The sequence below is a fragment of the Lactiplantibacillus nangangensis genome, assembly GCF_005405065.1.
GTDB classification, from domain to species: Bacteria; Bacillota; Bacilli; order Lactobacillales; family Lactobacillaceae; genus Lactiplantibacillus; species Lactiplantibacillus nangangensis.
Genome location: NZ_BJDI01000003.1, coordinates 56,488 through 114,158 on the forward strand (window position 1 = coordinate 56,488; position 57,671 = coordinate 114,158).

The 57,671-nt window shown below is 45.8% G+C and carries 53 protein-coding genes and 1 other annotated feature (2 of these 54 only partly in view); of the genes, 33 read left to right on the top strand and 20 right to left on the bottom strand.

All coding sequences use genetic code 11. The annotated features are described in order from the left end of the window. Positions 1-594, bottom strand: the 5' portion of a protein-coding gene (locus FFM70_RS03520; protein ID WP_137615468.1) for a M3 family oligoendopeptidase. It extends 1,209 nt beyond the left edge of the window; only the first 594 of its 1,803 coding nucleotides appear in the window; the start codon lies at positions 592-594; its stop codon lies beyond the left edge, outside the window. 99 nt (positions 595-693) lie between these two features. Here FFM70_RS03520 and FFM70_RS03525 point away from each other — a divergent pair, with 99 nt between their 5' ends. Together FFM70_RS03525 and FFM70_RS03530 are read left to right on the top strand one after the other, a co-directional pair. Beyond that, entirely contained in the window at positions 694-1,617 is a 924-nt protein-coding gene (locus FFM70_RS03525; RefSeq protein WP_137615469.1) for an alpha/beta hydrolase, read from the top strand. Positions 1,618-2,241: 624 nt separating this feature from the next. Further along, on the top strand, positions 2,242-3,144 hold the full coding sequence (locus FFM70_RS03530) for a DMT family transporter (RefSeq protein ID WP_137615470.1): 903 nt from the start codon (positions 2,242-2,244) through the stop codon (positions 3,142-3,144). 136 nt (positions 3,145-3,280) lie between these two features. On the opposite strand, the gene FFM70_RS03535 is transcribed toward FFM70_RS03530, so the two are convergent. After that, positions 3,281-3,490, bottom strand: coding sequence for an AbrB/MazE/SpoVT family DNA-binding domain-containing protein (locus FFM70_RS03535; RefSeq protein WP_137615471.1), 210 nt, complete (start codon positions 3,488-3,490; stop codon positions 3,281-3,283). Between the two features lie 219 nt (positions 3,491-3,709). Between FFM70_RS03535 and FFM70_RS03540 the strand changes: the two genes are divergently transcribed. Genes FFM70_RS03540 through FFM70_RS03550 form a run of 3 tightly spaced genes read left to right on the top strand, consistent with a single transcriptional unit; the run spans position 3,710 to position 5,562 of the window. Further along, on the top strand, positions 3,710-4,102 hold the full coding sequence (locus FFM70_RS03540) for a GntR family transcriptional regulator (protein ID WP_137615472.1): 393 nt from the start codon (positions 3,710-3,712) through the stop codon (positions 4,100-4,102). Then, positions 4,080-4,796, top strand: a complete 717-nt coding sequence (locus tag FFM70_RS03545; protein ID WP_137615473.1) for an ATP-binding cassette domain-containing protein — start codon at positions 4,080-4,082, stop codon at positions 4,794-4,796. Before FFM70_RS03540 ends, FFM70_RS03545 begins: the two co-directional genes overlap by 23 nt. After that, positions 4,783-5,562, top strand: a complete 780-nt coding sequence (locus FFM70_RS03550; protein ID WP_137615474.1) for an ABC transporter permease — start codon at positions 4,783-4,785, stop codon at positions 5,560-5,562. Before FFM70_RS03545 ends, FFM70_RS03550 begins: the two co-directional genes overlap by 14 nt. 68 nt (positions 5,563-5,630) lie before the next feature. On the opposite strand, the gene FFM70_RS03555 is transcribed toward FFM70_RS03550, so the two are convergent. The 5 genes from FFM70_RS03555 to FFM70_RS03575 all read right to left on the bottom strand — a co-directional run bounded on the left by FFM70_RS03555 (position 5,631) and on the right by FFM70_RS03575 (position 12,392). After that, positions 5,631-5,924, bottom strand: coding sequence for a bacteriocin immunity protein (locus tag FFM70_RS03555; RefSeq protein WP_137615475.1), 294 nt, complete (start codon positions 5,922-5,924; stop codon positions 5,631-5,633). A gap of 66 nt (positions 5,925-5,990) precedes the next feature. Beyond that, positions 5,991-6,545 (bottom strand): cysteine hydrolase family protein, encoded by a 555-nt coding sequence (locus FFM70_RS03560; protein WP_137615476.1) that lies wholly within the window; start codon positions 6,543-6,545, stop codon positions 5,991-5,993. Positions 6,546-6,729: 184 nt separating this feature from the next. Continuing rightward, positions 6,730-8,475, bottom strand: coding sequence for a 1-deoxy-D-xylulose-5-phosphate synthase (locus FFM70_RS03565; protein WP_137615477.1), 1,746 nt, complete (start codon positions 8,473-8,475; stop codon positions 6,730-6,732). 752 nt (positions 8,476-9,227) lie between these two features. Continuing rightward, positions 9,228-10,142 carry an aspartate carbamoyltransferase gene (gene pyrB, locus FFM70_RS03570; protein ID WP_137615478.1) on the bottom strand — a complete coding sequence of 305 codons (915 nt, stop codon included), beginning with the start codon at positions 10,140-10,142 and terminating at the stop codon, positions 9,228-9,230. Positions 10,143-10,391: 249 nt separating this feature from the next. Beyond that, positions 10,392-12,392, bottom strand: coding sequence for a Na+/H+ antiporter (locus FFM70_RS03575; RefSeq protein WP_137615479.1), 2,001 nt, complete (start codon positions 12,390-12,392; stop codon positions 10,392-10,394). A gap of 621 nt (positions 12,393-13,013) precedes the next feature. Here FFM70_RS03575 and FFM70_RS03580 point away from each other — a divergent pair. Together FFM70_RS03580 and FFM70_RS03585 are read left to right on the top strand one after the other, a co-directional pair. Further along, positions 13,014-14,033 carry a Gfo/Idh/MocA family oxidoreductase gene (locus tag FFM70_RS03580; protein WP_137615480.1) on the top strand — a complete coding sequence of 340 codons (1,020 nt, stop codon included), beginning with the start codon at positions 13,014-13,016 and terminating at the stop codon, positions 14,031-14,033. A gap of 10 nt (positions 14,034-14,043) precedes the next feature. Beyond that, entirely contained in the window at positions 14,044-15,021 is a 978-nt protein-coding gene (locus FFM70_RS03585) for a Gfo/Idh/MocA family protein (RefSeq protein WP_137615481.1), read from the top strand. A 49-nt stretch (positions 15,022-15,070) separates the two neighbouring features. On the opposite strand, the gene FFM70_RS03590 is transcribed toward FFM70_RS03585, so the two are convergent. After that, on the bottom strand, positions 15,071-15,934 hold the full coding sequence (locus FFM70_RS03590) for a MurR/RpiR family transcriptional regulator (RefSeq protein ID WP_137615482.1): 864 nt from the start codon (positions 15,932-15,934) through the stop codon (positions 15,071-15,073). 198 nt (positions 15,935-16,132) lie between these two features. Here FFM70_RS03590 and FFM70_RS03595 point away from each other — a divergent pair, with 198 nt between their 5' ends. Both FFM70_RS03595 and FFM70_RS03600 read left to right on the top strand, forming a co-directional pair. Further along, entirely contained in the window at positions 16,133-17,071 is a 939-nt protein-coding gene (locus FFM70_RS03595) for a LacI family DNA-binding transcriptional regulator (RefSeq protein ID WP_137615483.1), read from the top strand. A gap of 17 nt (positions 17,072-17,088) precedes the next feature. Further along, entirely contained in the window at positions 17,089-17,859 is a 771-nt protein-coding gene (locus FFM70_RS03600; RefSeq protein WP_137615484.1) for an HAD family hydrolase, read from the top strand. A gap of 479 nt (positions 17,860-18,338) precedes the next feature. Here FFM70_RS03600 and FFM70_RS03605 read toward each other — a convergent pair whose 3' ends face one another. Next, on the bottom strand, positions 18,339-18,773 hold the full coding sequence (locus tag FFM70_RS03605; RefSeq protein WP_137615485.1) for a MarR family winged helix-turn-helix transcriptional regulator: 435 nt from the start codon (positions 18,771-18,773) through the stop codon (positions 18,339-18,341). A gap of 107 nt (positions 18,774-18,880) precedes the next feature. Here FFM70_RS03605 and FFM70_RS03610 point away from each other — a divergent pair, with 107 nt between their 5' ends. Further along, positions 18,881-19,342, top strand: coding sequence for a hypothetical protein (locus FFM70_RS03610; protein ID WP_137615486.1), 462 nt, complete (start codon positions 18,881-18,883; stop codon positions 19,340-19,342). 73 nt (positions 19,343-19,415) lie between these two features. Then, positions 19,416-19,679 carry a hypothetical protein gene (locus tag FFM70_RS03615; protein WP_137615487.1) on the top strand — a complete coding sequence of 88 codons (264 nt, stop codon included), beginning with the start codon at positions 19,416-19,418 and terminating at the stop codon, positions 19,677-19,679. Here the strand turns inward: FFM70_RS03615 and FFM70_RS03620 are convergent. Then, complete coding sequence (locus tag FFM70_RS03620) at positions 19,676-20,635, bottom strand: nucleoside hydrolase (RefSeq protein WP_137615488.1); 960 nt, start codon at positions 20,633-20,635, stop codon at positions 19,676-19,678. The two genes, FFM70_RS03615 and FFM70_RS03620, sit on opposite strands and share 4 nt — an antisense overlap. Before the next feature lie 199 nt (positions 20,636-20,834). Here FFM70_RS03620 and FFM70_RS03625 point away from each other — a divergent pair, with 199 nt between their 5' ends. Both FFM70_RS03625 and FFM70_RS03630 read left to right on the top strand, forming a co-directional pair. After that, positions 20,835-21,392 carry a nitroreductase family protein gene (locus FFM70_RS03625; protein WP_137615489.1) on the top strand — a complete coding sequence of 186 codons (558 nt, stop codon included), beginning with the start codon at positions 20,835-20,837 and terminating at the stop codon, positions 21,390-21,392. An 18-nt stretch (positions 21,393-21,410) separates the two neighbouring features. Beyond that, complete coding sequence (locus FFM70_RS03630; protein ID WP_137615490.1) at positions 21,411-22,295, top strand: polyphosphate kinase 2 family protein; 885 nt, start codon at positions 21,411-21,413, stop codon at positions 22,293-22,295. A gap of 679 nt (positions 22,296-22,974) precedes the next feature. Here the strand turns inward: FFM70_RS03630 and FFM70_RS03635 are convergent. Beyond that, positions 22,975-25,512, bottom strand: a complete 2,538-nt coding sequence (locus tag FFM70_RS03635; protein ID WP_171002287.1) for an Ig-like domain-containing protein — start codon at positions 25,510-25,512, stop codon at positions 22,975-22,977. A 289-nt stretch (positions 25,513-25,801) separates the two neighbouring features. Between FFM70_RS03635 and FFM70_RS03640 the strand changes: the two genes are divergently transcribed. Then, positions 25,802-26,554 carry a hypothetical protein gene (locus FFM70_RS03640; RefSeq protein WP_137615492.1) on the top strand — a complete coding sequence of 251 codons (753 nt, stop codon included), beginning with the start codon at positions 25,802-25,804 and terminating at the stop codon, positions 26,552-26,554. Continuing rightward, positions 26,555-27,232, top strand: coding sequence for an ATP-binding cassette domain-containing protein (locus FFM70_RS03645; RefSeq protein WP_137615493.1), 678 nt, complete (start codon positions 26,555-26,557; stop codon positions 27,230-27,232). On the opposite strand, the gene FFM70_RS03650 is transcribed toward FFM70_RS03645, so the two are convergent. Continuing rightward, complete coding sequence (locus tag FFM70_RS03650; RefSeq protein ID WP_137615494.1) at positions 27,229-27,990, bottom strand: alpha/beta hydrolase; 762 nt, start codon at positions 27,988-27,990, stop codon at positions 27,229-27,231. The genes FFM70_RS03645 and FFM70_RS03650 overlap by 4 nt on opposite strands. A gap of 131 nt (positions 27,991-28,121) precedes the next feature. Between FFM70_RS03650 and FFM70_RS03655 the strand changes: the two genes are divergently transcribed. Continuing rightward, positions 28,122-29,123, top strand: coding sequence for an NAD(P)/FAD-dependent oxidoreductase (locus tag FFM70_RS03655; protein WP_137615495.1), 1,002 nt, complete (start codon positions 28,122-28,124; stop codon positions 29,121-29,123). Positions 29,124-30,117: 994 nt separating this feature from the next. Here FFM70_RS03655 and FFM70_RS03660 read toward each other — a convergent pair. Together FFM70_RS03660 and FFM70_RS03665 are read right to left on the bottom strand one after the other, a co-directional pair. Then, a complete protein-coding gene (locus tag FFM70_RS03660; RefSeq protein ID WP_137615496.1) occupies positions 30,118-31,911 on the bottom strand; it encodes a glycerophosphoryl diester phosphodiesterase membrane domain-containing protein in 1,794 nt (597 codons plus the stop codon). Positions 31,912-32,040: 129 nt separating this feature from the next. Further along, a complete protein-coding gene (locus FFM70_RS03665) occupies positions 32,041-34,209 on the bottom strand; it encodes an LTA synthase family protein (protein ID WP_137615497.1) in 2,169 nt (722 codons plus the stop codon). 994 nt (positions 34,210-35,203) lie between these two features. On the opposite strand from FFM70_RS03665, the gene FFM70_RS03670 reads away from it, so the two are divergent. From FFM70_RS03670 to FFM70_RS03680, 3 genes are all read left to right on the top strand, one after another. Beyond that, entirely contained in the window at positions 35,204-35,644 is a 441-nt protein-coding gene (locus tag FFM70_RS03670; protein WP_137615498.1) for a GNAT family N-acetyltransferase, read from the top strand. Positions 35,645-35,693: 49 nt separating this feature from the next. Continuing rightward, positions 35,694-36,260, top strand: a complete 567-nt coding sequence (locus tag FFM70_RS03675; RefSeq protein WP_137615499.1) for a hypothetical protein — start codon at positions 35,694-35,696, stop codon at positions 36,258-36,260. A 246-nt stretch (positions 36,261-36,506) separates the two neighbouring features. Continuing rightward, on the top strand, positions 36,507-38,798 hold the full coding sequence (locus tag FFM70_RS03680; RefSeq protein ID WP_171002288.1) for a SpaA isopeptide-forming pilin-related protein: 2,292 nt from the start codon (positions 36,507-36,509) through the stop codon (positions 38,796-38,798). An 80-nt stretch (positions 38,799-38,878) separates the two neighbouring features. Here the strand turns inward: FFM70_RS03680 and FFM70_RS03685 are convergent, their stop codons facing one another. Then, complete coding sequence (locus FFM70_RS03685; RefSeq protein ID WP_137615501.1) at positions 38,879-41,557, bottom strand: MMPL family transporter; 2,679 nt, start codon at positions 41,555-41,557, stop codon at positions 38,879-38,881. A 160-nt stretch (positions 41,558-41,717) separates the two neighbouring features. Between FFM70_RS03685 and FFM70_RS03690 the strand changes: the two genes are divergently transcribed. The 5 genes from FFM70_RS03690 (at position 41,718) to FFM70_RS03710 (ending at position 44,718) form a co-directional block, all read left to right on the top strand. Beyond that, entirely contained in the window at positions 41,718-42,350 is a 633-nt protein-coding gene (locus FFM70_RS03690; protein ID WP_137615502.1) for a TMEM175 family protein, read from the top strand. Further along, positions 42,347-42,562 (top strand): hypothetical protein, encoded by a 216-nt coding sequence (locus tag FFM70_RS03695; protein WP_137615503.1) that lies wholly within the window; start codon positions 42,347-42,349, stop codon positions 42,560-42,562. The genes FFM70_RS03690 and FFM70_RS03695 overlap by 4 nt, the downstream gene beginning before the upstream one ends. Positions 42,563-43,310: 748 nt before the next feature. Beyond that, the gene (locus FFM70_RS03700; RefSeq protein WP_137615504.1) at positions 43,311-43,592 is read left to right on the top strand and encodes a hypothetical protein; all 282 of its coding nucleotides are present in this window, start codon (positions 43,311-43,313) and stop codon (positions 43,590-43,592) included. Beyond that, entirely contained in the window at positions 43,577-44,212 is a 636-nt protein-coding gene (locus FFM70_RS03705; RefSeq protein ID WP_137615505.1) for an HNH endonuclease signature motif containing protein, read from the top strand. The genes FFM70_RS03700 and FFM70_RS03705 overlap by 16 nt, the downstream gene beginning before the upstream one ends. 11 nt (positions 44,213-44,223) lie before the next feature. Next, entirely contained in the window at positions 44,224-44,718 is a 495-nt protein-coding gene (locus FFM70_RS03710; RefSeq protein WP_137615506.1) for an SMI1/KNR4 family protein, read from the top strand. A 461-nt stretch (positions 44,719-45,179) separates the two neighbouring features. On the opposite strand, the gene FFM70_RS03715 is transcribed toward FFM70_RS03710, so the two are convergent. Both FFM70_RS03715 and FFM70_RS03720 read right to left on the bottom strand, forming a co-directional pair. Beyond that, complete coding sequence (locus FFM70_RS03715) at positions 45,180-46,133, bottom strand: linear amide C-N hydrolase (RefSeq protein WP_137615507.1); 954 nt, start codon at positions 46,131-46,133, stop codon at positions 45,180-45,182. A gap of 195 nt (positions 46,134-46,328) precedes the next feature. Further along, a complete protein-coding gene (locus FFM70_RS03720; protein ID WP_137615508.1) occupies positions 46,329-46,556 on the bottom strand; it encodes a hypothetical protein in 228 nt (75 codons plus the stop codon). 169 nt (positions 46,557-46,725) lie between these two features. On the opposite strand from FFM70_RS03720, the gene FFM70_RS03725 reads away from it, so the two are divergent. After that, the gene (locus FFM70_RS03725) at positions 46,726-47,784 is read left to right on the top strand and encodes an aspartate-semialdehyde dehydrogenase (RefSeq protein WP_137615509.1); all 1,059 of its coding nucleotides are present in this window, start codon (positions 46,726-46,728) and stop codon (positions 47,782-47,784) included. Positions 47,785-47,852: 68 nt separating this feature from the next. Here FFM70_RS03725 and FFM70_RS03730 read toward each other — a convergent pair whose 3' ends face one another. From FFM70_RS03730 to FFM70_RS03740, 3 genes are all read right to left on the bottom strand, one after another. Continuing rightward, entirely contained in the window at positions 47,853-48,200 is a 348-nt protein-coding gene (locus FFM70_RS03730; protein ID WP_137615510.1) for a DUF1801 domain-containing protein, read from the bottom strand. 22 nt (positions 48,201-48,222) lie between these two features. After that, positions 48,223-49,131, bottom strand: coding sequence for a magnesium transporter CorA family protein (locus FFM70_RS03735; RefSeq protein ID WP_137615511.1), 909 nt, complete (start codon positions 49,129-49,131; stop codon positions 48,223-48,225). Between the two features lie 69 nt (positions 49,132-49,200). After that, on the bottom strand, positions 49,201-50,364 hold the full coding sequence (locus tag FFM70_RS03740) for a VanZ family protein (protein ID WP_137615512.1): 1,164 nt from the start codon (positions 50,362-50,364) through the stop codon (positions 49,201-49,203). 190 nt (positions 50,365-50,554) lie between these two features. On the opposite strand from FFM70_RS03740, the gene hisJ reads away from it, so the two are divergent. The 8 genes from hisJ to hisF form a co-directional block, all read left to right on the top strand. Next, positions 50,555-51,391: a histidinol-phosphatase HisJ gene (gene hisJ, locus FFM70_RS03745; protein WP_137615513.1), complete on the top strand. Its 837-nt coding sequence runs from the start codon at positions 50,555-50,557 to the stop codon at positions 51,389-51,391. A gap of 58 nt (positions 51,392-51,449) precedes the next feature. Then, positions 51,450-51,682 (top strand) — a binding site (T-box leader). 300 nt (positions 51,683-51,982) lie between these two features. Then, positions 51,983-53,134, top strand: a complete 1,152-nt coding sequence (locus FFM70_RS03750) for an ATP phosphoribosyltransferase regulatory subunit (RefSeq protein ID WP_137615514.1) — start codon at positions 51,983-51,985, stop codon at positions 53,132-53,134. Further along, positions 53,127-53,786 carry an ATP phosphoribosyltransferase gene (gene hisG / locus FFM70_RS03755; RefSeq protein WP_137615515.1) on the top strand — a complete coding sequence of 220 codons (660 nt, stop codon included), beginning with the start codon at positions 53,127-53,129 and terminating at the stop codon, positions 53,784-53,786. Before FFM70_RS03750 ends, hisG begins: the two co-directional genes overlap by 8 nt. Beyond that, on the top strand, positions 53,783-55,069 hold the full coding sequence (gene hisD, locus FFM70_RS03760; RefSeq protein ID WP_137615516.1) for a histidinol dehydrogenase: 1,287 nt from the start codon (positions 53,783-53,785) through the stop codon (positions 55,067-55,069). The genes hisG and hisD overlap by 4 nt, the downstream gene beginning before the upstream one ends. 12 nt (positions 55,070-55,081) lie before the next feature. Beyond that, positions 55,082-55,666: an imidazoleglycerol-phosphate dehydratase HisB gene (gene hisB / locus FFM70_RS03765; protein ID WP_137615517.1), complete on the top strand. Its 585-nt coding sequence runs from the start codon at positions 55,082-55,084 to the stop codon at positions 55,664-55,666. Next, positions 55,667-56,293, top strand: a complete 627-nt coding sequence (gene hisH / locus FFM70_RS03770) for an imidazole glycerol phosphate synthase subunit HisH (protein ID WP_137615518.1) — start codon at positions 55,667-55,669, stop codon at positions 56,291-56,293. Continuing rightward, positions 56,274-56,993: a 1-(5-phosphoribosyl)-5-[(5-phosphoribosylamino)methylideneamino]imidazole-4-carboxamide isomerase gene (hisA, locus tag FFM70_RS03775; protein ID WP_137615519.1), complete on the top strand. Its 720-nt coding sequence runs from the start codon at positions 56,274-56,276 to the stop codon at positions 56,991-56,993. Before hisH ends, hisA begins: the two co-directional genes overlap by 20 nt. Continuing rightward, positions 56,987-57,671, top strand: partial view of an imidazole glycerol phosphate synthase subunit HisF gene (gene hisF / locus FFM70_RS03780; RefSeq protein WP_137615520.1) — the 5' portion only. It continues 74 nt past the right edge of the window; only the first 685 of its 759 coding nucleotides appear in the window; it begins with the start codon at positions 56,987-56,989; its stop codon lies beyond the right edge, outside the window. Before hisA ends, hisF begins: the two co-directional genes overlap by 7 nt.

A 57,671-nucleotide genomic window follows, 5' to 3' on the forward strand; every position in this document is an offset into this window, starting at 1 on the left:
CGCTTGTCCAGCAGACAATAATTTAGTTTGTCCATCTTGATCAGTGTATTTGATCTGCATCTGACTGACCAAAGTATCGTAGTGGTCACTCCAACCTTGAAAACCATCCACAGCTAAATTGTTGATTAAGGCTTCCGTATCAGAATCGAGTAGTGCCAAGCCTTGTTTGCGCATCTCGGTCAAATTAAAGGCGAGCGGTTTTAACTCGGGCTGTGCAATAATCGTCGTGAAAGCGGTTTGTGACAATGCGACCAAATGCTTTTTGAATTGTGTCATCAATTGTTCATGCGCGTTGTCTAATTGATATAACTGATTTAAAACGGTGCCTGCTTTGGTATTGCTGGCATCCGCAGATTGAATCGCGACGACGAAGACCTCGCATTGTGCCAGTCCAGCTTCGATGGCTTGTAAGTCGTTGACAATTTGTTGAAACCAGTCAAAGTCAGGTGTATCGGCGTCGGCCCGCCAATTGGCTAAGGTCGTTTGCGTGTCATGTAATTGCTGTTTAATGGTCGTCAATTTTGTTTTTAACGCTGGCGAGTCAATGCCGCCTGGGAAGATTGTCTCTAAATCCCACGTTTCTGAATAGTGCATTGCGTACCCCTCCAAATGAAGTCTAGTTATCTTTAATTATAAACGTTATTATGTTGGTAGTGGCGATATTTCTATCAAGAATTTAAGGACGGATGGACAATGAAAAAATGGGTGATCACACTCGGCGTGATCGTGGTGATTTTAGTTGGTGGTTTGATTGGGGCCGGTGGCTACTTTTATCATGTGGCAATTGCGCGTGGCGATAAGGCTTTTGTGACGCAGAGTACGAACTTATCGAAAAAAAGTGCGGTATATCGTGAAAAATATTGGTACCTGCACGCTGAAAAAAAGACTTGGAGGATTAAATCGACGGATGGGCTTAAGCTGGTTGCCTGGTATCTGCCGAAAGCTGGTTCGAAAAAGACGGTCGTGTTGGCGCACGGCTTTGCGGGCAACAAGTCGTTGATGGGGGCTTGGGCTGGCATGTATCATGAACTGGGGTATAACGTTTTAGCCCCAGACTCTCGCGCCGCGGGGGCTAGTCAAGGTCAGGCAATCGGCTATGGTTGGCTTGAACGGCGCGATGATTTGCAGTGGGCCCGGACGGTCGTTAAACGGACCGAAACAACGCAAATCGTGATGAGCGGCATCAGTATGGGCGCGGCCGGGATGACAATGGCGAGTGGTGAACGGCAAATCCCACAAATTAAAGCCTACGTGGTCGACAGTCCCTTCACGAGTGCGAAAGCCATTATTAGTTATCAGGCCGGCCAGCTCTATCATTTGCCAGCTTTTCCGTTAGTCGATGTGACGAGTGCCATTACCAAGTTACGCGCTGGCTATACGTTTGGTGAGGCGGATGCGGTTAAGCAAATTCGAAAAAACAAGTTACCAATCATGATCATTGCTGGGACCAAGGATGATTTTGTCCCGACGCGGATGAGTCAAAGTTTGTATCGACACGCCAATCAACCTAAAAAATTGTGGTTGGTAAAAGGGGCCGGTCATACGACGGCCATCATTAAAGACTATCCGGCCTATAAGCAGCAGGTCGCCGATTTTTTGAGTCACTATATTAACTGACTAGGTGCCGCTTCCGGTTGTTATTGATAACATGCGGCCGAGGGACCGGGTCAAGCCTGAGACCGTCTTTTCCCCCTGCCTGAAAGGGTTGCACAACCCGCAAATCTCCCGGCCGGTCCGTGGTGTAAGACCGGAAAAGCGCCGGTCTTACACCACCCACACGGCCGATGCTATCAACAACAACCTACAGCTGGTCCACTGTTTCGAATGATTAGTCAGTTATTTGAATTTAGCGGAATCAGTCAGAATCGGTGTACTATGTTAGCCGGCGTGGTGTTGAGGCGCAAAACTGAATTCTGCCTGACAGAGTGATGATCCGTATGACACCATTTTAGGCATAAACAACGCGCCAGTATCAGTGGGGACACGACAGACAGTTTTGACACTTTCAACCTTTAGTTAACTGATCAGGTGTTGCCTTCGGTCGTCGGATCCCAATTGTCAGTGAAAGGCAAGTTACGTTGAAAACTAGTCTAATGTCTTGCTAACTTTAGTTAAGACAACTGAGATCGTCAGAAATGACGATTTTTTTGACCAATTTGCTTTTGAAACCGTTTTACAACCTTGCAGCAGCCTAATTGAAAGCCTAAAATTAAGGCCGACAAATTGAAAACGGGTGAAAACATGACGCAAGCACGGGCCAATCGAAATTTAATTCTAGTTGCTTTTTTCTGGGGCACTAGCTATACCTTCATCAAAATGGCCATCGCAGCCCACATGCCGCCGTCGATGATCAATACGTTGCGGGGACTGATTTCAGCTATTTTAGCATATGTTTTCTTCCATAAAGTCATTAATTCCATGACGTTTAAAGAGTTTAAGATTGGGGCAGTTTGTGCGCTATTCAACTTTGTAGTTGTTCAGTTGCAGTCGACTGGCCTGGAATCAACAACACCAAGCAATTGTTCTTTCATCACTTCGGCCTATGTCATTTTGTTGCCATTGATTGCTTGGCTTATTTTCAAAAAAGTGCCACCGGCTAAAGTTTACGTTGCAATTATTTTGTGTGTCACTGGTATGTTATTTTTAACGGGTATTGTGACGACCGGTTTTCAGTTACATTTTGGCGATATCCTAATGATTTTGACAGCAATTTTCTATGCGTTTCAAATGACTTACTATGGTTATGCGACGAAACAAGCGCGGCCACAAGTGTTAGCTTTTCAGCTTGGCTTCATTCAAGCAATCCTAGGAACGACGTACGCATTTACAATCGATTATCATCAATTGGCTCAAATTAATTGGGCAGCCGCAATTGGTCCTATCCTGTATTTGGGAATTGTGGCGAATTTTGCCGCCCAAGTCTTGCAAGTTTCTAGTCAACGATATACGGATACGGTGACCGCTGGACTAGTCTTAATGAGTGAATCGTTATTTGCCAGTTTAGTTTCTATCTTATTCCATGTGGAACCCTTAACCCGAAATTTAGTGATTGGTGGGGGTCTGATCGTGGTGGCAACCTTGATTGTCCAGTTCCATTTTCGTGGTCTGCTGAGTCGGTACCTATTTAAAAAGCCTAATTTTTAGACGCCCATAATTAATATGAACCGCCGATGTTGGTAACACTGCAAACATCGGCGGCTCATTTTAATTTGGTTTGCTTTAATAGTCCGAGCAAGCATCACGAAAATTTTAAGATCAACCATGCTTTTTGTACTGAACCCTAGCCATCCCAATCACGATCTACTAATGTAATACTTTTACGAAATCCTACCCAGTCAGTTTCATTTGCAAATAGATCATGACGTAAGGGGGTTAAGACAAAAGTATCACCAAGCTTAACGATTTTATACTTTGTACCAAGGTCAGGGTTTAGCTCGTTAGGAATAATTACTGCTAATGAATGACCAAATTTACGAATCGTTGTTTTCATCGTCCCTCACTCCTTAATTATGCTTGTTATAGCAAAGTATAATTCAATCTAACATTAATGCACTTAAAGGGTATTTTAGTTGGTTGATAAATTAGCAAAATTTGACCAGCATGTTCAGACAATAGCTATGATTGATTTTGCCACCACTTTTGCTTGTTTTATCTAAATAGTGATGTTATAGTGTAATAGTTAAATAGAACACTAGGGAGGCACTACAAATTGAAATTTGACGACAAGATTCCAATTTATTATCAAATTAAAACGTATTTGTACCATGCCATGTTGACCGGCAAGTTGCAGCCTGGTGCTCAGTTGCCGGCAGTTCGCCAGTTAGCGGTCGACCTGACTGTCAATGTCAATACGGTCCAACGGGCGTTGGCTGAGATGATTACTGAGGGAACGATTGTGTCGCAACGCGGCAAAGGCAATTTTGTGACTGAAGATCAAGCTCGTTTGGCACAATTAAAAGAGACATTAGTCATGAGCCAATTAGCGCAAGTTTATCGCCAATTGCATGCGTTAAATTTAAGCGATACCGAGATTGTGGCCAGCTTACAACGCTATATTGAGCATCGGGAGGGACAAGTAGATGACAAAAGTATTAACGATTAAAGATTTAACTTACAAGCAGAATCGCAAGACCATTTTAAGTTCGGTGGCTCTTGAGCTTGATTCAGGTAAAATTGTCGGCTTGTTAGGTGAAAATGGCGCCGGTAAAACGACGTTGATGCGTTTAATTACCGGCAGTGCCAAAGGTAAAGGTCAAATTACGGTGAGTGGTGAGGCTGAGACGGCTAAACGGAAAGCCCACGTCAGTTTTTCAGAACAACTACATGGGTTTAGTACTGGTTACAAAGTTGAACAAGTGGTGAAATTTTACCAGACCGTTTATCCCGACTTTGACTTGAGCCGTTATCAAGCGATGGCCGAATTTTTACAGATCGATGGCACGAAGAAGTTGGCGGCGTTATCCAAAGGGATGAAAGAAAAAGTCGTCATTGCGTTAACTTTGGCCCGTCAAACCGATTTGTATTTATTGGATGAACCCTTTAGTGGTATTGATAGTATGAGTCGCAAACGGATTATCAGTAGTATTTTGCAATGGAAACCGGATGCGGCGACAATCTTAATCAGTGATCACTATGTGACTGAAATCGCCCCAATCTTGGATGAAATCGTCATCGTGAAAGATCAGGGGATTGCGGTCCACACTGGGGCGGACACGATTCGTGACGAAAAAGGGCTGGAAATTGAAGACTACTATGAAAGCTTTTATGCCGGAGGTGACAATCATGACGAAATTTAGCAATTTATTTAAGGCCATGAGTGGGTCGAAATTCCGGAGTATTCATCAATTGATGTTACTAGAATTAGCCGCTGTTGTGATTTCATCCGTCTGGTCACTTGTTCGTGGTGATTTCAGTTCTGCCACGTTGTTCTACTCCGTGATGGGGTGGTCGATCATTCCGTATCTTGTGTCATTCGTACTCTTATCAGTCCGCAATGAACAGGCCTTTACGCGTGATACGTTCCGGTTAGTCCCGATGAAGGACAGTGTATTTTATGCGGTGAACTTGTTATCCACGTTCGTCAGCTTTCTCTATTTGCTCGTTCTACAAGCCGTCTTGATGCTAGTGACGGCACTAATTGGGTGGTCAACGTTATCGCCAATTTATGACGATATGCAAATGAATATCCAACAATTCAGTAGATTTGGAACAAATCCAGTGGGGGCCTGCTTGGGCATGTTAGCGGTGATGTTAGTCATCTATCTGTTAGCTTGGAGTACCGTCTCATTGGTTCATTTAATTACGAGTGCCGCCAGTAGTTATTTACCGCGCGCCCGCCAACGGCTCGTCAACGGTATCGTCTATGTGGTGATGATTCTGTTAACGTTCCGAGTGGTGAGTTTCTTAATGGGACAAGTGGCTTGGATTTCAACGTCACTAATGGGCAATACGACCGTTAATTCTTGGTGGGTCGGCCTCTTGGTCATGGTAATTATTATCGTGGTCGAAACCGTTGCCAATATTTTCTTGTTAAGCAAATGGGTCGAAACGGCCGCCAACTAATCCAAATCTGATTTCGAAAATGGTATTAAAAAAAGCTTGAGATAAGTGATCTCAGGCTTTTTTTTGTTTTAGTGGTTTGATGGTGCGGCATAGGGCTTTTGCGCTGAAATGCCGGGTGCAGCGGCGACAGTCGCTTGGTAAAGTGGATCAAGCGCTTTGGGGCCGTGTAAGTGTGCCATTCCCCAGACACGTAGGGCTTGATTCAAGTCACCAGCGACTTGTTGAAAATCGCGGCCTTGTTCAAGTTGGGTGGCATGTTTGAGCAAGAGCTGATTCAGTTCGGCGTTCCCCTTGATCTCTGGATCATTGTCCGCCGTACTGATTGCTTGCATTAAACTCGCTGCAGTTGAGTTAGTTGTCATGTATAATTCCCCCTTAATTAAAAGTATAGGGAAATCCGAACAGAATACAATGGACACTATGAAAAGTTAAACGACCGATGCACCTAAGCTGTTTTTAAAATGGCCCAGTGCCCAGTCATGACCAGTCGGATTGAAGCTCGCCACGCCCGCTTCATGAATGACTAGCTGGTAGCCAAGATTATAAGCATCGACCGCAGTGTGTAAGACGCAAATATCAGTACAGACGCCGACTAAATGCAGTGTTGTGATGCCCCGTTCGCGTAAGCGTAGATCCAAATCGGTTCCAGCAAAGGAACTATAGCGGGTTTTGTCGAATTGCCAAACGGTTGGTTGCGCTTGATGGGCTTCAAACCAAGGCTTTAAGGGGCCATATAATTCCCGTCCCCAAGTGTCGCGAACATTATGCGGTGGAAACAACTTGCTTTCAGGATGATAGGGATCATGTGGCGTGTGCACGTCGGTTGGTAGTAAAATCCAATCGTCTTGTTTGAACATGGCTTCGGCAAGCTTAACGATGGCTGGCGCTAAAACTTGACCCGGTTCACCACAAGTTAGGGCACCTTTATCAGCCACAAAATCATTTGTGTAATCAATAATCAGTAACGCTGTTTTGCTGGGCATAAAATGACCTCCTTAATTTTGCATAGGCTAAGTATGTGGAAGGACGGTTGGGATGTCAATTGATTGCAATTTGGACGCTTGATTGGGGTTCGGATGTTGGTCACGAGATTATTTCGGACCGTGACGATTGTGCTGAATAAGAAAATGCGTCGCAACGGGTTAAACCTTGCGGCGCATTTTTTGATTAGAATTGTTTAGTAATTTCACTCACGAGTTGTTCAGGCGTCAACTTAGCCTCGTGCCAGAGTTCAGCCGATGTTTCGCGGTCGTTAAACCGTTTGGCCGCACCGAAACTGAGGACATGCACAGCGGTATTACCGTAGTAACGGGCTACCTTTTCGCCGAAACCGCCGCTCAAACTAGCTTCTTCCAGGGTAACAACTAGTTGATGGTTGGCGCTTAAGCTAGCCAAAGTAGTTGTATCCAAGGTTGATAAGTTTCGTGGATCAATCACAGTGGCGTCGATGTCGTGGGCCAAAAGTGCTTGCTGGGTTTGTTCAGCCAATGGCAATAAACTGCCAACGCCGAGTAACGCCACTTTCTGACCAGCGTGAATGGTCAGCATCCGTGCGGGTTCAAAGTTGGCGAGTGGGGCGGAATGCACGCCATTACCAGGAACGCGAATCGCGACCGGTCCTTGGTTTTGGTGAAGTGCCCAGTGCATCATGGCGGCGAGTTCTTCTTTCGTCGTTGGCGCCAAGTACGTTAGGCCAGGAATATTTGAGAGCATCGCAATGTCAAAAGTCCCTTGGTGGGTCGGGTCGCCAGCGCTGATGCTGCCACCAGCGACCATGATTGTGACCGGCAACTGATTGATCCCGAGATCATGGGACAGTTGATCATACGCCCGCTGTAGGAACGTCCCAGAGTGGAAGACGATTGGCCGCAAGCCTTGCTGTGCTTGACCAGCCGCAAAACTGATGGATTCTTGTTCAGCGATACCGACATCAAAGTAGCGTTCTGGATGGCGCCGACCGAATCGTTTCAGCTCATAAATTCCGGGCACGGCGGCGGTAATCGCAGTTAGTGGCGTTTTTTGTTCAGTTAATTCGTTTTCCAGCGTGGTGTGGATGACGTCGTTATAGCTTTCACCTGTTTTCGGTGCCAAGGTTTCACCAGTCTTTAAGTCAAATGGCACATGCCAATGAAAGGCTTCCTTGTTGGCGATGGCTGGCGCATAGCCATGTCCCTTTTCCGTGTGAACGTGTAATACGATGGGGTGGTCGATATCTTTGATGGTTTTGAAGGCCGCTAACATGGTTGCGAGATCATTGCCGTCAGCGACGTATCGATAGTCGAGTCCCATGGCCTTGAAGAGGTTCGTTTCAGCTTGTCCATTAGTGTCGCGTAATAATTTCAAGTTGCCGTACAGGCCACCGTGATCTTCGGCGATGGACACGCCATTGTCGTTAACCAAAATAATTAAATTTGAGCTCAGGGTAGCCGCTGTGTTAAGGCCTTCAAGGGCTAAACCGCCAGAGAGCGAGCCGTCACCAATGACCGCCATGACGTTGCCGGTCTGGTGTTGTAAGTCACGGGCGACGGCCATCCCAGTCGCGAGGGCAATTGACGTTGATGTATGCCCAATGTTGAAGAAGTCGTGCGGACTTTCTTCAGGGGCCGTATAGCCACTAACGTCGTCATAGTGGGCTGGATCAAGCCAAGCTTGCTTCCGACCGGTCAGAATTTTATGCGTGTAAGATTGGTGAGAGACGTCCCACACAACTTTATCAATTGGTGAATTGAAGATGGTGTGAAAGGCGATCGTTAGTTCAACGACGCCTAAATTTGGACCGACGTGACCGCCAGTTTGACTGACTTTATTGAGCAGGAGGGTTCGAACCTCGGCTGCAAGTTGGGTTAATTCGGGCAGCGCTAATTTCTTTAAGTCGGCTGGCGAATTGATCGTGTTTAAAATTGGTGTTTCCATTAGTTCATCGCTCACTTTCAAATGATCATTAAGTTTATGACCATAGCTTAGCACCTTCGAGTAGGTCTAACACAAGTCTTATTCGTCAAAAAATCAGAACTAATTGTCAGTGGCGACAGCTAGTCCTGATTTAGTTAAAAAATGACCTTTTCAATTAAATGGTGGTCGCTTAAATTGCCACATGGGTTGTAGCGTGATGTGACGAAAAGTTAGACCTGCAACAATCATTAGGCGCATCAGATGGGGGACTGTCAGACTGACGAGGAGGTATAGTCCACTAATGACGACCATCATTGTCACTTATCGGCATCGACTGCGTACATGGGTAATCCTTGCTGTGATGGCTGTAAGTTCGCCCAGATAAGATATTGAAATTAACTGAAAAATATCAACGATGGCGATACTAGTGGCAAACACAATCGCGTGGTAACTGACATTGGCTTTTCCTGGTGCCATGCCGTTACGAAAAAATCGGACTAATCAACAGACAATCACATTAAATCAGGTGATTTCAGTCGATTAGTTAGCGTTGTGGCCAGAAGCCCTTCTGATGATATTGACCAGTCTTGGGCAGTCACAGCAAAGCGGATGAGTTGGTGAAAGTCGCTAGCAAATGTGCTCGTGGAAAGCTAAAATTCGTCCTTTAAGCTAAAATTCACCCAGCTCATCCCACCATTTAACTGATTGCTTTCAGTCTACCTGATTTGTTCAATCAAGGCAGTTCAGCACAGTTGGTAGTGTTAGTGACGTTACTAATGGTTGTGGGTGAGCAAGTACTCGATTAAAGCCATACGGACAAACCGGCCAGCTTTTACTTGATCAAAATAGTGGGCTTGCGGCCAAGTATCAAAGCAAGTCGGGAGTTCCTGACCACGGGGAAGCGGATGTAGTAATAGCGTCTCAGGTGTCAGGAACCGACTTTGAGCGGGGGTAAGCTGAATCGCATTCTTGACGGCATCGTAATCGGTTGCGGTTTCAAAGCGCTCCGCCTGAACGCGCGTCATGTAGAGAACATCGAGTACGTCAGGACAATCATCGAAATTACTGATTTCTTCAAAGTCGATGTGCTGGGCAGTCAGTTGTGCTCGCAATGTGACCGGAATTTTTAAAGCGGGGTGCGAAATGAAAATGAAGCGATTTTGACCATAGCGCATCAAGGCTTGGACGAGTGAATGGACGGTGCGGCCATATTTGAGGTCACCTGCGAAGGCAATGGTGAGGTGATCGAGACGGTGTTTGAATTGATCGATGGTCGTTAAGTCTGCCAACGTTTGGGTGGGATGCAAATGACAACCGTCACCGGCATTAATAACGGGCACACTGGCGTATTTGGCGGCAAGTGCGGCGGCACCTGTTTGTGGATGACGTAAAGCGATGATATCGACATATTGTGAAACGACCCGAATCGTATCGATTAGGGTCTCGCCCTTCGCTGTCGAGGTCGAGCTGCTGGACTCGAAACCCAGTACGGTCCCACCGAGACCATGCATGGCGGAAGTAAAGCTTAAACGGGTTCGGGTGCTCGGTTCGAAGAAGAGCGTGGCTAATTGCCGGTGCTTCGCTAAGCTTTGGAAGTCAGCAGGCGTGGTTGCCATGGCTTGTGCACGTTGAATTAGGGTCTTAGTTGCTGTTAATGATAGGTCGTCGGTCGTGATAAAATGTTGCATAATACGCCTCCGTGATTAAGTTTAGTGCCTAGCTTACGCGCGGAATGTCGAGATTTGATAGCAACTGTGTAAAGAAAGTGTATTAAAAATCAGCCAGACGTTTTTGAAGATGCCGCCTATTTATAGCCGAAACGTGTGACAACAGGCAGCTTGCTCCGCTTAACCCAGAAACAGCGACTATTCCAAAACTAGGAATAGTCGCTGTTTATACGTTAATGCTCACAAGCTGACCACCTGTTATCGCAGGCTTTAATCGTCGTTGACTGATTGGAGATAAACTAATTGATCAGTTGAAATTTGTTCATAGAGTTGGTTACCCAGGTCATGGCTGATTTGCTTAGCTGCCAGCTGAGTTTGAATAAAGTTATATTCAAGCTGAAAAGCTTCAATCAACAGTTCATTTTGGGCTTCTTGCAAGTCTCGAGTGCCAGATAAACGTTGATGTCGTTGATCGTAGGAACGACGAACGATACTGATTGCTTGGTGATTGCAATCATTGTATTGGCTATTTAAATAATCAACGACGGCATGGTAAGGCTTTTTTTCAGCCGCTCGCATCTGTCGCCACATGTTACGGTTTCGTTCGATCAATTGCTCACGGGTCATGCCACTATGCTTGAACTGATGCATGGCTTTGCGTTGCATACGGGCCTTCTTAGAGAATGAGAAACGACCAAGAATGATGAACTTAAAGAAGAGCCATAATCGCTGCCAAAAAGACTGTTGATTTTGAAGACGAGACCGACTGACCCGCAAGTATTGTTCACCAATACCGGAGTCGATCTCGCCAGTAGCAATGAGCTGTTCAACAGTTTGTTGTTCAATGTTGTAACACTCATTAAAAAGTTTGTTGAGTTGCGCACGGTCGGGGCGTGCGTCAACTGCTCGTTGGCCTTCGAGGATTGCAATGACTTCGCTGGCGCTAGGCGTGTCGCCATAGCGTGCAGAAATTAATTTGATGGCACTAGTGACCATCTCACCTTTGACCTGAGTGAGGTCTTCATCGCTAACTTTTTCAACTTGTTTCGGTAGTAACAATGGCAAGATGATCGTTGGGACGAGTAAACTGGTCAGGATGACGACGGCAGCGATGAAAATAATATCGTTGCGGTAGGTGAACGCTTGGCGGCCCAGCGTGAGTGGTAAGGAAAAGGCCATCGCAAGTGTAATCGTGCCGTGGACACCGCTTAACGCCGCCACTAAACTGTTAAGGGTCTTTTCACGGTGAGTCCAAGCACGAATTTGGGCAAAACCGAGTTGAATCCAGACGAAGCGGACGGTAGTCATGACGACGTACAAGAGTAAACCTAGCCCAACGAGAATTGCCACTGAACCGGTATCGCGTTGCTGTAGGTGGCTGATGACGCTTGGTAGCGAGACCCCTAGCAGCACGAAAACGAGTCCGTTTAAAATGCTGGCGATGATCGACCAGGTCGTGGACATGACGATTTGAAGTCGCGACGTTGTTAAACGTAGTCGTTTCTGTTGAACGCCGTGAATCAACCCGGTTGCGACCACGGCCAAGATACCGGAAACCCCAAGTCCTTCAGCTAGAAAGTAGACGACGAATGGTGTCAACAGGGTATACGGTACCACCACGGATGGCGTGTCGACCCCCATATTAATTAGCATGATTCGTAAGGCCACGATGAAGTAACCTAAAATACCACCAACGATAATGCCACCCACAAAGACATACAGGAAGCTGCCGATACCACTCCAAACAGAAAATTTTCCAGTAACGAGTGCGGCGATAGCTAAGTTGAAGGCAACGATGCCGGAAGCATCATTGAATAGCGATTCATTTTCCAAAGTGTCCATGACATCTTTGGGCACAGAAATTTTCGAGGTGATCGAAGAAACGGCCACGGCGTCGGTTGGGGTGATGATTGCCCCTAAAGCTAGGGCCAAGGCGAGCGAAAAGGCTGGCACCAGCCAATGGGTCACCAGTCCCACGACTAAAATCGTGATGATTGCTAAGACGATGGCCAACGATAGGGTCGTCCGTAATTGATGCGACAATTTGCGCATGTTGGTATTCTGACCATCATTAAACATTAGGACGGAAATAATCACGAACAAAAAAACTTCTGGTTCAAGTTCAAAATTTTGATAGAGCGGGATCAGCGAAAGCATTAGGCCAGCCGCAATTTGGAGAAAGGCGACTGGGAGTAATGTGAATCGGGAATAGACCGCGTTAGCAGCGACGACCGCTGCAATCAAGAGTAGTACTAAGAAGACGGTTTGCAAACCGTTATCCCCCTTACATTAGTTAATTTGTCTAATTGTACCGCAATCCATCATAATCGCCTATTATTCGCGTGTTGAACCGCATGTTTAAGAATCAGCGACTGATGGTTCAAATTTTGAACATGGCGACCGATTTAGGTGAAAGCGCTTGGATTAGTCGTTGTACCCGGTATAATAAAGGTATATTTGGTGTTAGTTGAAATTGCCGCCTGTCGGCTGGTTGCTAAAATGCTGGAACGCCATGGGCCATTTTGAAGCCAAAAAGCGGTCTTCAAAACTGGCCTTGGCCTAAGTCCGAGCAGACCACTCGCACTAAGGCCAACGACACGGCTGAGCATTTTAGCAACCAACCTCTCGGCTAAATAACTGAATTAAAAATAATCAATCATTAATTTTTTTAATAGCCGTTAATTAACGTCGGGCGGGCTAGAATTGGCTCAGTGGTGTTATTTATCTTAGTCGGTGATTTTCCGACTTAGATAAAGCCCGGCTTGGAAGACCGCTTTTTGGCTTCCAAACGTGGCCACCACGTTCCAGCCAATTCTGGACCAACCAGAGTGGCAATTTAACTAGCTAGCACCAAAAGTAATAAAGGTATCAATTTCATTTGGAGGGCTTTACATGTTAACAATTGCATACATCGGTAATGGGAAGAGTGCGAATCGGTATCATTTACCATTCGCATTGAAATTAAAGGATAAGATCAAAGTTAAAACGATTTATTCGCGGTCAGGTCGACAAGATTGGACGCCAATTGTGGGCGTGCATTATACGACCGATATCAATGATATTTATAATGATCCGGAGATTCAATTGGTCGTGGTTTCTACGCCCAGCAGCACGCATTATCAATTAGCCAAAGATGTTTTAAATCACGGCAAGAACGCATTGGTTGAGAAGCCTTTCACTGAGACCGCGGCGGAAGCTAAGGAATTGTTTGCCCTCGCTAAAGAAAAAGGCTTGTTGATTCAGTGTTATCAAAATCGGCGCTACGATTCGGATTTCTTAACGGTTCAAAAGGTGATTGAAAGTGGTAAACTCGGTGACTTGTTGGAACTCGAAATGTCCTTTGACTATTTCCGTCCAGAAGTGCCAGCAAGTGTTGACCATTTTTCATTGAATTCGAGCTATTTATACGGTCATGCTTGCCATACCCTCGATCAAGTGATCTCTTACTTTGGTCGACCGGATGATGTCCATTATGATGTTCGGCAGTTATTAGGGCCCAATCGAATGAATGATTATTTTGATCTGGATTTGTATTATGGGACTTTGAAGGTTTCGGTTAAATCTAGTTATTTTCGGATCAAGCCGCGGCCAAGCTTTGTGGTTTATGGTAAAAAAGGTATGTTTGAAAAGGCGGCGAAAGATCGGCAAGAAACTGATTTGAAACATTTCTACATGCCAAGTCACGCTGATTTTGGGATTGACCGGCCAGAAGATTATGGCACGTTAACTTATATGGACCAAGCTGATCAGTACCATGAGGAAAAAGTCGTTTCTGAAGTTGGTGACTACAGTCGGGTCTATGCTGGTCTGTATGAGGCAATTATCAATGGCCAACCGAAGACGGTTAAGGATGAAGAAACCATTTTACAACTTGAAATGCTCGAAAAAGGTATTCAGCAAGTTAAACGTTAGGGGCGATGAAATGAAATTAGGAATTTTAGGGACTGGTAAAATTGTCGAGGACTTTTTAACCATGATCGGTGACTTACCAGCGATTAAGCTCACAGCAATTTTGAGTACGCCGCACAGTGTTGAACACGCTCACGACTTACAAACTAATTATGAGATTGCACAAGTTTATACGGATTATGCAGAACTGTTGGCTGATCCAAATGTCGATACCGTTTATGTGGCGTTGCCCAATTCATTACATTATGCCTTTAGTAAACAGGCTTTAATGGCAGGCAAAAATGTCATTTGTGAAAAGCCTTTCACGTTGAATGAGGAGCAGTTGGCGGAACTTGAAAAACTCGCTCTTGAAAAAGACCAAATCTTGATTGAAGCGATTACGAATCAATATTTGCCAAACTACCAACGGATTCAGGCTGATTTACCCCAGCTAGGGGACTTAAAAATCGTTGATTGTAATTATTCACAATATTCCTCACGTTATGACCGGTTTAAGCAGGACATTATTTTGCCAGCTTTCAATCCAAAACTTGGTGGTGGCGCCTTGATGGATTTGAATATTTATAATATTCATTTTGTGGTGGGCTTGTTGGGTGCGCCCACTGCGGTACATTATGCGGCGAACGTTGAACGTGGGATTGATACTTCGGGTGTGTTGACGTTGGAATACCCAGAGACCAAAGTTGTTTGCATCGGCGCCAAAGATTGTGATGCGCCCATTAAATCTACCTTACAAGGAAATCAAGGGTCGATCGTGGTGGCTGGGCCCACCAATACCGTTGAAAGTTTCACGGAAACTGCCAATGGTGGTGAGCCACAAGCATTAGCCTTAAACCGGCATCCCCACCGGATGTTTGCGGAATTCGCAAAGTTCGAACAAGTCGTGGCAACCCACGATATGACTTTTGTGAAGCAGCAGTTACAACATTCCAAGACCGTGATGGGTGTCGTTGACGCGGCTTTAGCAGATGCCGGGATCGAGCTAGGTTAGACTCAATGAATGACGAAAAAGTTCTGTGTCATTGGCGCACAGAACTTTTTTATTTAGTCTGTAAGGGGCCATTTTGCATGAGACCTTGGTTGCGTTGTAATTTCAACAAATTGTGACGATAATCTTGCACGTAAAGCAACGAGAATAAGGTATCTAATAAGTATTCAAAAGCCGCTTGTGACGCGAAAGTGCCGACTTTAGCAAAGGTCGTTTCGGGTAACACAGCTAGTAATTGTTGCGTTGTCGTCCGAATCAATGGCGATTGCGCATTACCAGTGATGAGAATGCTCGGAATGTGTTGCTGTTGAAAATACGTTGCGAACTGTTGATGAGTGGTCGTCGTACCGGCGTATGAAATAAAGACGGCGCAGTCGTTGGCTGATAAGTTTGCCGCCTGCCACGCTTCGTCGCCATATTCTTCCGCAATCATGGCAAACTTATTAATTTTGACAAGTTTATTTTGAAAACTTCGCGCGCGTAATTGTGAATCACCTTGTGCAAATAAGAAAATGCGTTCAGCGTGAGCGAGTAATTTGGCAGCGGCTGTTAACTGGATCTCGTCAACTTGGGCGTATGTGGTCTGGATAGTGCTAACGTTTAGGGCCGCCAGCTTTTTTGCGATACTGGCTGCCGTATCATCTGCTTTAAAAGGGAAGTTAGCATCCACCGCAGTCAAAGCCTGAGCTTGTGCCGTTGCCGCGACAGTTAGGGCATGCTGGAAATCACGAAAACCACGATAACCTAGTTTTTGCGCTAGGCGAATGATAGCGGAGTGTGACGTATAAGTTGCAGCTGCCAAATCTTTAATGTAGAGATTAGCGAGCGTTGGTAAGTTGGCTAAGATATAGTCGGCCAGCCGTTTTTCAGTCGTTGTAAAGTCAGTTTGTTGTTTAAGCGCATCTAAGATTAACATGTAAGCACCTCTCAAGGGCTATTTTACGGAATTACCACTAATGTGCAAGTCAAAAAGGGTTGACCTGGGACCGGTTTCATAAATTATGGTAGTGATACCTGATTGATTGATTGAGCGAGTCGTCAGTTGTTTGGCCTAATTTTGCGTGCAACTAGCGCATGCTAACGGTAGAATAGATAGGATAGGGGCTGAAAATCAATGACAAATATTCATGATATTGCACGTTTATCCGGTTATTCGGTTTCAACCGTTTCGCGCGTGATTAACCATCAGAAATATGTTGCGGATGACAAGCGCGCGAAGGTGGAAAAAATCATGCACGATTTGGATTACGTGCCGAACCGGGTGGCACGTGATTTGAGCAAAGGTCAAACTAAAACGATTGGCGTCGTCTTACCTTATGCCAATCATCCGTACTTTGCACGGGTCATCGACGGTATTGTGATGGCGGCTTTTGAAGCCGGTTACAAAATCACATTGCTCCCAACCAATTATGATATGACCATCGAGCGGCAATATTTGGACCAACTACGAAGTAAGGCCTATGATGGGTTGATTTTTACGTCGCGGAGCAGTCAGTTAGAGACGTTAGAGCGGTATCGCAAGTACGGACAAATTGTTTGTTGCGAAGATCCAGGTGCGGACCGGCCGTTAGCGGCGGCTTACACCGATCGGCTGGACTCATTTGTCAGCGCTTTAACTTGGGCAAAACAGCACGGTTATCAGAAGATGGGAGTCGTGTTGAGCCGCAACAATGTGATCAGTGCCAGTACGCGAATCACGCGGCAAGCTTATGAACAGGTCTATGGTCATTTAGCGGACCGGGATTTGTTTACGGGCGCGGTTAAATATGAAGATGGCTACCGGGCCGGGGCGTATTTTGCACAATTAGATCCGGCTGAGGATGCAATCTTTGCCAATGGCGATGACATTGCCGCTGGGGTGCAACAATATTATACAGATCATGGCTTGGAACCAATCCCCGTGATTGGACAAGAAAACTTATTATCAAGTCGATTATTAAAATTTTCAACGATTGATCATCACTTAGAAGCCCTAGGACAGGCGGCGTTTCGGTTGGCGACGGGCCAATCGACTACGCATAAGTTGATTAAATCTGAATTTATTAAGCGGTAAGCTGGAGGTTTCATTTGATGGGTGCGAAATTAGCGGTTTTTGATATCGATGATACATTGTTAGATACCAATAAAAAATTATTACCAAGTACAATTACGAGTATTGAAAAATTAAAGCAACAAGAAATTAATGTGGCAATTGCGACAGGCCGCAACTACGCGATGGCTAAAGATGTTATTCAAGAGTTAGACCTACGCGACTTTGTGTTGTGCAACGGTTCAGCAGCGTTTGCCAATCATGAACAAGTGCATCAACATACCTTGTCACGGGAAAATATGACGAAATTAATCGATGCGGCTGATCGTGTGCATATTGATATCGTAGTGGAATCCATTGATGGGTTACATGCGCACAGTCATCCGTCGATGCAAACACAGGAAGTTTTGGACACATTCCGAGCACCTGAGATGGACTATGATCCTGAGTATCATTTAACCCATGATGTTTATCAAGCTATGATGTTTTATGATGTGGACCAAGATAAGCTATTACCACATCCCGATGAATTTTCATTTGTCCGTTTCCACGAACGCGGCGTTGATATTATTCCTAAAGTTGGTTCAAAAGCTCAAGGTATCGCGAAGTTGGCGCAAGCCTTAAATGTGGCCCCAGCGGATGTCGTTGCTTTTGGCGATGGTCAAAATGACCGTGAAATGTTGGCCAGCGCGGGCATCGGGATTGCAATGGGCAATGCGTCCGATGAAGTGAAGACGCATGCGGATCGGGTTACGACCGATTGCAATCATGACGGCATCGCTAATGGGTTAAAGGCCATTGGCTGGATTTAGGTGACAATTGTAGCGGTAATCTTGTTTTTAGTCATATAACTATACTCATAATTAAAATAAAATCCCAAGAAGTTAACGATTTAGTTAATCTCTTGGGATTTTATTTTAGTTGATGTGCTAAAGGTTGAAATTCTACTGCGTTAGTCATTAGGCGATTATTGCCGCTTCCGGTTGTTGTTGATAACATGCGGCCGAGGGACCGGGGCAAGCCTGAGAAGCGTCTAGCCCCTCGCCCGGAAACTTTGCTAAACCCGCAAATCTCCCGGCCGGTCCGTGGTGTAAGACCGGAAAATCGCCGGTCAAACACCACCCACACGGCCGATGCTATCAACAACAACCTACAGCTAATCAGCTGTTTTGTGTGATTAGTCAGGTGTTAAGACTGACGGAATGATGTGCCACATGAGTCTGTTTGAACATGCCAAACGCCAGTATTACTGGACTTAAGAAAAGTTTGGCGGTTGATGCAGTATAAGCGTCTATTTAGTCTGGTCGAATTGCTTGGCTTTTTCGCTCCAAGTGGCGAGTTGGGTAAAGACAGTTTCTAAGTCGGCGTCCGTGGTGTCGTCGAGAACTTGATCCCATAGTGACTGTTTGATTTGACGGATTGTTTCGCAAGCTGTCAGTCCTTGGGGCGTCACGCTGATCCAAGTGATGCGGTGGTCAGTGTCATCGGGGAGTCTGGTGATATAACCACCAGCTTCTAGTCGGGTCATTTCACGACTGACCAACCCTTTATTGATTGCAAGCTCGGTCGTAATTTCTTTGGCCGTCACGCGGTTGTTTTCACCGATATAAAGTAGAAAGTTAGCATTACTGGCATTGATGTCAGGGAGCGCCAGTTCATGATTCATAGCCGTTTGAAACCGACGATGAAGCGCGCCGATAAACTTTCCAAGTCTAACAATATCCAAAATGAGGACCTCACTTTTTTAATTGTAGTATAGCATATAGTTGACAAATAAACTATATGTGACTATACTAATATAGTTGCTTTATCAACTATGAGGAGAATTTATTAATGACATTTAAAATGAGTTTTAAAAAACGGTTTCTGTTTACACTATTAATGTGTATTGGGATGGCCAGCAGTATGAGCTGGGTCAAGATGGCGACCAATCAAGGAATTAATGGGCCAATGTGGCACGTCTTTTGGTTGGCATTAGGACCGACGATTGTTTTTGCTTTTATCTTTAATTTCTTTGTGGTCGCCGGTTTCAATCAGTTGTTGGTCAAATGGCAGACTAAGGGTATGACCAATCAAGAGGCGATTGGGATCAAAGCAGGGACGATTCGCGGTTGGACGATGTTACTCATGATGAGCTTTACGATGAGTACTCGGGCACTACTGATTAATGGGACGTTGTTTCACTTAACACTCGGACAGTTTATTTTGGGCTACTTTGGAACACTAACGATGGCCTATTTTATCCGTGATGTTATCGTGTTGCCATTGGTACGGAAAATGTTGTTTCGTGCTTAGGTAATCTTGATGGTTATTTTTAATCACTGTGATTGATTTTTAAAATCACTAACTAGCAGGAGGTCGCCGGCTGATGGCATCGGTCGTGAAGGTGGCGTTTGGTCGGCTGGTTTTATGGCCGGCCTTACGCCACGGACCGGCCAGGACAATTGCGGGTTTGGCAATTGTTCTGGGCGAGGGGGCAGACCGCTTCTCAGGATGGCTCCGGTCCCGCGACCGCATGTCATCAGCCGCGACCGGATGCGGCAAGCATCATCTAAAAATACAAATTAAAAAGCATGAGCAACTGTCAGTTTGGCAATCCGCTCATGCTTTTGTCGTCTCATTTGATAATTAGTGTTGTTTAAATAAGTCAGTCAAATAGCTCATGAAAGTCTTGAGATAGCGATCTTTGTCGACGGTCAAAGCGACGGTGATGTTGGTGTCTGGATCAGCTAAGCGTGCTGGGTCACCAATCGTCCGACCGTAATCTTCGCCACTGTCTTGGACGTACATGTTGAGGCCTAAAGTGGTCACGAAACTAGGGTCGAGCGCCACCCCAACGGCGAGTGGGTCATGCAAGGCACAACCGTGTAAGTCGGGACTAGTAATATCGTAGGCCGCAATGTAATAGTCAACGATGTCGGCAAATTTTTCACCGGCAGTGGTCTTTAAGTCACGCCATTGACCAGTTTCATGTTTCGTTAAGAGGGTTCGCAACGTGACGTCCAAGCCGACCATCGTTAAGTTCAAGTCGCTGGTAAAGACGGCGTTAGCAGCTTCAGCATCTTGGTTAATGTTGGCTTCAGCGTAATGGCTGACATTACCGGGAACGGTTAAAGCGCCACCCATAATCGTCACATTGCCAATCTCGTGCGCAATTTCAGGGGCCTTTTTCAAGGCAGCCGCTAAATTAGTCAGTGGACCCGTTGGGACTAAAGTCAAATCAGCGCCGTATTGATGGGCGGCATCGATTAAGAAGTCGACGGCAGATTGCGTTTCAGGTTGGCGCTGTGGGTCTGGTAAGGCCACTTCACCAATCCCGTTCTTACCATGAATTTGTTGAGAAATCGCCATGACATCAAAGTGTTCAGTGGTGCTTGAATGTGGTTCGCCGACATAGACCGGAACGTCCGTGGCACCTAATAATGCCAGAATTTGTAAACTATTGTGGGCTGCTTGTTCCACGACGACGTTGCCGTAAGAACTCATAATCCCAATCAAATCAACATCTGGTGCGCCGACCGCATACGCGATGGCCATTGCATCGTCGATCCCCGTATCCAAATCTAAAATCATTTTACGTTTTGCCATGTGCAAATTCCTCCCTAAATTTCAGGCCTCATTGTCCGGACAGCCTTGAATGGTTAAGTTAATTGTAAACGTTTCAAGCGGGGGTGACAACGTTGAATAACGAATTACGCTGAAACAGAATTAGGAATCGTTCGGCGCTAATCCTCACTGGTCAAAATGTAACCGCTGACTTATACTTGAAAACAAGGAAGTGAAACGAATGACAACTAATCAGCCAATTAATGATGTGATGAACGCCCGCCACTCTGTGCGGACGTTTGATGGCGTAACGACCATTAAACATGCCGAGATGCAGGCGCTATTAAAAACGGCCTTTTTGGCGCCAAGTGCTTTAAATTTACAACCAATTCGTGCACTAGTTATTGAATCACCAATGATTCGGCAACAATTGGCAACCGCGACTGGCAATATTAGCCAGTTGACGACGGCCAGCGCCGTTGTGTTATTTGTCAATGATCGTGAGAACTTAGCTGAGAAGAAACCATTCTTACCCTCCCAACAAACTGGTGTCAAGGAACACTTAGATATCGCTGCGTTGGATTGTGGGCTGGTGGCGATGCAATTTATGTTGGCCGCCAAAGATCATGGCTACGACACCAACCCGATGACGGGTTTCGATCATGCTGCGTTCAGTCAAATTTTGAATTTGGACACTGCACGTTATGAGCCGTTGTTGCTGGTTGCCATTGGTAAAGCTGTGACGGCAGGCAAGATGGCGAAACATAAGGCCATCAAAACCTTGATTGATTTTCAGTAAAAGGGGAATGTGACAGTCGTGAATTTTGAAAAACAATATCGTTATACAGGTAAACAAAAATTAGGTTTAACGGCGCTCACCACGGGTCCAGATGAAAAATATAATGATGAAAAGGTCATCAAAGCACAAATTGCCAAGAATATTAAGCAGTTGACCGAACTTCAAGGTAAACTGTACGCGCAAGATCGCTATGGCGTCTTGATCGTCTTTCAAGCGATGGATGCAGCCGGCAAAGATAGCATGATTGCGCACATCATGAGTGGCGTCAATCCACAAGGCTGTGAAGTGACTTCATTTAAACAACCGACAAGTAAAGAAATTGCGCATGATTATTTATGGCGAATCCACGAACAAGTGCCGAAGCGTGGGATGATTGGCATTTTCAATCGGTCTTATTATGAAGATGTGTTAGTTAGCCGGGTTCATCCAGAAATAATCGTGAATGAGCATGTGGGTCACATTGAGACGGCAGATCAAGTGAATGACGCGTTTTTCAACCGGCGTTTTAAAGACATGCGGTATTTTGAAGATTATTTACAAGACAATGGTTATTTAGTGTTGAAATTCTTCTTGCATATGTCGAAAGCGGAACAAAAACAACGCTTTATTCGCCGCATCGAATTGCCGAGTCATAATTGGAAGTTCTCGGCCGCTGATATTCGTGAACGTAAATATTGGGACGATTATCAACGTGTCTATGATGATGCGATTACGAATACGGCCACTAAAACGACTCCTTGGTATGTGATTCCTTCTGACAGTAAGTGGTATTCACGGCTCTGTGTTTCAGAAATTATCAATCGCCGGTTGAGCGAATTGCCGTTAGCCTATCCGTCACTAGATGCGGCTAATCAAGCACAGTTAAAGACTGCCTTGGATCAACTCGATCGTGAAACAGACTAGTTTTGGCAGCTTAACTGTCATACTATTGCCTGTTGTGTAATCCAAGCAATTCATGAAATTTAAAACGATAAAAGTAATCACGGTCAAATTCTAGTTACACAATTAGAATTTGATCGTGATTTTTGATTGGTAACTAAAGATTGAAAATTGCCGCTTCCGGTTGTTGTTGATGACATGCGGCCGAGGGACCGGTTCAAGCCTGAGGAACGTCTTGAACCTCGCCCGGAAACTTTGCTAAACCCGCAAATCTCCTGGCCGGTCCGTGGTGTAAGACCGGAAAATCCCCGGTCAAACGCCACCCACACGGCCGATGCCATCAACAACAACCTACAGCTAATCAGCTGTTTTGAATGATTAGTTAACTGTTTAAATTTAGCGGAGTCGGTCAAAATTGGTGTACTGTGTCGGCAAGACTGGATTCTGCCTAGAGCCGTATGAGGCCATTTTAAGCATAACTAGTGCGAGTATCACTGGATTCATGGCAGCTTTGACACTTTCAACTTTTAGTTGATAATCTAAAATAGTGGTTGAATTATCAAAAGTTAGCAAGTAGCTCTGAATTAACCCAACTGGTAATTATCAATTAAAAAAGACGTCCTCACAATAATGTGCGCAAACACATCATTGTGAGGACGTTGTTTGTTTCAAACGCTTGGGATTTCAGAGCTTCGACAAGTCATTAGTGTTCCGCTCGCCGATGAATTCCGACACCAATAAGGATTAAGAAAATTAAACCGACTAACCCCAGCAAACCTAAACCACGGTTAATGTGATCGTTAGTTTGTGGCAAAGTCGCTTTGGCTGGCGATTGGTCCGTAGCAGTTGGGGTCATACTTGGGGTTGGCTGTGAGCTTGGCGTAGTGATTGCTGCGGGGGTCACAGCTCCAGCCGGATTTGACCCAGTGACTGCCGGTTGTTTAGCCGGTGCTGTCGATTGACCAGAATTTCCGTGTTCAGGTTCGGTTTCAGTTGAGCCTGAATCGTCAGGTCCCTCGACGTTAGGCTTTTCAGGGGCTGGTTGCTGCTCTTCATCAGGTCGGTCGATCGTGGCACTAGCACAGCCACCGTTTCCATTGTCATCTTCGTAGATGGCAGCGTTCGCGTAGGTCGCGGCACCACTTGCCGTAATCGTCTTCGTCTGATAGGTCAGCGTGAAGTCCTTGGTAAACGTTCCAGCCAGGCGGAAGACAATTTCGTTACCCCTAACCGTCGCAGTGACTGGAATGACGGTTCCGACACTGTCGATTGCCTTAGCACTGCCATCGACGTAAGTGAGGTCTTGGCTAATTAAGTCGGTAATCTTAGGATTAACGAGTTGATTGCCATTAGCGACAATGGCGATCGTCCAATTAATATGGGTAAACTTATTGGGCGCTGCCCAGGCTGCTGATTTTGTCATGCCAATCGTTTCACGTCCTGGATCTTCCGGTTCAATCACCGCTTCGTCGCGGTCAATGGTGGCTTCAGCGTCAGCATTGTTGTCGGCGTCATCTTGATAAATGGCGGCGTTGTCAAAGATCGCTGCGCCAGTTGGACTAGCAGTTCTAGTTTGGTAGGTGATCTGCAAGTTCTCACTGAATGTTCCTGTCAGCTTAAACGTGAGCTCGTCGCCTTTAAGACTAGCAGTCACTGGAATTTCAGTGCCACTGGCAGTCACAGCTTTGACACTGCCATCGATAAAACTCTGGTTATTAGTAAATTCATCGATGATCACGGGATTGACTAATTTGTTGCCATTGGCAATGACGTTTAAGCCCCAATTGATCTTGGTGAAATCATTAGGATCTGTCCAAGCGGCCGTTTTGGTCATGGCGATTGGGTCGGTTTGACCCGGGACATCAGGCGCTTCCGGTTCGCCCTCACGTTCAATTTTGGCAGTGGCTTGCGCACGATTACCAGCATCGTCCTGATAAACGGCGGCGTTGTCAAAGGTTTCACCGCCAGAAGGCGAATCAGTCGTCGTTTGATAGGTTACGCGCAAGTGGTCGAGGTACGTTCCCTTGACGTTGAAAGTGACTTCAGTTCCAACGTAATCAACACTCACCGGGACGGCTTGACCAGTGCTATCAAAGACTTTAGCACTGCCAGCCAAGTACGACTGGTTCGGGCTCAGCCGGTCAATAATTTCAGGATTGACGAGTTGATTGCCATTGGCAGTCACGTTGAGATCCCAGTTGATTTTAGTTAAATCGTTAGGATCGGCCCAACTGGCGGCTTTAGTCATTGCGATGGGATTGGTCTGAGCAGGAGGTTCGGTCCCAGGTTCTTCAGTGTTTGGCTGTTCAGGTTCTTCCGTTCCAGGGTTAAGGTCCTCATCCGGTTCCAAGGTTTCATCGTCTCGTGTGATTTCAGCGTTGGCAGAAGCATCGTGGCCGTTATCATCGGAATAGGTGGCAACATTTTCGAAATCTTCCGAACGTGCGCCGGTTCGCGTTGTCGCTTGGGTCGGGTTATTTGGCGTCGTTTGATAGCTGAGCGTGAAATTACCAACGACCGTGGTTCGAATTTGAAAGGTGATCCGGGTACCGTTAACGACGGTCGCTGATGGTAAGTCTTGACCAGTCGCACTTTTGACGACGGTACTATTAGGAACAAACGTCTGGTTTGCACTAAGTTGGTCCACAATTACAGGGTTAACTAAGGTGTTCCCGTTGGCATTGACGGCTAATTGCCAATTGATCTTGGTAAAATTATCTGGCTCTGCCCAACTGGCGGATTTGGTCATCGCAATCGGCTTTTCAGGTGCTGGGGTGGGCGTTGTCGGTGGGGTGGTTACTGGATAAATGTTTAAGCGTAACCAGCCACTGCGACCTAGACCAAATTCCAAGTAGCTGTTGAGGGTGATGAGCCCAACCCGTGACCCAGAGTCAATCGTGCCTGTGCCTAGAGTCCCAATCCCACCAGTGCCGACCATTGGAAAACTACGATCGCCAACGATGGTGACATTGTCTGGCACATAGAAGTGCATGGTGTCGCCGCTTTTGATCGACTCGTTGTTCGGAATGGCCCAGTGATAATTGAGAATATAGTGTACTTTTGGTGATAAGGTGGCGGTATGGGAGTACACGTTACCTTGTTCATCTTTAATGACACAACTGTTGGCATCGAGGCCAGTGACCGTGGTAATTTCGCGGGCTTGACCAATGATTGGGGGACTCAGAATCATCAAGGTGATTCCGGTCACCGCTAACAATAACCATTGCCAAAATTTTCGCATGTCTATCGCTTCCTCCAAGTAAAAACTGAGTGTCAAGTGTCTCCCCACGCTCGGCAACCAAAATTTACCACGATTGTACAATTGAGTTCTGGTTAAAAGGTTTATTTGGGAACTAACCATTCATTTACAATAACTATGGTTAATCAAATCATCAATCAAATTAGTGGCCGATTTTTCGCTGGCAGTCCGATTGAATTTGCCACTGACATTGATAGCCACATTTAAAACTAGTATTATTAAAAAAAGATTACAAAATGATAATTTGATTAATGCTTGTGGGAGTGAGTCTATGCAAAAATATGGTGTGCAAGTTTGGCTATACACGCGTTATTTTTTTAAGGTCATGTTAGATAACGTTAGTGTGATGATTTACACGGTTGGGCTACCAATTTTCTTCTTAGTACTGAATTTAAAGGATGAGTTGTTTAAGCCACTGAGTTTGACGCAATTTACGGCACATGTGATGCCATTTGTGGCTTGGATTATCATGTCGAATACGATCGTCATGGTGGGGGAAGTCGCCTTGTTGCGGGAGCAAGGTTATCTGAAACAATATGCCTCACTAGTCGTTAATCCAAGCGTTTTTATTGTGAGCAAAGCGCTGGTCAATCTAGGAATTTTAGTCGTGATTTTAGGCTTGGTCGGAGGCGTGAGCGCCATTGTCTGGCAGCTGGAACTTTGGGCAGTCCTCTGGCGGCTATGGGGCGTGTTGTTATTAGTGAGTGTGCCGATTTGGGGGTACTGCTTACCGATTTTGAGCTTTCAGATGCGCTACCAGACGGTCAATGGCGTGATCAATGTGGTCACGTTAGCGGTAATGATTGGTTCAGTCACAATCGGCAACTGGTTGAACGTGTCGCTCACAAATATTATCGCCAACGTACTCAGTCCCGTCTATTTGGTATTGAATTGTTTTAATGTCTTCGTGACGGGCAACTGGGGGGCTTTCTTGCCAAGTTATTTGGTGGCCCTAGTCGGATTGAGTCTGATTGCTTGGTTGGGGTATCGCCACTTACAATTGTTACCAACGGAGGGCTTATAAATGAAAATTAGTCAGTTGAGTTATACCTTTCCACGGGGGAATCAGCCGTTCTTTGACGAGTTATCTTTTGAGCTACCAGAACATCAAGTGAACTTCTTGATTGGTCAAAATGGCGCTGGTAAAACCACGCTAGCGGATATTTTATTGGGCTTGCGACCGTTTAAAGGCCAGATAACGCCGTCATTAACGAGTCTCTATCTTAATCAACAATTACCAATGTTGACATCGATTCGGGTCAGTGATGTGGCAGCGCTCGTGCTTGGCATTGAGACTGGTCAACGGCATCTTACTTTGGCGAAGTTGCAGCCGCTGGTAGATGCGCCGACCTTGGCTTTTTTGACGCCAATCTGGGCCAAACATTATCGTGAGTTGTCTGGTGGTCAGCGTAAACTCGTTCAATTACTCCTATTTTTACAAGTTGATCGTGAACTGGTGGTTTTAGATGAGCCGACCGCCATGATTGATCGCCAACATGCCGCGACGCTGTTTGCGACTATGCGTGCTCATCCGGATCGGACCTATTTGATGATTACACATGACGTCCGTGATTTGGCAGCTTTTCCTAATTACCAGGTATTGTGGCTGGCGGATCACCAAATCAAAGCTAGCGTTGATCGAGCAACATTTGAAGCTGGCTCACCAGACTCGGACTTTATGCGGGCCTTTCAAGCCGTTTAGTGGCCGTATAAAAAGGTGATGATGTCGCGGTCAACTTGTGGGTTGATGTGCAACATGGAGTGCGTTGCTGTCAGCAAGCCGCCTTGGATGACGCGGGTCTGGGGGTGGAAGTCGTCGCGCTTTAAGACTTGGCTGAAGGCGAGCACCGATTTGAGCGTGACCGTCCCGTCACCGCCAGTTTCCCATAAATGGCCCGCAATATTGAGTACGGGCAGTTGGGGTGGCAACTTTTTGATGGCGGCGCTGGAACCTGGATAGTTCGACCCCAGCGTGACAAATTTATGGATTTGCGGTTGGTGGGCTTGCGGTGTCCGCGTTAAATAGTCGAAAATAATATTGCCACCAGAAGAATGGCCGACTGCATCGTAGCGTGTCACATGGTAACGCTGCTTCAAAATGTGCATGACTTTGACGAGTTGTTTGGCCTGCAAGTTCGCGTGATGATTGTCAGCGTAAATTACTTGGATGGTGGGGTTGTGACGCAGCGGTGCAAACTGTTGTACCCGAACTTGGCCTTGGCGCCCAACATGGACAACTAAGGTCTTCGTCATCAACTTGGTCTCACTAAAACGATGGACGAAGCCGTTGGTAGAGAAAGCTTTAGCGTAGTCGCCGCCGATGAAAATCGTGGGAATCGTTGTTTCATGAACTCGAACGGTCGTGAGGGGCCGCATGCGATGTTGCCAGTAGGCGCCGCTCCCGACAACGATGACCGTACTGATTGAAGCCATTAAACGGATGATATTTCGACGTTGCATGGGACCACCTCCTGAGTTTACGGAACCTTTGATCATTATAGCGTCAAATCAGGAAAATGTTTTTGCAAAAGGACTAGTTATCCACTAGAATTAAGGCTAATAAGTGCATCATTGAGAAAGTTGGTTGACGAATGACTTCAGAGTACGATTTAACGATTGTTGGCGGTGGCCCAGTGGGGATGTTTGCGGCCTTTTACGCCGGCATGCGAAATGCTAAAGTCCAATTATTAGAGAGTTTGCCAGAATTAGGTGGGCAAGTTCAAGCCTTATATCCTGAAAAAATGATTCACGATATTGCTGGTTATCCAGCGATTCGTGCTCGGGATTTAGTCGCACAATTGACGGCCCAAATGAGCCAATTTCCAATCGATGTCCAGCTCAATCGGGCAGTCACGGATGTCACCGGGACGATGGGTGATTTCACAGTGACGACCAGTGATGGCACGACCTCAAAATCGAAAGCCATTATTGTTGCGACGGGGAGTGGAGCCTTTCAGCCACGCAAATTAGCCGTCGATAATGCGGCCCAATTTGAAGGGCAACAACTGTTTTACCATATTCCAAGCCTTGCCCAATTTAAGGACCAAGTCGTATTGGTTGCTGGTGGTGGGGATTCGGCGATTGATATGGCTCTGATGCTGGAACCAGTCGCCAAAAAAGTCTACATTATGCATCGTCGTGAGCAATTCCGGGGGATGGAGCATAGTGTTGATCTATTGAAAGCCTCTAGTGTGACGATAAAAACGCCATTCTTGATCAAAGCACTTGAAAAACAAGCAAACGGGCAACTTAATTTAACGATGAAAGAAGTTCGCGGTACCGCCGAAGAACAATTGGCAGTGGATAGTCTGTTGGTCAATTATGGCTTCATCGCGGACAATAAAGTGATTCGAAACTGGCAAGTGACGCCCACGATGACGCACCGGTTAATTACGGTCGATACGCAAATGAATACGGATATTCCGGGGATTGCCGCGATTGGCGATACAGTCACCTATCCTGGTAAGTTAGGCTTGATCGCCAGTGGCTTTGGCGAAGCGCCGAATGCGGTTAACCAGTTGATGATGCAATTGTATCCAGAACGACGCAGTCCATTGCATAGTACGACGTTATTTGAAAAGCGGGCGCACTAGCGGGATTGCCGCTTCCGGTTGTTGTTGATAACATGCGGCCGAGGGACCGGGTCAAGCCCGAGAAACGTCTTGCCCCTTGCCCGGAAGCCTTGCAAAAACCGCAAATCTCCCGGCCGTGTGGGTGGTGTAAGACCGGTGTCAAATCGCCGGTCAAACGCCACCCACACGGCCGATGCCATCAACAACAACCTACAGCTAGATAACTGCTTTGAGTGATGATCCGTGTGAGCCGATGTTGGACATAGTAAGTTCCTAGTATTACTGCATTCATAACAGATTTGGCATTTTCAACCTTTAGCTATCGAATAAAAAAATTGTGAAATCACCGTTTTTTCAATGATGATTTCACAATTTTTGCTTTATTTTTGGCAACGTATAGCACGCCATTAATCTATAGCAATATCTTTGGTTTGGACTGCTTTTATATCCAATCATCTGGTTATATCTAGATGTCAGCTCTTCTTTTTCTGTAAGAATAGTTCTGATAACATGCCGTAAAGACAGACACCAAGAATAAAGATAGCCCAAAATATATCAGTAGTAGATTCGAACCCATGACTGTAATGCACTAGGACAGGAATAAAGAGAAGTAAACAAATCCAGAATCTAAAGCTACGATAAAATTTTTTTTGAAATTTGAATTTCATTTTTATTGCCTCCAAAATGTTTGACACATACTAATGCTGATGGGGATATTAGGTCAATCGTTAATGTTTAAAGAGATGATGAACGAACGAATCCTCATGGTGACAATGTGTCTTTTGTGAAGTATGCTCAAATTACGCATGCCCTGGGAAAACGCGTCAAAGTCAGTTTTGAGTAGTTGTTGCACTGATTAAAGTCAGTTTTAGAAGTAATCATGTGACCCAACTTTAAACGTTTAAACAATCACACCAGTAAACTGATGTGATGTCAAAGTTGAGAAAAAATAGTGATTGAGCGCAAAAAAGCCGCCATTGTTGGCCTAAACACAACAATGGCGGTTTTTTGGTGATTAATCACTACTAGTCAAACTTAATTCGTTCATAAAGGTTAACAGTAGCTTGGCGTAACTTGGGTGGTCGGTATTCTTCTTGGCTTCGGTCTGCATTTCGTGCAGGTTATCCGTGATAATACCGTTGACGCCCATGAACATCATTTGATCCATGAGGTCGGTATCATCGATGTCCCAAGCGTAAACTTTTTTGTTCAAACGGTCGGCTTTATCGACGAAGTGATCATTCAGCGTTGTGGCTTCCATCGTATAAGCATTGGCGTCCGTGTGCGGGAACGTCAGGTTGTACGGTAAGATGTAACTCACAAATTGCGTGCCATCTAGCTGCTTCAAATCGGTCATGACTTTGTAACTTAAAGTATGCACTTGGTCGTGATCAGCTAATAAGGTCGGTCCGTACAGCTTGATAAACCGCGCCGTATCCGCTCGCGAATAACCTTTTGTAGTTTTAATTTCAACCAGTAATTTTTGATGCTGTTGTTGCGCAGCATGCAAGTATTGGTCAAAACTTGGAATTTTGGCTTGATAGCCATTTTCGTGAACGGTCAAGCGTTTCAGCTGTTTCAAAGTGAGCTGATAGGGCTTCTTTTTGATGCCGGCAAGCGCTTTCAAGTTGTTATCGTGCATGACGACAAATTGATGGTCCTTGGTGACTTGTACGTCCATTTCAACGTAGTCTGGTTTTTCACGGCTAGTCTTAATTAATGCCGGAATCGTATTCTGAACGCCGTTGCCATCATCGACGCCCCGATGTGAGATCATGATGGGTTTTGTGATTGCCAGGCCGTTCAAATAAATCAGATTGAATGCGACCAATAAACCACTCACAACGACCATGCCAGTTGCCACGGTCCCACGCGTCCAGCGACGGAGTTTGGCCGGTTCATTGAAGGTTAAAGTTGGGCGGCTAGGTAACGTCAAATCTTGACGGTAACAAGCAATAATGAACATCATGAAAATGGCGGCGGTGTAACAGATGACGATTTCAGTCACGATTTCCATGATGAATAGGTTGAGTGTTGCACCAGCCATCGCAAACTTAGTCGTATCGAGCCACAATTGTAAGCCATAAAGCAGTGCGTAGACCAGCGCGACGAGTCCTGTGACCATGCCTAAAATGACTAAAATATGCCATAGATAACGCCAAGTTCGATGGGCGCTCTGCTGCCAGCTGGTTTTGAGTGCACGCCGCCAAGGCATTTGGTCGATGATCATCAGTGGTAATAACGTGATCAGTCGAATCCCAACGTAGCCGGCACCAACGTAGAATAGCGCCAAACCCGCCGCCATCCAGGGATTATCTAGGAGAAAGCTGACAATAAAAGCGGGAATTTGAGCTTTATTGAGTAGCGGGGTCGTAAAGATGTAGCTGCCAAACGGCAAGATGACCATAAAATAGCCAATAAAGAAAATAAACGTCCCAATTGAGGTATGGTTCAAACTGGTAACGGTGTCGCGCAAGACAGCTCGCACCGTTTGTGGCCGGCCTTTAATAATATTAATAATGCCGAGCAATAAAAAGGCAAATTGCCAGTAGACCAAAATAATTACCGCCAGTAACAACAGCAACATGCCAACTGCGGCCAGTGGCGTCCGGACTAAAATGTTGCCGACATTCGTATAGGAAACGTAACTGACCCCTTGCCATTTTAAGAGTTGCTCTAATAGCCAGGTGAAAATTGGCACAGCTAAATAACTGATAACCAGATTGGTGCCAAAAATTAGGGCCACATAACTGCCCCAATTTTTAAAGAATCGTCGTGAGCCGTGAGCCCAAAAACGCCATGCCCCCATGGGTGGATACCTCCTCAAAAATACATGTTTTAATTATTCCGTTAAACCTGTAAAACTCGTCTTTTATTTTACCATGGGACAAAAAAAGTTATCACCCGAAATTGATCGAGGTGATAACTTTGAGGTTGCTTATTTAGCGCTTGAACTACTACTGCTAGTGGTTGTGCCGGTATTACTGTCGCTGTCATCAGGATTGGTAATCTTGATTCGAGTCGAATCAGTCTTCGAGTGTGTATCTTCAGGCGCGTCTGTCGAGTAACTGTTAGCGGTAGTCTTGTCGCCATTCTTTGAGTAGAGACTCGTCGAAGCGTTCTTCAGCGTGTCTTGAATCTTAATTTCTTTTTGAAGTCCATTGGCGTAATTGTAGTCGGAAGCGTCAACTTTTTTGAAATCCTTCGGGGTGTAGAACCGTAAGAGATTTTTTGAGTTGAGCGAATCCGATAAACTGAGTTCTTGGCTAACTTGCTTTTGATCTTTATCGATCGCCTTTTGCAGGTCATCGGTCAGCTCAAGTTTTTCACCAGTGGTGTTATCGTAGACCTTACCACTTAAGACGGTGTACTTCGGTGTCACGAAGTCGCGATTTCGAAAGGCCACAACTTGGTCGTGATTCTTCGAGAAGAGGTCGGTCCCAAATTGAATGTAGCGCTTGCTAGAGATTCCAAGTAAATGCAAAATCGTTGGCAAGACGTCAATTTCACCACCATACGTGGATTCAATCTTACCCCCGGTCGACCCAGGAATATTGATCATGAATGGCACTCGCTGGAGTTGGGCGTTATCGAAAGACGTCCAATCCTTGGCTGATTTACCTAAAATCGGCGCGAGGGTTGTGTTTTCACTGTTTGACAGGCCATAGTGATCCCCGTACAACACAATCATCGAGTGCTTTAATAGTCCGGATTTTTGTAAGTACGTATAGAACTCTTTGATTGACTGATCAAGATAATGGGCCGTTTGGAAGTAGCCGTTGATGGCGCTATCACTTGTGTCAGTTGTCTTGAAGTCCGTATCTTCCTTATCCATGGTGAATGGGAAGTGGTTCGTGACGGTAATGTATTTCACGTAAAAGGGTTGTTGCAATCGTTCCAAATATTGAACGGAATTCTTGAACAACAATTTATCCTTCAAACCGTAACCAGTCGATTTATCACCGGTCGTATCGAAGTAACTGGCGTCAAAGAAATATTGATACCCCATATTCTTATAGGTATTATTTCGGTTCCAGAAACTAGCAACGTTGCCATGGAAAACGGCGGAAGAATACTTAGCCCGCTGGTTTAGAATGGCTGGCGCGGCCTGAAATGTGTTGTCCGAGCCGAGTTGAGAAAATAGGGATCCAGTGGATAAGCCATAAGTACTAGTTTCCAGCATGTTTTCAGCATCACTAGTCTTCCCTTGACCCACTTGATGGAAGAAATTCTTGAACGCATAAGTTGAGTGGCTGTGATAGAGCGAGTTCAGGAATGGCGTCACTTCTTGACCATTGATTTTTTTATCAATTAGAAATTGTTGGAAGCTTTCCAAGTGAATCACAATCACATTTTTACCTTTGGCAATGCCATACATCTTCGCATTGGGTGCGGCGTAATGTGCGCTAGTAAAGTCTTTGACCGTATCTAGCTCGGATTTTTTGGCACTCGCGCGTTGATGATTGGTTTGTTCATCCTTGATGCCATCGTAAACGGTGAACGCATCGAGCCCGAGATATTTGACGATATAATTACGGTCGAACGTCCGCGTCAACAGTTGCGGCCGGTTAGATTCAGCTAATGTTAAGTTCAGACCAAAGCCAGCGACAGCGACTGAGGTGTAGGCGAATGCGGTCCGTCTTTTGATGGGACGATCGTCGTGTTTGATCACATGGAAAATGAATAAGCCAAGTAAAACGACAATATCGATCCAGTAGAGCCAGTCATACCAGTTGGTTAGTGCAAACGACGATCCCGTTAACCCTTGGCTGACTTTGGAGGCACCGGTCATGGTGCTGACGGTCATGAAGTCGGTAAATTCGCGGTAATAAATGACATTGGCATACAGTAACACCGTATTGAGGGCGTCGATAAGTAGCAAAATATAGTAATAAAAGCCGGTTTTGCGAATATACAAGGCTAAGCTAAGCAAGAATATCGAGGTTGCTAACGGATTAACGAGCATCAGGAACACTTGGAGGGGATCGGTTACTCCCAGAGAGAACTCGGCAAAGTAAGCAAAAAGGGTCTTGGCCCAAAATAAGAATACTAATAGCCAAAAGAACCCAGTCCGCGTGTTGAGGTGCTGGCGGAGTTTGGTAAGCATGTTTATAAGACCTCATTTGTGACAAATTTGGATATGGCTCGAAAAACAGCCATCAAGTCATTTTAACATAACCGGCTGAACGGTTATCGCTAACATTTTTAAGAATGGGTTAATTTGCGGGAGAATGGACAAGTTGAGTTAGTGATCATTGCCGGCTCCGGTTGCCGCTAATGACATGCGGTCGAGGGACCAGGCTAAGCCTGAAGAACGTCTTAACCCTCGCCCGGAACAGTTGCAAAGCCCACAATTGTCCCGGCCAGTCCGTGGCGTAAGGCCGGCAAAATTCAGCCGACCAAACGCCACCTTCACGACCGATGCCATCAGCGGCAACCGGAGCCTAGTTTTGGTGTTTCGATGAGTGATAAGTTGGTTTACCCTTTAGTAAGGTAATTTAAGTTGCGACTCTTTTTTAAGGAAGAGTGCAGTTGTTATTTTGAAGAGTTGCTTGCTGTTGTCTGCTTATATTCCACTAAGGCTAGTTTCTTAATGCGCCTGTAATTAAATGATAATTATATGAGATAGTCAGCAAATAGGAAGTAACGCATAGTGGTGCCAGATAAGTCTGGCAGTATGACTGACAGTGAAGCTCGCAAAGACTAGGCTGACACCGAGGCGAGTTAATGTTGATGTAATAGCAGTCCCTAACTGTTCCAATCTAGCAAGAAATCCAGAGTGATGTGTGCATTCGAATTTTGGAACTTGATCTAGCCGTGAGGTCGGTTGGTTTAGGGCTCAGCCGTGGTATTTGACTTAGCGCGGTGGTTTGCCGCGGTTAGGCAAAAATCGATTTTCGAGACCGCTTTTTGGCTCGAAAACGATTCACAGCGTTCCAGCCCTAAACGAACCGACCGGTAGGCGGCAACTAAGCACAATTTACCGATCAATAAAATAAAGGTCACTGAAGAAAAACTGATATTTTCAGTCGCCAAATCCGATTTGACGCTAATCGACAGAACGGGTATTCTCAACAGTATTAATAAGGTGGTGCATCTGATTGGAAATTAAAATGAGTAATCAAACCACATCGCAGGTCTATGCGGATGCGATTATGATTCGGCGAGCAGTCTTCATTGGTGAACAAAAAATTGATCCAGCATTGGAACTAGACACAGTTACGGACGCAACTTGGCATTACGTGTTGTACGATGATGTGGGGCAACCAGTCGCAACTGCCCGGATGACACCGGAGCCTGGAAAAAAAGGCCATATCCAGCGGGTTGCGACGTTGAAGGCTGCCCGGGGTCATGGATATGCGCAAGCCATTATTCGCCGAATGATCCAAGTGGGTCAGAAACAGCAGTTGACTGAATTGGTTTTGGGCGCTCAGGTGACTGCACAAGGTTTTTATCGGCAACTTGGGTTTCAACCCGTTGGTGAGCGCTTTATGGAAGCTGGTTTACAACATCAAGAAATGACGCGCCAACTGACTAAATAGTGGTACGATTACTTTAGAGAGAAGTGGGAAATCAAAAGGGGATTTTTGCATGGAAGTGCCAACTACAGTGACAATGCTTGATATTGCGGGGAATATTGCGGACAAGCCAACTTATATGGCGGTTCAGATTAATGGTCAGCAGTATCCTGAAAAACATCAGCCAAAAGGGTTGTTCGCAAAGGTCATCACGTATACACCCTTCGAACATGGCCTGCTCAAGATTGATCGTGACCAACTGACTTTTTGCGATGAAAAAGGTCAGCCGTTTAAAACGGTGACAACTAGTGAATTAACCCAAGTTGAACTGGGAATGTATCACGCCATGGTGCGGGTTCCGGGACCAGTCATCCCAATGAGAGCCCAGTACACCGTAACGCTTCAATTGACAACGACTAGTGGTCACTATAACTTGTTGATTTCGGCGCCAAACGTTGTCCCGGTCTTGGTCGACTGGCTGGCGGCCCAAAAGGTAACGTATACTGACCCGCTTGGTTTGGCTAAGGTGGGCGCTGACTTTGATTGGGAAAAGATTACCGAAGCGCAATTCGGGCGTTGGTCAAAAGGCACGCCGTATGAGAAATTCTTCCAAACCATTGGCTCGGAACGAGTGATGTAGCTCATCACGATAACTTAAAATTTTTGAAATCACTGGCTGACTAGTCGGTGATTTTTTTAGTTTGTCAATTTTCCGAATGAAGCTTTAAAGTACGCTTGAGCCGCATCTTTGCAGTATTGTACACATGAGTTTAGCTAGCCGATTGGTTAGAGGCTCAATGACTTTTTTGAAAGATCCTGGCGAGGAGTGAGGATTATGTTTAAAACTTAGTTGATAGCCATCAGTAAGAGAATGGGGGAAGAGAATATGCGCACGAAGTTAATTTCAGTCTGTGTGGGATTGTTGACGTTGCTACTGGCCATTTTTACTTTTGGTCGGGCAGTCCAAGCGGCAACAATCAGTACGACTGGACTGAACGGTAGTGAAGCCACCGTGACGGATCGTTATGGGACGATCATCACGGATCCAACTGATTTAAGTAAATGGCAGAGTTACAAAGTGAGTTATGATTGGTCGATTCCAAATGGTCAAAAGATTCAGGCCGGTGATACCGCACCAGTAACGTTGCCGGGTAATACCGTCGCGAGTTCTGATTTGAGCTTTGACTTAAAAGACGATAATGGTGCGACTATTGGGACTTTCACCATTAAAGCTGGCGAAAATACTGGGACGATCACCTTTACCGAGCAATTAATTGGCACTCAAGATCGCAAAGGAACCTTGAACTTATATGCGAAAGGGACGGCCGATAATGGGACGCATGGTCAAGATTGGGCGTTGAACAAGATTGGCTGGGTCAGTGAGAAAGACGAAAATGGCTTACCGACTCAGTTAACTTGGAACATCGCCTTCAATCCCAGTGGGAACGATCTTGGCACGGTTACGATTACCGATACGATTGGTCCTAATCAGACCTACGTACCGGGAACGATTCATGCGGACACTGGGATGTACAATGAAAAAGGCGAATTTATTTCTGCTGGTCAACCGATTCAGCCAGAAGTGACTGTGAATGGCAAGCAAATTACTTTCGTCTTTGAAGATGTGCATACGGCAGTTAATATGACGTATAACGTGAAATTAGCCAATGTCAGCGCTAACGGTGGGTCTTGGATGAATGATGCGACCATGAATGGTGTCATGGTTGGTGGTCACGTCACCTGGGGCGGTAATGGTACTGGTAACGGTGGCAATGGTAGTGACGGTAACGAAGGTGATCCAGGTGCCTTAGGGGCTTTCTTACTACAAAAGACCGATGCCAACACCGGCGCTGCTTTGGCTGGTGCTGAATATCAGTTACAAGATCAAAGCGGTGAAGTGATCAAAACTGGTTTAACCACGGATGAAAATGGTAAGTTGTTTGTCAGTGACCTAGCTGAAGGTCAATATGTTTTGATTGAAACCAAAGCCCCAGCTGGTTATGACATCAATAAAACACCAATTTCATTTATGATTAAAAATGGTGCTGGAACGCCAACGACGAATTTAACTCAGACCGATGAGCCAACTGTGATGCCACCAAAAACTGGTAGCTTTACCTTAACCAAATTAGCTGCTGATTCGAGTGAAAAATTAGCTGGCGCCGTTTACGAGTTGCGTGATGCGACTGGTAAAGTCGTCCAGTCAGAGTTAACCACGGATGCTGCTGGTGAATTGACCGTCAAAGATTTAGTTGTTGGCGACTATACCTTAGTTGAAACCAAGGCTCCGGCTGGTTTCGAGTTGAGTACGACGCCAATCAAAGTTGCGATTGTCGCTGATCAGACCACGCCACTTAGTTTAATCGCAACCGATGATAGGACACCGGTTGTGACTAAGGGGAGCGTCCGGTTGACGAAAACCGACTCCGAGAATGGTCGCACACTTGCTGGTGCCGTTTATGAGTTACAGGATGCCGAGGGGCAAGTTTTAAAGACCGATTTGACGACTGATGAAGCCGGGCAGTTAACGGTCACTGACTTAGCCGCTGGTGACTATCGGTTCGTTGAAACCAAAGCCCCTGCGGATTATGAGTTGGATGCAACGGCCATACCAGTTACAGTTAAAGTCGGTCAGACTGAATTGTTAACGGTTACGGCCAAGGATACTAAGGTGCCAGTGACACCTGGTGAGCCGGAAAATCCGGATCATCCAGAAGGACCTGAGAAACCAGGCGAACCGGAAAATCCAGATGGTCCGAAACCACCAGTTGAAGGCCCAGGTGAACCTAGTGAACCCAATACACCGAAACCACCGATTGAGGGACCTGATGAGTCTGAAGAATCAAATGAATCTGAGGAATCAAATGGGTCAGAAGAATCAACTGAACCAGGATTGCCAAATACTGACAATGCTGATGACGAAGGGACTTCGTTACCACAGACTGGTGGTAACTCGACGGCTATGCCAAATCCGGCGGCACCGATTACCGATACTAATCCTGGCGGCACGATTGCCGGCACACCGATTGGTAGTACTGGCGCTGGTAAACCTAGTCGAGGCTTACCGCAAACCAATGAACAACCCGATGGTGAGGGCTTAGTTTCAGTCGCTGGTGTCAGCGTGCTAATGACAGTTTTAGCCATTGGCAGTTGGGATTGGCGCCGCAAACGTTTCTAGGTTAAGTTAAAAAAGAACGACGCAACTTCGTTGGAAGCTACGCCGTTCTTTTTGGTTCTAGCTAAGTTTGGGTCCTCGTTTTAAGCCTTTGCAGTTGGCTTTTTCGATGGTTGTTTGAATTTAGGGGGTGTGATGGTCCATTTAATCAGCCCTGGCAAGACTAATGGTAAGAGTAAGTTGCTGAGAATGATTCCCAGGATGGTGACTAGACCGGTGGCTTGCATCACGGTCGTTGGACTGATTAGCATTGGCCCAACGAGCGCCAATTCAATCATAGTGATTGCTCCAGTTCCTCGGCCACAGTGATAAAACTGTTGTTGCAGTTGTTTGGCGTCAAAGCTGCGCAGCCAGTTTTTCTGGATCAGCGTTGGGTAACTGATCGATAACCAGTGTACCGTGATCAAGATGATACTCCAAACTAAAGCCAGCCAAGGTAAGTTGCCAAAGTGGGCGAGCTTAGTATAGCCGAACTGGGCGAGTCCCCAGCTGCTCGTGATGATGGCGACTAGGCCAATCATCAAATAGCCGCTTAAGAGAAGTGATCGTAAACTGAGCCAAAGGATGAGCGCCACTAAGCCCCCAGCTAGGGCGGCCCATTGCCAAGCCTGTTGAGTCAAGGCGTGGCGGACGGGTGTGGTTTGGACAGTTTGACCACTATAGGTCACTTGAGCAGTGGCTAACGGTGTCGCGAGTAAGCTCGCGTGCACGGTCTGTTTAACTTGCCGTAAAGTACGCTGACTTGCGGCACTCGTTGCTGGTTGCTTGAGGGTCACGACTAGCTGGGTGAGTTTCCCGTCAGCACTTGTATTAGTGGCAACACTATTTTGATAGACGGCACTCTTGGCGGCGTCCGTTGGCAAATAGAAGCTTTGACCAACTTGACTGGCTTGCAAACCAGTCAGATATTGGGTCGTGTGACCAACTGCCGTTGTGACCTTCTTGAGAATGGCCTCACTTTGACCTAAACTTTGATGAATTTTGTGTAATTCGTTGTTAGCAACGGTAGTCTTGGTAACGAGATCAGCTTGAGTGGTCAAAATGGTCCCCATTTGAGCTTGAATCTGGGTCGCAAGTGTTTCAGCAGCGGCTAAATTGGTCGCTAGCTGATTGAGCTGCGTTGCGCGTTCAGTCGTTGGTTGTGATAGGCTAGTCAACTGTAATGACAGTTGCTGATTGTCAAGATCGAGTTGCTCAAGCTGTTTTTGAACGGTTTTTAATTGTTGTATTTGTGCGGCTAAGTCAGCTTTAGTTATGGTTGTTTGATTGCCTTTCAGCGTCTTTTCAAGCGCGACTAAAGCCTGCCGATTACCAGCTAAACTTGCCTGAACGGTCGTTAATTGACTGCCAACGTAATATTGCGTAATTTTTTGACCAGCGGGTTGGGTAACTGAAACGGCGCTCGCAACTCCTGGGACTTGTTGCAATTTCGTCGTGAGCTGGTCGAGTGTCTGTAATTGGTTTTGCTGAGTTAAGTTGGTCTTTGCCTGCAAGTAAATGGTGACTGGGGTGGTCGCCCCAATGCCAAAATGTGCTGAGATCAGCTGGTTGCCAGTTTCGGCCGTGGTTGGCGCCGTGAGGATCGTCGGATTCAAATTCGCATAACTGAAGTGACCACGGCCTTGGCTGAATCCAGGAATGAGTAACGCGAGTCCAAGTAACAGTGCTAGGCCAGGTTGCCACAAACTGAATTTGCTGAATTGACCCCAAAGGTTTTTTGGACGCTGCCGCCAAGCTGTCGTGCTAGGCCAGCGCAAACTATCGTCTAAAAGGGCAATGAAAGCTAAGCCTAACGTTGGCACTACCGCTAACGCTAAGCCGATTATGATCGCAATTAACCAGGTTGACGCAGTTGCCAAGAGTGGGGTCCAACTGAGACTGATTAGGGCAATCGCGAGTCCACCGAGCCCCCAGCCCCAGCGTTGATACTGGCGCTTAGCGGTCAGTTTGGCAACTTGGTCGGGATTCTTGATGGAATCACCGATGGCTAGATAATCGCGCATCAGCGACCAAGTTAAAATCGTGGTGACGATTAGGCCAAGGCTACCAATTGGCAAGAGACTAGAACTCGTAAACGGCCAGTTTCGTAGTTTAATAAGATTGGTGGCTAGACTGGCGGTGCCAATGAGTACGATACTTTGGAATAACAGGTTGATCAACGGGATTAAAAGCGATTTGAATAGCAGGCCCATCAAGATGAATGTGAGAATGGCCCCAATTAGTAGCACTTGTTTGGTCTGGTGGTTCTGAACGGCTTGATGTTGTTGCGTGATCAAGGCCGGACTTGTGACCGCGACTTTGAGACCATCGATTTTGGTTGCCGTTTGCAGTTGCTTGGCGACGACTGAAAGCTCTGACTGGCGAGCGTCAATCGAAGCCACCGCTAATTGGGTCGAGCCATCTTGTGAGGTCAATAATTGGCGATCATTACTTGAAGTATTGGCTGTCCGAAGCTGACGCAGACGATAGTAGTCTGCGTTATGTTTGAGTTTGTGTAAGGTTTGTTCAATCTTGGTCTTTTGTGCTGGTGATAAGTTGGTGCGTGAATTGTTGAAAACAATCGTAAGTTGTTGCGTATGTAGTTGACCACGTCCCCAGTGGCTTTGAAGCTTAGTGAGCTGTTGCTGATTGACCTGACTTTTGGTTGTATTTTGGTGAGTTGCAATGATTGGCTGTAAATTTGGCAAAAGGGTAATGCCAGTGAAGATCGCAACCACCCAAAATGCGAACCATAAAAATTTCGGTTTGAGAAATTTTTTCATATTGTACGAACGTCCCCTCGTCGTAATTTTGATAGAGTTATCTTACCACAGAAGTATCGCGTCAGGACGGGGTTTTTAAGATGTAAACGGTTCTAAATTCAAATCTCAGCATTTTGGGTTGTTTTATGATATTGTAGTGAGATTGTGGGAGGCTTCAGAAATGAAAACGGATCGATTTCAAGCATTCAGTGATGGTATTTTTGCCATTTTAATTACGATTCTGGTCTTAGAGTTTCATATTCCTGATTATCATGCGGGGCAACTGTTGCCAGCGTTATTAGCGCAATGGCCGCTGTTTTTGTCCTATGCGTTTTCCTATTTTTATGTGGGGACGTTGTGGCTATTCCATCATGATTATTTCAGCATGTTGAAAAGAATTGACCGGAATGTAAATATGCTTAATTTATTAATGCTATTTAGTATTACGTTACTGGATTATCCAATGTCATTGGTCGCGGATGCGCTGACGAGCGGCAATCGCGCTGACATGCAAACGGCGTTTATCGTATACGATTTGGTTGCTTTATTTATTTCGGCAACGTTTTACTTTATGTACGCCTATTTGCACCACCATCAGGAGCTTAAAAGCGCGGCAGTCACGAATGATTTCTATGCCGCCATTAAGTTTGACCCCGTACGCAGTGTCACGATTTATGGCTTGGCAATCGTCCTGACGTTTTGGTCCGTTTGGTTAGGTGCATTGTTACTAGCCAGCGGCATTATTTTCCACTTTTTCGCATATCTGCGGATGAGTAAACAATTGGCACAATCAAAGGAGACACAAAAAGCATGACAGATTATTCAGCATTACTAGGACCAGACCGCTATGATTTTGCCGTTCGGTTGGCAACCCAATATCATTTAGATCCAAGCCAAGTCTTGTTCGGTTATTTACAAGTAGTCAGTGAGGTTTCAGACACTGATCAACCAGGGGATATTCATGACCCTAAGCTGGTTAAGGTCATTAACGAACAGTTTGACCACTTTTTAAAACAACGCCACTAAGATTGGCTGTGAAAAGATCGCCTGTAATGACTAGTTGTTAAAGTCATCGTGGGCGATTTTTTACGTTAGGCTAGTCATTTCCGCCTCCGGTTGCCACTGATGGCATGCGGTCGAGGGACCGGGTTAAGCCTGGAAAGCGTCTTAACCCTCGCCCGGAACAGTCGCGAAACCCGCAATTGTCCCGACCGGTCCGTGGCATAAGGCCGGCAAAATTCAGCCGACCAAACGCCACCCACACGACCGATGCTATCAGCGGCAACCTCCGGCTAAATTGTGGTTATTTGTGAGTAAACTGGTTGCTCTGTTTGATGCAATAAGTGTTTGGAGTTTGTGTTTAGCCGTGCTTAATGAGGTGGTCCGCTGTGCTGAAATTTCAGACGATGTCGCGAAAATAAGGCATCGCCAATATTGCAACAGCTTTTCCTGGATATTTAGTGATCAGTTTTTACAGATTTTGATCGAATTAATTTCGAAGGTTATGGGTTACTAAGTTGTCATATTTCTTTTATTTAAAAGGATCAGTGACTTTTCACTGTTCTTTTTTATGTTCTTATGAAGTGTTCATGCAAGTTCGTACAAATGCTTTATGAATGGCGAAGATAGAAAAATAATTATTTGAGTGCTAATATAATTCGCAATTATAATCTGAAAGGGGCGTAATAATCGGCCCGGCCAATGAGCCAACACATTTTAGGAAAGTGTTTTAAAGAATTCAATAAATTATGTTTTCAATTTGGGGGATGAGCGCATGAAAAAAATTAAAAACATTATTTTAAGTGCTGTAGCATCTGTTACACTATTATCGGTTACTGTCATAACTCCGGAAGCGGACAACGCTACGGAACTTAAGCAAGACGTTGTTAAGAGTAACAAGACAGATGTTAAAAAGTTGCATCAGTTCAACAGTAACGATCTTGGGAGAAATAGTTTTCACAACACACCATTGGCTTATCAAAAGGTAATGTCAGTGTTTCAAATGATCAAACTGAAAATGGTATTACAACGTTCGCTGAAGTGCCAGAAACTGTAGTCACGTATCATACTTCGGAAGAATATGTTAATGGCGAGTTCAGAATTAATTTTTATATTGATTCGATTATTGGCGAACCACCAGCGGCAGTATCTGTGGAATTGGGTTTCTATACTGAACCATCGCTGTCAGGCCCCATCACAACACAAACTTCAAAGTTGATTACTAAAGAAGGCGATGTTACTAAAGGACTCTTAGGATATGCTGATTTTCCGGCCAAAACGACTTTCTTTGCAACGAGTGGGCAATGGGGGTTGCTAGGTGAGGGTGGCGCAACATCTATCAAAGCAATTCCGTTGAGTACAATTCATTTACAAAACAGTATCGGACAAAACTTTCCGGAATATATTGACCCCGTCTCAAAACGTGATGCGGAATCTCCAATAAATACCACTTGGACTAAGTTGGCAACTTCACCAGAATGGAAAAACACTGATCGTCAAAGTTTTATTAAACAATTTAGTGAAATTTTCGGTAATCAAAATGCCGCTTATTGGAAGGCAAATCAAGTGCATCATATCCGTCCTCGTATTTACGGTGGTTCGAATGCGTTTACTAATCTTATGCCAGTGCCAGTTGCGGAGCATCAGTTGATTACAACCTGGTTCATTCATTATTAGGAGTAAATTTTATGGAAAAAATGTTAGCAAAGACACTCAATGGATTAAAAGAGATCACGAGTGATGGTGACAAGGCTTTTAATATCGTTAATGTTGGTGGTGTCTTTGAAGAGCGAGTAACCTTTAATAAACCAGCGACCTTAAGTGAATTGAAAGAGCTGAATAGGTATCATTTGCCATCTGATTACTATGAATTTTTAAAAATAACAAACGGTCTCTCACTATTTGAGGATAAATATGAAGGAATCACGCTGGGGGGAGCGGTTTGTCAAATTTATAGTATTAAGATGGTGCTTAAAAACAAAGCGCTATTTGATGAAAGTTGGGTACCAATATTGTATCTGCGAGATCTGGGCACAATATTTATCAATGATGAGAGATTTCAGCAGCATCAAAACTATTTGAGCTATCCTGGCATAGAGGCCGACAAATACTTCAAATATTCATTCTCAGACTGGCTGGTTCATTTTATTGGTTGCAATGGCAACCAGTTTTGGGCCTTGTAAATGACTATAAAGCTATTTTGAAGTTGAAAGCAACGTGATCGTTTGATTTTAGCTGCCTGACGAATTGACAAAATGATAAATGGATTAAAAATTTAGTGATAATGAAAAGGATGTAAAACCTGACTCTGGTTTTACGTCCTTTTTGAGTAGAATCGTTAAATAGCCGTTATAAAGTACACCATCGAAGTTTTTCAGAATAATCATCTGATTGTTTATGGCGGTTACAAAATTTTTCAACACTTTAGTTTAATCCGCTAATGGTTAGAAGACCCAAAACTGACGTGAAGCCAGTAATACTGATATTAGTTATGTCCAAAAGTAGACTCATGCGAATTATCACTGATCAATTCGAATACCGACTTGGAATGTTGTCCCTCGAGGGTGTCTCTCCATGATATGTCGTTTCTGGCCGACGCCACTGAAGCTAAACAACCATCTTTCTATATAGTGGGCAGCTTAAGCTAATCCGCTGAAAAGACGACTGGTGTCTGCCATTGTTGGGCCATCTCGGTCGTGAGCGGAATGACTTGTAGCCGTTCGGTTGTCCGCGGTCGAAAATAATATTGGTGCCGATCTAAGTCAATCACGCTGCGATAGTGAGTGTAATTGTGACTAATTTGGTGTCGTTTCGCTGGATCATAGGGAAGGCGGACCTCATTTAGCCAAGTGAACAAAGTCGGAATTGTTTGCTCAGTCGACAGCTTGGGTGTCCCTAAACGGCGAATGGCCATGTGATTGAAACGGTTGGTCGGAATTGAGCCAGTGGGTAACGGTTGGGCTGACTGCAGCCAGTGTTGGGCAGCTTTTTTGGTGTCCACGTTGATGGTTGCACCGTTGACACCGAGTAACCGATTGAGATTTTCAAAATGTTTCTCAAGAACTGGGGTATTCGTCAAAACGCCACTGGGATTGACTTGCGCGGTTAAAGGCCCACCAGTCGGTTCGATGACTAAGGTTTGCCCAGTCTGATCACTGAGAACCCAGTGAAATGGATAAACGTAAGGCTCGTCGTGCCAAGTTTGGTTGACCAGACGAACACGTGGCAGGTCGTGGCTAACAGCGTCCAAACTAGTGTGTTCACCCAGAACCCAATTGATGAAGTCTTGCGGTGTGAGATTGAGTTGCCCAGCTTGCGCAGCAGGTTCGTAGTGAACGGCATGTGGCAAATACAGCTCGGCACAACTGATACCGCTTTCATTTATGCCATCGGCCATTAGAAAATTATCGATTCCGATCGGTAGGCGACCGCCACCTAAGATGGCTTGTTGTGTGACCCGTTCGTCATTTAGTCCAGTTGTCCAGTGCTGTTGGCGGGGGAGAAAGCTTGGCCGCCAAGGGGTCGTCGTTGGGAAGTCCATGGTGCGGGCAAAAAAATGTTGGTCAGTTCTATTTGTATAAGTTAAACTGGTGCACATCGTCAGGATCCTTTCGGTAAGTTTACTAACTTCAGTATACGCTTATTGGCGGTTATTTAGGGTGATCGATAAGTGCCCTGAGTATAAAAAAGGAGACCCAGACAAGGGTCCCTTTTGGTGAGGCTATTTTTAGTATTGAAGACAATTACTATAGTTGATAGCTAGCCAAATTGCAGCTTAAGCTGGTTGATTTTTTTAGTCAGTGCGCTTGAGTTGCGCGTATAGTTGTTCCAATTCGTCAATGCCAGTCATCATCGTCAAAGTCTCCTCTGACTTGTGTTGATTGGAAAAATCATGAGGAACAATTCCTTTAGTCGCCAGCTGATGATAGCTAGTCGAAACTAGTTTGGCAGAGTCGGTTTCCAAAGTGTCGATAATATGATTGAAATTTGCGAAGATACGTTTTCCTTTGGCCAAAGCCATCCCATCACCTCGGCTTTATCATGCACTCTTTTACCCGCTTTTGCAATCAGTTACAGCTATTAAATTGAAGACACCGTTTTCATTGACAACTAAATAATCTCATTTGTTTCTAATTATTAAAATTGTGCTATAATAAAGTTTCAATAACTATCAAAGCGAGGTCTTCATTGTGAGTGGATATAACGTCGCGATCGTCGGTGCTACTGGTGCAGTTGGCGCCCGCATGATCAAAATGGTGGAACAAACTAGTTTGCCAGTTAACTCGGTGAAACTATTAGCGTCAAGTCGGTCAGCAGGGAAGCAACTTAAATTTAATGGTCAAGAATTGACGGTTGAAGAAACGGTCCCTGAATCGTTTGAAGGCATTGATTTAGCCTTGTTCTCAGCTGGTGGTTCCGTTTCAAAGAAATTCGCCCCTGAAGCCGTTAAACGTGGTGCGGTGGTCGTTGACAATACAAGTGCTTTCCGAATGGACCCCAAGATTCCATTGGTCGTTCCAGAAGTTAACGAAGATGCGCTGTATCAACATCATGGGATTATTGCCAATCCAAATTGCTCGACGATTCAAATGGTCGTTGCTTTGGAACCAATCCGCAAGGCCTTTGGGTTGAAGCGGGTCATCGTTTCAACGTATCAGGCGGTGAGTGGTGCCGGTAATCGGGCTTTAAAGGAATTGCGTGACGAAACGCAAGCTTACTTGGATGGTAAAGAGATGGAAGCACATATCTTACCAGTCTCAGGTGACAAGAAGCATTATCCGATTGCGTTCAATGCCCTTCCACAAATTGATGTCTTTGAAGAAGACGGCTACACCCATGAAGAATGGAAAATGATCCATGAAACTAAAAAGATCATGTGTGGCGGTGATATGGATAGTCAAGATATCAAAGTAACGGCGACCTGTGTTCGGATTCCAGTGCCAGTTAGTCACTCCGAATCTGTTTACTTCGAAGTCGAAGATCCTAAAGCAACGGTCAAAGGTATTCAAGATGCTTTAGCCGCTGCACCTGGGATCGTTTTACAAGATGATCCTGACCATCAGATCTATCCACAAGCGCATAACGCTGAAGGGTCACGTGATACGTTCGTTGGTCGGATTCGTCCAGACCAAGAAACACCACAAGCCTTCCAGATGTGGGATGTTTCCGATAACATGTTAAAGGGTGCTGCTTGGAACTCTGTTCAGATTGCAGAACACTTGGACAAGTTAGGCTTATTACATCTCTAAACACAATTATGATTAGCAAAAAGTTCCGGGAACTCGTCATTGAGTTCGCGGAACTTTTTTTGTCATGATTATTTTAATAATCCCAGCACTGCTTTGACCAACGGCACGGGAACAGCTTGGTCTAAGCCAACATTGAGTCGTTTTTGACCAGTGGCATAACCTTGTGCTTTGGCAGTGGCTAGGAGCTCATCTGTTAAATCTTCAGATAAGCTCAAACTCACGTGAGCTTTGTAACCGGCCACACTGACGTATTGTTTTCCTAAATTCCAGAAAGGCAAATTCCATTTAATTTTAGGCTCAGCGGCGGGCAGTTCAGTTTGAATCAAGTCAGCAAGCTGTTGCAAGATTGGTTGTGCTTCAGGAGCCGCTTTACTAATGTAATCGGCAGTATCGGTCACTTTAATTCGACTTGGCATGTTAAAACCAGCTTTCAAAAAATTATTTTCGGAACGAATTACGACGGAGCAGCCACACGGTCAGGGCACAGAGCGCGATGGCGATGACCACCGTGATTTCCCAACCAAATGGGTTTTTCATAAAGGGCAGATCAACGTTTTGACCGAAAAAGCCGAAGACGATATTGGGCATCGTCAAGACAATCGAGAAAATCGTTAACAACCACATGGTGTTGTTTAAAGAGTTGTCCAAAATATTTGAGTAGGCATTGGAGACCCGGCCAATAATATCTGAGGCGATATTTGCCATTTCCAACCCTTGTTGCGCTTCGACAATAATATCGTCGAGGCGCTCTTTTTGGCGGGCAGAAAACTTGATGGGGCCAAAACGTTTCAGTTGTTGTAATAAATCGTTATTTGTTTTCAGTGACGTTAAAAAGTAGACCAAGGTGGTTTCTAATTCCATCAGTTGCAAAATAACGGAACGTTGAATCTGTTTGCGCATTTTTAATTGGATATCTTGGCGTTGCTTGTTAATGGCGTTGATAGCTTGAAAATATTGGCGTGATAATTTGTATAAGACATCAAAAATATAATCGAAAGGATGTTGGACTTTTTCCCAATCGGCATCAATCACGTCGGCGAGCATGTCTTCAACGTAGTCCGTATGGTCGGTCGTGAAAGTCAATAGGGTTCGGTCGACGAGCATAAAACTGACTTGGGCGGTGTAGGTTCCTTCGCCATCATTGCGGGTCACGACGTCAAAAATAATCGTCGTGATAGCACTTTTGTCGTCATACTCCAAACGGCCCCGTTCGTGTTGGTCGGTCGCGTAACCGAGCATTTCATCGGTGACGCCTTCTTCGTTCACGAGTTGGTTATAGTCGTTGTCAGTATAGTTGTTGACGGCGACCCAGCGAAAGTCGTCGCTTAAGGCTTGTACTTTTATCATTTTTATAACTTCCAAAGTTTTAATTTACTTTCAATTTAACATGATTTAAGGCCTAACGCAAAGTCAGTTTTAGTCAACGGTCGTCTGGCTTAAACGCTCACACCATAGTTGGTGTTGGCGACTAAAGAACGTCAGGATTAAATCATAACTGATAATGAGTAACGTTAACGAAACGATGACCAAATAAACATCGAGGCGGTTTAATGACGCACTTGGCATATCGCCGAGTTGGTTAAAGAGCCAGAGGTCCAAAAAAAGTAACGGTAAGCTGACTAAATAGAGGCCGCCGTAGTGAATGGCCAATTGCCAGCCAGTGACCGTTTGACCAGTTGTACTGATGAGTCGGCTATTAGTGAGCCAACCACCGAGTGTTTTGCCGTGCGTGAGACGGGCAGGCAACCAGAAAAATAGCCCAATATCGAGTAAGTACAACCAGCGTGGATCACGGGTCAGTGGCCAATCAAAATGTTTAACGAGGACAAAATAACACACATCAAATGCGGCGATGAGTCCCCAATCGATGAGTAAGGCACCAATTCGCTGCCAATTGATCGGATGCGAAGCTTGGGTGAGGGCGGTGGAGTGGTCTGTTTCTCGCCAGCGTCGTGGAATAACGATCAAGGCCCAGGCGCCAATCATGCCGCCGAGCGTATTCATCATCAAATCATCCACGTCAAACATCCGATAGGCGCGGGCATAATAGCCGTATAGCCCAGTCAGTTGCGTCGTTTCGAAGAATAAGGAAATCGTAAAACTTGTCAATGTGATCAACCAAAGTGGCCAGTGGTGACGCCACTTTAAATAAGCACCGATTGGCATGAAAAAGAGGACGTTGAAAAACGGTTGGAAGAAACTCTCTGATTTGAGGGCCGCGAGCCAAGTACTCGGATCATCCGCTTGAAATGGGGTCAGCTGCTTAAATTCTGTTAAAAATAAAAATGGCTGTAGATTGTACTCGGCCGAAGTGAGATTGGCGACGGTGCTACGGGTCGGTAGCGGCAGAATGATTAACAAGTAGGCTGCGGCCAAATACCAAATGAATGAATAGGTCCCAATGATATTGCGTTCGGTTAGGGTCTTCTTTGTTTGCAACTGAACCGTCAGCACTAACATGGCGACTAAAAATGTCATGAACGGTAAGGCCAGAATAATAATATGAACAGGTTCAAGTAGGGCACTAACGATGTGACTGGAAAGTGCTAACTGATAAAGTTTACTAATAATTGTGTGCATGTAGCGGCCCCCTGCTGAGTGATTAGGGCTATTGTACCGAATAATCAGGCTCAAAGGCCGATTAAAGCCTTTCTTTTGGAAAAATATAACTAAATTGATGGCAGATAAGCTAACTGTTGTGTTGACAGCGAGTTGCTATTTGAGTGTGGATATGGTTAAATAGACGAAAAAATTAGAAGAAGATGAGAAAATGTTGATGGATGGTCACACCCATACTGAACTTTGTCCGCATGGTTCTGGTGAAAGTACCGAAAAAATGATCCAACGTGCGATTCAATTAGGGCTACAGAAATATTGTATCACTGAACATGCGCCACTGCCGCCAACGTTTAAATCAGAATATGCCGGCAATCCGACAGGCTTTTCGGAGGCCTCTTTGACCATGGCACAAGTCCCGGAATATCTGGCATTAGCGCGCAAATTACAACAAAAGTATGCCAGCCAGATTAAGATCTCAATTGGATTTGAAGTTGATTTTCTCCCGGATCAAGTGGCGTGGACGCGCGATTTCATGACAACGTATGGGCCACAGACTCAGGAGAGTATCTTGTCCGTTCATTTTATGCGTGGTCGGGACCAGCACTTTTGGTGTGTTGACAATGGCACGGCTGACTTTGAAACAGGATTCGGCGCCTGGCTAAGTGAGCCACAACGGGTCTTTGCACACTATTATCAAACCGTCTTAGCTTCAGTGCAGGCCGACCTGGGACCGTACGCCCCACAACGGATTGGTCACATGAGCTTAGTCCGGAAGTACCAAGATTACTTTGGTTTGACGGCGCCGTTAGATGAGACAAATTTGCAACTGGTTGATCAAATTCTGAATCAGATCAAGGCACAAAAACGGGAATTAGATTTAAATTTGGCCGGTTTGTATAAACCTTTTTGTAACGATTTTTACCCTGGTGATCAAATTTTAAAACGGGCGCAAAAGTTAGCCATTCCGCTGGTTTATGGGTCGGATGCTCATGATATTCTCAGTGTGGGCCGCGGGCAACATTTAATTAAAAAATTAATTAATGGTTGACAAAGCCAGTTGTAATCACTAGAATGAGTTTTAAATTAAACAACTAATCAAATTTTAATAAACGGTTGTGATTAGAAAAAGTAATTAGGATTTCCTCATCCAGAGAGCTTGGAAAGCTGAGAACCAAGCAGACAGTCCTAATGAACACACATCTATGAACTGCTAAGGTGAACCTGACTGATTAGCCTTAGCCGAATGGTTTCGTTATCCAAGTTGACTTCGAGTCAACCAGAGGTTACCAGTGTGAGCTGGCAACGAAATTAGGTGGTACCACGTGTAAACGTCCTTTTAGCAGATAAGTTCTGCGGAGGGCGCTTTTTTTGTAGAGTGTGAACGAAGCCGGGTTGCTTCCGAGCATAGCCTAGCCACTAGTATGATGCGGTTTTGGCATCGTGCTAGTGGCGTAGCTAAGCGGCCGACGCAGGCTGAGCGAACACGTTTCGACCATAAGTAAAGGAAAAGCTTAGCTAGTCATACAATGCGGTTTTAGCATTTTGTGACTAGCGTAGCAAGCGGAAACCGCTGCCCGAGCAAACACGTTTCGGCTATAAACAAAACGATTAGTTAAGAAATAACAAGGAGGCGTTGGCAATGTTAAACAATCTATTACCATTAGGGACGCGCGATGAATTTGGACGGCGTGCGACGACCAAACAACAATTAATCTCGGTGATCCAAGCCCATTTCAAGCAGCGAGGGTTGGCAGCCATTGCCACGCCATTGCTGGAAAATCAGGCAGTCTTTACGCCTTATCAAATGGGCAATTATCAGTATTATCGGTTATTGGATCCCGAAGGACAGACCTTAGTCTTGCGTCCCGATATGACGTTACCGATTGCCCGCTTCCTGAGTGCGACCAAGGTGCCATTACCACAAAAGTTTGGCTACGTGGGGGACATTTTCCGAGTGAGTCGTCGTTTGTCAGGGTCATACAATCAAATGACGCAAGCTGGTGTTGAGCTGATCGGTTATCCGTCAATCAAGGCGGAGCTGGAGTGTTTGACGATTGCCAATCAGTTGAGTTCGGAGTTGATCGATGATGCCGTGGAAATCGAACTGGGCGATGCACAATTTGCCCAGCAAGTCGTGGCTAGCTTGACGGCTGACACTAATCGTCAGGCCGCAATCAAACAGGCATTGTTCAATAAACAAATTCCGGATTATGCCGCATTAATTGACAGCTATCGTGAAAACCCATTATTCGAATTCTTACAAAACTGGCCACGATTGTTTGGTCAACCGGAAACGATTTTTAAGCAGTTGCGGGCGGCACCACTACCAGCGAGCGTCCGACCGGCGTTGCAACGATTACAGACCGTCGTGGCGTGGATGGGGAAAACGATGCCGGAGCAAGCCGTGTCGGTGGACCTGAGTAGTCAAGCACCGCAGAAATATTATACTGGGCTGACATTTCGGGGGTATTCGCAGGCGGGCGCAGGTTATCTATTTAGCGGCGGTCGTTATGATCAGTTGCTAGCGAATTTCCAAGCGAAAAATGAACCAGCGGTCGGGATGGGTTTAGATGTAGATCTCTTAACGGCCTTAGCTTTATCGCCGGTAACGACGACCCCAACGCAGTTGATTTATTTTGAGCCGGAACAATGGCCGCAAGCCGAAGCCTTACTTGCCAAGACGCCACGAGCGCAACTGAGCTTGGCGCCGGACTTAGTAGCCGCACAGGCGGAAGCATTACAATTGGGCGCTAATTTGATTGATTTGACGGAAGGTGACTACGATGACTGAAGCACGTTTGAAAATTGCATTAACGAAAGGGCGCGTGGAACAACAGGTCTTACCGCTCCTAGAACAGGCAGGGATCGATTGCGATTTGATCCGCCACAAGCAGCGGCGCTTGATTTTTGACTCGCCGACGCAACCCTATGAGTTTATTTTGGCAAAAGGCCCCGATGTCACGACATTTTTAGAGCGAGGGGCCGCGGACATTGGCATCGTGGGGAGTGACATCTTGGTCGAACACCGCAGTACGCAATATGAGTTGTTGGATTTAGGCGTGGGTCGTTGCCAATTTATTCTCGCGTCGACGGCCGACTTCGATCCCGATGCGCCGCAACGAAAAATTATTGGGACCAAATATCCCTTGATTACGAAACGTTACTTCGATCAGTTGGGACAAGATGTTGAGATCATCAAGATCGAAGGTTCAGTTGAGCTAGCACCGTTGACCGGCTTGGCAGATGCCATCGTCGATATTACGGAGACTGGGACGACGTTGCGTGAGAATCACTTACAAATTTATGATTATTTACAGCCAGTCTCGACACGGCTCGTCGTGAATCGTTTAGCGTTGAAGCAGCAACAAGCCGCGATTTATGACTTGGTTGATCGGTTAGCAGCCGTCGTTAATGCGACGACACCAAAGGAGCAGATTAAATGAAAATTATTAATGAAGATTTAGCCAGTTTAAAAAAGTTAGTTCAAACCAAGACTCAACAGTTAACGGATCCGAAAGTCGTCGTGGCGGTACAAAAAATTATTGCCGACGTGATTGAGAACGGGGACAGCGCATTACGGGCTTACGAACAGCAATTTGACAATGTGACGATTGATCAATTCAAACTCGATCAAGCCAGTATTGATGCCGCCTATGATCAATTAGATCCAGACGTGAAGGCTGCGTTACTCCTGGCAAAGCGCAACATTACCAGTTTCCATGAAAAAGAAAAGGCCACTGGATTTATTGATGCCGAACAACCGGGCGTGTTGCGCGGGCAAAAATTATTACCATTGAACCGGGTCGGCCTATACGTGCCAGGTGGCACCGCAGCGTATCCTTCGACGCTCTTGATGAGTGCGTTACCCGCTAAAATTGCCGGCGTTAACGAAGTCATCATGGTAACCCCACCTCAACCGAATGGCATTAATCCCGCCGTTTTGGCCGCTGCGAAGATTGCCGGCGTGGACGCCATCTATCAAGTGGGTGGCGCGCAAGCCATCGCTGCGCTGGCATATGGGACCGAATCAATTCCTCAGGTCGATAAGATTATTGGTCCAGGGAATGTGTTCGTTGCCACCGCGAAGAAACAAGTTTTTGGGCAAGTAGCAATCGATATGGTGGCAGGACCATCTGAAATTGGGATTATCGCGGATGAGAGTGCTGATCCACGCCAATTGGCGGCGGATTTGCTGAGCCAAGCGGAACACGACAAGTTGGCCCGTCCAATTTTGATTACGGACAGTCCCAAGCTGGCGACTGCCGTGAGTGAAAATGTGACTTCCCAATTAAAGGTGTTGCCACGGACTGAGATTGCGAGTGCGTCAGTGGCCAATAAAGGCTTTATTGCCGTCGTTCCTAAGGTTGAAGACATGTTCGACTTGATGAACACGGTTGCCCCAGAACATTTGGAAGTCCAATTGGCAGATGCCACCCAATACTTGAATCTGATTAAGAATGCCGGTTCAGTTTTTCTAGGGCGTTACGCCAGTGAACCCTTGGGCGATTATGTGGCCGGACCTAATCACATTTTGCCAACGAGTGGGACGGCACGGTTCTCATCACCATTGGGCGTTTACGATTTCGTCAAACGGACCTCGTTCATCCAGTACACCAAGCCGGCCTTAGCGAAAGAGGCCAAAGCAATTACGACTTTGGCGCGTGTTGAAGGCTTAGAGGGACATGCGCGCGCAATCGAATCACGTTTTGACACGTATTACGACTAGGAGGGTTTGCAAATGCGACAAGCAACAATTAAACGAGACACGAAAGAAACACAGATTGAGATTAGTTTGAACTTAGATGAACAGAGTGGCATTGAAATTGATACGGGCATTGGGTTCCTCAACCACATGTTGACCTTATTTGCCAAGCACGGTCGCTTTGGCTTAGTCGTCAAGGCGCATGGCGATTTGGACGTCGATCCACATCACACGACTGAAGATACCGGCATCGTTTTGGGGGAGTGCTTTAAAAAGGCCCTCGGTGACAAAGTCGGTATCGAACGGTATGGGACCGAATTTGTCCCGATGGATGAAACGTTAGGGCAAGTCAGCGTGGATTTGAGTGGCCGGTCATACTTGGTATTTGACGCAGAATTGACTAATCCACGGTTAGGCGGGTTAGATACGGAAACAGTTGAGGATTTCTTCCAAGCCGTCGCGTTTGCGGCGGAAATGAATCTACACGCACGAATTTTATACGGTCGTAATACCCATCACAAGGTGGAAAGTCTATTTAAAGCGTTTGGGCGAGCGATGCGTGCGGCTGTGACGGTCAATCCAGACATTATCGGGGTGAACTCGACTAAGGGTGTGATTTAGATGTTTGCAATCGTGGATTATGATACGGGCAATACGCGTAACTTGCAAAAAGCGTTCGACTATTTGCAAGTGCCCACGCAACTGACCGCTGATCCAGTGCAATTAGCGGCTGCCGATGCAGTGATCCTGCCAGGTGTTGGCGCGTTTGCAGCTGCCATGCAGGCCCTAACTGAGCGTCAGTTGGTGCCGGTCTTACAAGCATTAGGACGAAATGGCAAACCCATGCTAGGCATTTGTTTAGGCATGCAGTTGTTGTTTGAAAGTAGTACTGAATACGGTGACCACGCGGGTTTGGGGCTATTACAGGGTCACGTGACTGACATCCCAACAAATCTAGGTGTAAAGGTGCCACAGATGGGGTGGAATGAGAATCAATTCCAACAGCCAGCCAGTCCCTTTGCCAGTATTGATCATGAGTATACGTATTTTGTGCACTCGTATTATGCGGTGAGCCCAACTGACCAGATTGTTGCCAGTGTTCAACATGGCGTGACTGTGCCGAGCATCGTGCAACGTCAGAATGTGATTGGCATGCAATTTCATCCGGAAAAAAGTGGGCAAGTCGGGTTGGCACAGTTAGCAACTTTTAAGGAAATGGTGATGGCAAATGATTTTTCCAGCAATTGATTTAAAAGCGGGCCAGAGCGTTCGGCTATACCAGGGTGATTATGCGCAAACGACTTTAATCAATGCTGATCCGGTCGTACAAGCGCAGCAGATCAACGCGGCGGGCTTGCAGCAGTTACACCTTGTTGATCTCGACGGTGCCAAGTCTGGTCAGCCAGAAAATCTTGCCACAGTGACGGCGATCCGACAGGCGTTCGACGGTGTCTTGGAATTAGGTGGTGGGATTCGTAGTTATGACTTGGCGCAGCGTTATTTGGAGTTGGGTGTGGACCGCTTGATTTTAGGGTCGGCAGCCTTGACGGATCCAGCACTTGTTCGCCGTTTGTTACAAGACTTTGGCGGCGATCGAATCGTAATCGGGGTGGATGGTCAAAACGGACAAGTGGCGATCAACGGTTGGCTTGAACAGTCCCAAATTAAGATGAGCACGTTGATTGCGCAAATGATGATGAGCGGCGCCAAAAACTTTATCGTGACGGATGTCGCCCGTGATGGCACGATGCAGGGGCCAAACCTTGATTTATTAGCACAACTCCACGCTAAGTTACCAGCTGCAAATTTGGTTGCTAGTGGGGGCATTCGCGATTTGGCAGATGTTCAAGCGTTACAAGCACTGGGAATTCGTGACGCCATTATCGGGAAAGCTTTATATGAAGGGACCGTCACCTTAGACGAACTCGCGGGGGTGGATGCATGTTAGCGAAACGATTGATTCCATGTTTGGATGTCGCGGATGGCCGTGTGAAAAAAGGGGTTAACTTCGTCAATTTGACGGATGTCGGTGATCCGGTTGCCATTGCTGCGGCGTACCAGGAACAAGGTGCGGATGAATTAGTTTTCTTAGATATTTCAGCGACAAACGAACACCGCAAGACGATGGCTGATTTGGTCGAGCAAGTTTCTGCGCAAGTTTTTATGCCATTGACGATTGGCGGTGGCATTAGTAGTGTGGCTGATATGCAACGATTATTAAAGGCGGGTGCGGATAAAATTGCCATTAACTCGTCGGCCGTTGCCCAGCCAGAATTGATTCAAGCTGGGGCGGAAAAGTTTGGTAACCAGTGTATCGTGGTCGCCATTGATGCGGCCTGGGATGCCCAATCCCAGCAATACCGCGTGTATACGCATGGCGGTCAGCAAGCTACGGCTTTAGACGCGATTACGTGGGCCAAACAAGCCGTTGCTTTGGGTGCTGGTGAGTTGCTGGTCACGAGTATGGATCGCGATGGGACCAAAGTTGGCTTTGATTTAGCTCTATACCAACAATTAGGCGCAGCAGTGTCTGTGCCAATCATTGCGTCGGGTGGTGCGGGGCAGTTAACTGACTTTGTAGATGTCTTCAAGCAGTCGCCGGTCGATGGCGCGTTAGCTGCGTCAG

What these genes read in the sequence shown, in the direction of transcription:
- FFM70_RS03550 (WP_137615474.1), top strand. Translation starts at nt 4,783, where the DNA reads ATGACGAAATTTAGCAATTTATTTAAGGCCATGAGTGGGTCGAAATTC.
- FFM70_RS03600 (WP_137615484.1), top strand. Translation starts at nt 17,089, where the DNA reads ATGGGTGCGAAATTAGCGGTTTTTGATATCGATGATACATTGTTAGAT.
- FFM70_RS03535 (WP_137615471.1), bottom strand. Translation starts at nt 3,490, where the DNA reads ATGAAAACAACGATTCGTAAATTTGGTCATTCATTAGCAGTAATTATT.
- FFM70_RS03650 (WP_137615494.1), bottom strand. Translation starts at nt 27,990, where the DNA reads ATGCAACGTCGAAATATCATCCGTTTAATGGCTTCAATCAGTACGGTC.
- FFM70_RS03635 (WP_171002287.1), bottom strand. Translation starts at nt 25,512, where the DNA reads ATGCGAAAATTTTGGCAATGGTTATTGTTAGCGGTGACCGGAATCACC.
- FFM70_RS03580 (WP_137615480.1), top strand. Translation starts at nt 13,014, where the DNA reads ATGTTAACAATTGCATACATCGGTAATGGGAAGAGTGCGAATCGGTAT.
- hisG (WP_137615515.1), top strand. Translation starts at nt 53,127, where the DNA reads ATGACTGAAGCACGTTTGAAAATTGCATTAACGAAAGGGCGCGTGGAA.
- hisB (WP_137615517.1), top strand. Translation starts at nt 55,082, where the DNA reads ATGCGACAAGCAACAATTAAACGAGACACGAAAGAAACACAGATTGAG.
- hisH (WP_137615518.1), top strand. Translation starts at nt 55,667, where the DNA reads ATGTTTGCAATCGTGGATTATGATACGGGCAATACGCGTAACTTGCAA.
- FFM70_RS03610 (WP_137615486.1), top strand. Translation starts at nt 18,881, where the DNA reads ATGACATTTAAAATGAGTTTTAAAAAACGGTTTCTGTTTACACTATTA.
- FFM70_RS03700 (WP_137615504.1), top strand. Translation starts at nt 43,311, where the DNA reads ATGAAAAAAATTAAAAACATTATTTTAAGTGCTGTAGCATCTGTTACA.
- FFM70_RS03565 (WP_137615477.1), bottom strand. Translation starts at nt 8,475, where the DNA reads ATGGAAACACCAATTTTAAACACGATCAATTCGCCAGCCGACTTAAAG.
- FFM70_RS03715 (WP_137615507.1), bottom strand. Translation starts at nt 46,133, where the DNA reads ATGTGCACCAGTTTAACTTATACAAATAGAACTGACCAACATTTTTTT.
- FFM70_RS03720 (WP_137615508.1), bottom strand. Translation starts at nt 46,556, where the DNA reads ATGGCTTTGGCCAAAGGAAAACGTATCTTCGCAAATTTCAATCATATT.
- hisJ (WP_137615513.1), top strand. Translation starts at nt 50,555, where the DNA reads ATGTTGATGGATGGTCACACCCATACTGAACTTTGTCCGCATGGTTCT.
- FFM70_RS03655 (WP_137615495.1), top strand. Translation starts at nt 28,122, where the DNA reads ATGACTTCAGAGTACGATTTAACGATTGTTGGCGGTGGCCCAGTGGGG.
- FFM70_RS03615 (WP_137615487.1), top strand. Translation starts at nt 19,416, where the DNA reads ATGGCATCGGTCGTGAAGGTGGCGTTTGGTCGGCTGGTTTTATGGCCG.
- FFM70_RS03750 (WP_137615514.1), top strand. Translation starts at nt 51,983, where the DNA reads ATGTTAAACAATCTATTACCATTAGGGACGCGCGATGAATTTGGACGG.
- FFM70_RS03685 (WP_137615501.1), bottom strand. Translation starts at nt 41,557, where the DNA reads ATGAAAAAATTTCTCAAACCGAAATTTTTATGGTTCGCATTTTGGGTG.
- FFM70_RS03595 (WP_137615483.1), top strand. Translation starts at nt 16,133, where the DNA reads ATGACAAATATTCATGATATTGCACGTTTATCCGGTTATTCGGTTTCA.
- FFM70_RS03530 (WP_137615470.1), top strand. Translation starts at nt 2,242, where the DNA reads ATGACGCAAGCACGGGCCAATCGAAATTTAATTCTAGTTGCTTTTTTC.
- FFM70_RS03525 (WP_137615469.1), top strand. Translation starts at nt 694, where the DNA reads ATGAAAAAATGGGTGATCACACTCGGCGTGATCGTGGTGATTTTAGTT.
- FFM70_RS03680 (WP_171002288.1), top strand. Translation starts at nt 36,507, where the DNA reads ATGCGCACGAAGTTAATTTCAGTCTGTGTGGGATTGTTGACGTTGCTA.
- FFM70_RS03585 (WP_137615481.1), top strand. Translation starts at nt 14,044, where the DNA reads ATGAAATTAGGAATTTTAGGGACTGGTAAAATTGTCGAGGACTTTTTA.
- FFM70_RS03620 (WP_137615488.1), bottom strand. Translation starts at nt 20,635, where the DNA reads ATGGCAAAACGTAAAATGATTTTAGATTTGGATACGGGGATCGACGAT.
- FFM70_RS03560 (WP_137615476.1), bottom strand. Translation starts at nt 6,545, where the DNA reads ATGCCCAGCAAAACAGCGTTACTGATTATTGATTACACAAATGATTTT.
- FFM70_RS03710 (WP_137615506.1), top strand. Translation starts at nt 44,224, where the DNA reads ATGGAAAAAATGTTAGCAAAGACACTCAATGGATTAAAAGAGATCACG.
- FFM70_RS03665 (WP_137615497.1), bottom strand. Translation starts at nt 34,209, where the DNA reads ATGCTTACCAAACTCCGCCAGCACCTCAACACGCGGACTGGGTTCTTT.
- FFM70_RS03660 (WP_137615496.1), bottom strand. Translation starts at nt 31,911, where the DNA reads ATGGGGGCATGGCGTTTTTGGGCTCACGGCTCACGACGATTCTTTAAA.
- FFM70_RS03640 (WP_137615492.1), top strand. Translation starts at nt 25,802, where the DNA reads ATGCAAAAATATGGTGTGCAAGTTTGGCTATACACGCGTTATTTTTTT.
- FFM70_RS03690 (WP_137615502.1), top strand. Translation starts at nt 41,718, where the DNA reads ATGAAAACGGATCGATTTCAAGCATTCAGTGATGGTATTTTTGCCATT.
- FFM70_RS03590 (WP_137615482.1), bottom strand. Translation starts at nt 15,934, where the DNA reads ATGTTAATCTTAGATGCGCTTAAACAACAAACTGACTTTACAACGACT.
- FFM70_RS03545 (WP_137615473.1), top strand. Translation starts at nt 4,080, where the DNA reads ATGACAAAAGTATTAACGATTAAAGATTTAACTTACAAGCAGAATCGC.
- FFM70_RS03555 (WP_137615475.1), bottom strand. Translation starts at nt 5,924, where the DNA reads ATGACAACTAACTCAACTGCAGCGAGTTTAATGCAAGCAATCAGTACG.
- FFM70_RS03695 (WP_137615503.1), top strand. Translation starts at nt 42,347, where the DNA reads ATGACAGATTATTCAGCATTACTAGGACCAGACCGCTATGATTTTGCC.
- FFM70_RS03730 (WP_137615510.1), bottom strand. Translation starts at nt 48,200, where the DNA reads ATGCCAAGTCGAATTAAAGTGACCGATACTGCCGATTACATTAGTAAA.
- FFM70_RS03675 (WP_137615499.1), top strand. Translation starts at nt 35,694, where the DNA reads ATGGAAGTGCCAACTACAGTGACAATGCTTGATATTGCGGGGAATATT.
- FFM70_RS03645 (WP_137615493.1), top strand. Translation starts at nt 26,555, where the DNA reads ATGAAAATTAGTCAGTTGAGTTATACCTTTCCACGGGGGAATCAGCCG.
- FFM70_RS03740 (WP_137615512.1), bottom strand. Translation starts at nt 50,364, where the DNA reads ATGCACACAATTATTAGTAAACTTTATCAGTTAGCACTTTCCAGTCAC.
- FFM70_RS03625 (WP_137615489.1), top strand. Translation starts at nt 20,835, where the DNA reads ATGACAACTAATCAGCCAATTAATGATGTGATGAACGCCCGCCACTCT.
- pyrB (WP_137615478.1), bottom strand. Translation starts at nt 10,142, where the DNA reads ATGCAACATTTTATCACGACCGACGACCTATCATTAACAGCAACTAAG.
- hisA (WP_137615519.1), top strand. Translation starts at nt 56,274, where the DNA reads ATGATTTTTCCAGCAATTGATTTAAAAGCGGGCCAGAGCGTTCGGCTA.
- hisD (WP_137615516.1), top strand. Translation starts at nt 53,783, where the DNA reads ATGAAAATTATTAATGAAGATTTAGCCAGTTTAAAAAAGTTAGTTCAA.
- FFM70_RS03735 (WP_137615511.1), bottom strand. Translation starts at nt 49,131, where the DNA reads ATGATAAAAGTACAAGCCTTAAGCGACGACTTTCGCTGGGTCGCCGTC.